General features: G+C 73.9%; 50 protein-coding genes (1 of these 50 cut by a window edge). 25 read left to right on the forward strand and 25 right to left on the reverse strand.

The genetic code is table 11. The annotated features are described in order from the left end of the window. Positions 1–85 precede the first annotated feature (85 nt). Entirely contained in the window at positions 86–688 is a 603-nt protein-coding gene (locus ACFFHU_RS17495) for a TetR/AcrR family transcriptional regulator (RefSeq protein WP_377340229.1), read from the reverse strand. Between the two features lie 101 nt (positions 689–789). Here ACFFHU_RS17495 and mddA point away from each other — a divergent pair, with 101 nt between their 5' ends. Further along, the gene (gene mddA, locus ACFFHU_RS17500) at positions 790–1,662 is read left to right on the forward strand and encodes a methanethiol S-methyltransferase (RefSeq protein WP_377340232.1); all 873 of its coding nucleotides are present in this window, start codon (positions 790–792) and stop codon (positions 1,660–1,662) included. A 15-nt stretch (positions 1,663–1,677) separates the two neighbouring features. Then, positions 1,678–3,909 carry an alpha/beta fold hydrolase gene (locus ACFFHU_RS17505; RefSeq protein ID WP_377340234.1) on the forward strand — a complete coding sequence of 744 codons (2,232 nt, stop codon included), beginning with the start codon at positions 1,678–1,680 and terminating at the stop codon, positions 3,907–3,909. Here the strand turns inward: ACFFHU_RS17505 and ACFFHU_RS17510 are convergent. After that, entirely contained in the window at positions 3,791–4,852 is a 1,062-nt protein-coding gene (locus ACFFHU_RS17510; RefSeq protein ID WP_377340236.1) for a DUF998 domain-containing protein, read from the reverse strand. The genes ACFFHU_RS17505 and ACFFHU_RS17510 overlap by 119 nt on opposite strands. A gap of 163 nt (positions 4,853–5,015) precedes the next feature. Between ACFFHU_RS17510 and ACFFHU_RS17515 the strand changes: the two genes are divergently transcribed. Next, on the forward strand, positions 5,016–5,492 hold the full coding sequence (locus ACFFHU_RS17515; RefSeq protein ID WP_377340238.1) for a hypothetical protein: 477 nt from the start codon (positions 5,016–5,018) through the stop codon (positions 5,490–5,492). A gap of 88 nt (positions 5,493–5,580) precedes the next feature. Further along, on the forward strand, positions 5,581–5,865 hold the full coding sequence (locus ACFFHU_RS17520) for a hypothetical protein (protein ID WP_377340240.1): 285 nt from the start codon (positions 5,581–5,583) through the stop codon (positions 5,863–5,865). A 164-nt stretch (positions 5,866–6,029) separates the two neighbouring features. Here the strand turns inward: ACFFHU_RS17520 and ACFFHU_RS17525 are convergent, their stop codons facing one another. After that, positions 6,030–6,983, reverse strand: a complete 954-nt coding sequence (locus ACFFHU_RS17525) for an FAD-dependent oxidoreductase (protein WP_377340241.1) — start codon at positions 6,981–6,983, stop codon at positions 6,030–6,032. 1,196 nt (positions 6,984–8,179) lie between these two features. Next, positions 8,180–10,786, reverse strand: coding sequence for an MGH1-like glycoside hydrolase domain-containing protein (locus ACFFHU_RS17530; protein WP_377341183.1), 2,607 nt, complete (start codon positions 10,784–10,786; stop codon positions 8,180–8,182). 326 nt (positions 10,787–11,112) lie between these two features. Here ACFFHU_RS17530 and ACFFHU_RS17535 point away from each other — a divergent pair, with 326 nt between their 5' ends. The 4 genes from ACFFHU_RS17535 (at position 11,113) to ACFFHU_RS17550 (ending at position 16,943) form a co-directional block, all read left to right on the forward strand. Then, on the forward strand, positions 11,113–13,080 hold the full coding sequence (locus tag ACFFHU_RS17535; protein ID WP_377340243.1) for an amylo-alpha-1,6-glucosidase: 1,968 nt from the start codon (positions 11,113–11,115) through the stop codon (positions 13,078–13,080). 97 nt (positions 13,081–13,177) lie between these two features. Further along, positions 13,178–14,482 carry a glycosyltransferase family 4 protein gene (locus tag ACFFHU_RS17540; protein WP_377340245.1) on the forward strand — a complete coding sequence of 435 codons (1,305 nt, stop codon included), beginning with the start codon at positions 13,178–13,180 and terminating at the stop codon, positions 14,480–14,482. Positions 14,483–14,573: 91 nt separating this feature from the next. Beyond that, entirely contained in the window at positions 14,574–16,346 is a 1,773-nt protein-coding gene (locus ACFFHU_RS17545; RefSeq protein ID WP_377340247.1) for a serine/threonine-protein kinase, read from the forward strand. A gap of 45 nt (positions 16,347–16,391) precedes the next feature. Further along, a complete protein-coding gene (locus ACFFHU_RS17550) occupies positions 16,392–16,943 on the forward strand; it encodes a DUF1697 domain-containing protein (RefSeq protein WP_377340249.1) in 552 nt (183 codons plus the stop codon). Positions 16,944–16,953: 10 nt separating this feature from the next. Here ACFFHU_RS17550 and ACFFHU_RS17555 read toward each other — a convergent pair whose 3' ends face one another. Then, complete coding sequence (locus ACFFHU_RS17555) at positions 16,954–17,289, reverse strand: YnfA family protein (protein WP_377340252.1); 336 nt, start codon at positions 17,287–17,289, stop codon at positions 16,954–16,956. A 22-nt stretch (positions 17,290–17,311) separates the two neighbouring features. Here ACFFHU_RS17555 and ACFFHU_RS17560 point away from each other — a divergent pair, with 22 nt between their 5' ends. Beyond that, complete coding sequence (locus ACFFHU_RS17560; RefSeq protein ID WP_377340254.1) at positions 17,312–17,599, forward strand: DUF1905 domain-containing protein; 288 nt, start codon at positions 17,312–17,314, stop codon at positions 17,597–17,599. 152 nt (positions 17,600–17,751) lie between these two features. On the opposite strand, the gene ACFFHU_RS17565 is transcribed toward ACFFHU_RS17560, so the two are convergent. After that, positions 17,752–18,633 (reverse strand): oxidoreductase, encoded by an 882-nt coding sequence (locus ACFFHU_RS17565; protein ID WP_377340257.1) that lies wholly within the window; start codon positions 18,631–18,633, stop codon positions 17,752–17,754. 107 nt (positions 18,634–18,740) lie between these two features. Here ACFFHU_RS17565 and ACFFHU_RS17570 point away from each other — a divergent pair, with 107 nt between their 5' ends. Further along, positions 18,741–19,337, forward strand: a complete 597-nt coding sequence (locus ACFFHU_RS17570; RefSeq protein ID WP_377340259.1) for a TetR/AcrR family transcriptional regulator — start codon at positions 18,741–18,743, stop codon at positions 19,335–19,337. Between the two features lie 171 nt (positions 19,338–19,508). Here ACFFHU_RS17570 and ACFFHU_RS17575 read toward each other — a convergent pair whose 3' ends face one another. After that, positions 19,509–20,006, reverse strand: a complete 498-nt coding sequence (locus tag ACFFHU_RS17575; RefSeq protein WP_377340261.1) for a MerR family transcriptional regulator — start codon at positions 20,004–20,006, stop codon at positions 19,509–19,511. Next, on the reverse strand, positions 20,003–20,326 hold the full coding sequence (locus ACFFHU_RS17580) for a hypothetical protein (protein WP_377340263.1): 324 nt from the start codon (positions 20,324–20,326) through the stop codon (positions 20,003–20,005). Before ACFFHU_RS17580 ends, ACFFHU_RS17575 begins: the two co-directional genes overlap by 4 nt. A 145-nt stretch (positions 20,327–20,471) precedes the next feature. Between ACFFHU_RS17580 and ACFFHU_RS17585 the strand changes: the two genes are divergently transcribed. Continuing rightward, a complete protein-coding gene (locus tag ACFFHU_RS17585; RefSeq protein WP_377340265.1) occupies positions 20,472–20,909 on the forward strand; it encodes a DUF1707 SHOCT-like domain-containing protein in 438 nt (145 codons plus the stop codon). A gap of 229 nt (positions 20,910–21,138) precedes the next feature. Further along, positions 21,139–21,948 carry a metal-dependent hydrolase gene (locus tag ACFFHU_RS17590; protein ID WP_377340267.1) on the forward strand — a complete coding sequence of 270 codons (810 nt, stop codon included), beginning with the start codon at positions 21,139–21,141 and terminating at the stop codon, positions 21,946–21,948. Between the two features lie 94 nt (positions 21,949–22,042). On the opposite strand, the gene ACFFHU_RS17595 is transcribed toward ACFFHU_RS17590, so the two are convergent. Next, positions 22,043–22,594, reverse strand: a complete 552-nt coding sequence (locus ACFFHU_RS17595) for a hypothetical protein (RefSeq protein WP_377340268.1) — start codon at positions 22,592–22,594, stop codon at positions 22,043–22,045. 172 nt (positions 22,595–22,766) lie between these two features. Here ACFFHU_RS17595 and ACFFHU_RS17600 point away from each other — a divergent pair, with 172 nt between their 5' ends. Then, positions 22,767–23,702, forward strand: coding sequence for an amidohydrolase family protein (locus tag ACFFHU_RS17600; RefSeq protein WP_377340270.1), 936 nt, complete (start codon positions 22,767–22,769; stop codon positions 23,700–23,702). 45 nt (positions 23,703–23,747) lie between these two features. On the opposite strand, the gene ACFFHU_RS17605 is transcribed toward ACFFHU_RS17600, so the two are convergent. After that, the gene (locus ACFFHU_RS17605) at positions 23,748–24,785 is read right to left on the reverse strand and encodes a phosphotransferase family protein (protein WP_377340272.1); all 1,038 of its coding nucleotides are present in this window, start codon (positions 24,783–24,785) and stop codon (positions 23,748–23,750) included. A 180-nt stretch (positions 24,786–24,965) separates the two neighbouring features. Between ACFFHU_RS17605 and ACFFHU_RS17610 the strand changes: the two genes are divergently transcribed. After that, a complete protein-coding gene (locus ACFFHU_RS17610; RefSeq protein WP_377340274.1) occupies positions 24,966–25,493 on the forward strand; it encodes an RICIN domain-containing protein in 528 nt (175 codons plus the stop codon). Between the two features lie 118 nt (positions 25,494–25,611). Here ACFFHU_RS17610 and ACFFHU_RS17615 read toward each other — a convergent pair whose 3' ends face one another. Beyond that, a complete protein-coding gene (locus ACFFHU_RS17615) occupies positions 25,612–26,205 on the reverse strand; it encodes a nucleotidyltransferase family protein (RefSeq protein WP_377341185.1) in 594 nt (197 codons plus the stop codon). A gap of 289 nt (positions 26,206–26,494) precedes the next feature. Between ACFFHU_RS17615 and ACFFHU_RS17620 the strand changes: the two genes are divergently transcribed. From ACFFHU_RS17620 to ACFFHU_RS17630, 3 genes are all read left to right on the forward strand, one after another. Then, positions 26,495–27,004 (forward strand): MarR family winged helix-turn-helix transcriptional regulator, encoded by a 510-nt coding sequence (locus ACFFHU_RS17620; protein WP_377340276.1) that lies wholly within the window; start codon positions 26,495–26,497, stop codon positions 27,002–27,004. Positions 27,005–27,070: 66 nt separating this feature from the next. After that, positions 27,071–27,538, forward strand: coding sequence for an SgcJ/EcaC family oxidoreductase (locus tag ACFFHU_RS17625; protein ID WP_377340278.1), 468 nt, complete (start codon positions 27,071–27,073; stop codon positions 27,536–27,538). Beyond that, entirely contained in the window at positions 27,535–28,149 is a 615-nt protein-coding gene (locus tag ACFFHU_RS17630) for an NAD(P)-dependent oxidoreductase (RefSeq protein ID WP_377340279.1), read from the forward strand. Before ACFFHU_RS17625 ends, ACFFHU_RS17630 begins: the two co-directional genes overlap by 4 nt. 44 nt (positions 28,150–28,193) lie before the next feature. Here the strand turns inward: ACFFHU_RS17630 and ACFFHU_RS17635 are convergent, their stop codons facing one another. The 5 genes from ACFFHU_RS17635 to ACFFHU_RS17655 all read right to left on the reverse strand — a co-directional run bounded on the left by ACFFHU_RS17635 (position 28,194) and on the right by ACFFHU_RS17655 (position 34,427). Then, complete coding sequence (locus tag ACFFHU_RS17635; RefSeq protein WP_377341187.1) at positions 28,194–29,924, reverse strand: bifunctional 3'-5' exonuclease/DNA polymerase; 1,731 nt, start codon at positions 29,922–29,924, stop codon at positions 28,194–28,196. An 89-nt stretch (positions 29,925–30,013) separates the two neighbouring features. Further along, positions 30,014–30,952 (reverse strand): carbohydrate ABC transporter permease, encoded by a 939-nt coding sequence (locus ACFFHU_RS17640; RefSeq protein ID WP_377340282.1) that lies wholly within the window; start codon positions 30,950–30,952, stop codon positions 30,014–30,016. Then, positions 30,952–31,860 carry a carbohydrate ABC transporter permease gene (locus ACFFHU_RS17645; RefSeq protein WP_377340284.1) on the reverse strand — a complete coding sequence of 303 codons (909 nt, stop codon included), beginning with the start codon at positions 31,858–31,860 and terminating at the stop codon, positions 30,952–30,954. Before ACFFHU_RS17645 ends, ACFFHU_RS17640 begins: the two co-directional genes overlap by 1 nt. A gap of 15 nt (positions 31,861–31,875) precedes the next feature. Beyond that, entirely contained in the window at positions 31,876–33,327 is a 1,452-nt protein-coding gene (gene ngcE / locus ACFFHU_RS17650; protein ID WP_377340286.1) for an N-acetylglucosamine/diacetylchitobiose ABC transporter substrate-binding protein, read from the reverse strand. 143 nt (positions 33,328–33,470) lie between these two features. Continuing rightward, a complete protein-coding gene (locus tag ACFFHU_RS17655) occupies positions 33,471–34,427 on the reverse strand; it encodes a MurR/RpiR family transcriptional regulator (RefSeq protein ID WP_377340288.1) in 957 nt (318 codons plus the stop codon). A gap of 169 nt (positions 34,428–34,596) precedes the next feature. On the opposite strand from ACFFHU_RS17655, the gene ACFFHU_RS17660 reads away from it, so the two are divergent. Continuing rightward, positions 34,597–35,577 carry an N-acetylglucosamine kinase gene (locus ACFFHU_RS17660; protein WP_377340290.1) on the forward strand — a complete coding sequence of 327 codons (981 nt, stop codon included), beginning with the start codon at positions 34,597–34,599 and terminating at the stop codon, positions 35,575–35,577. A gap of 87 nt (positions 35,578–35,664) precedes the next feature. On the opposite strand, the gene ACFFHU_RS17665 is transcribed toward ACFFHU_RS17660, so the two are convergent. Beyond that, entirely contained in the window at positions 35,665–38,124 is a 2,460-nt protein-coding gene (locus tag ACFFHU_RS17665; RefSeq protein ID WP_377340291.1) for a M50 family metallopeptidase, read from the reverse strand. Positions 38,125–38,134: 10 nt separating this feature from the next. Continuing rightward, the gene (locus tag ACFFHU_RS17670; protein ID WP_377340293.1) at positions 38,135–38,821 is read right to left on the reverse strand and encodes a hypothetical protein; all 687 of its coding nucleotides are present in this window, start codon (positions 38,819–38,821) and stop codon (positions 38,135–38,137) included. Between the two features lie 356 nt (positions 38,822–39,177). Between ACFFHU_RS17670 and ACFFHU_RS17675 the strand changes: the two genes are divergently transcribed. Further along, positions 39,178–40,566 (forward strand): acyltransferase family protein, encoded by a 1,389-nt coding sequence (locus ACFFHU_RS17675; protein WP_377340296.1) that lies wholly within the window; start codon positions 39,178–39,180, stop codon positions 40,564–40,566. Positions 40,567–40,594: 28 nt separating this feature from the next. Next, positions 40,595–41,569: a hypothetical protein gene (locus ACFFHU_RS17680; protein ID WP_377340297.1), complete on the forward strand. Its 975-nt coding sequence runs from the start codon at positions 40,595–40,597 to the stop codon at positions 41,567–41,569. A 139-nt stretch (positions 41,570–41,708) separates the two neighbouring features. Here the strand turns inward: ACFFHU_RS17680 and ACFFHU_RS17685 are convergent, their stop codons facing one another. Next, positions 41,709–42,794: a cellulose binding domain-containing protein gene (locus tag ACFFHU_RS17685; RefSeq protein WP_377340299.1), complete on the reverse strand. Its 1,086-nt coding sequence runs from the start codon at positions 42,792–42,794 to the stop codon at positions 41,709–41,711. 336 nt (positions 42,795–43,130) lie between these two features. Between ACFFHU_RS17685 and ACFFHU_RS17690 the strand changes: the two genes are divergently transcribed. Both ACFFHU_RS17690 and ACFFHU_RS17695 read left to right on the forward strand, forming a co-directional pair. Beyond that, the gene (locus ACFFHU_RS17690; protein WP_377340301.1) at positions 43,131–44,240 is read left to right on the forward strand and encodes a polysaccharide deacetylase family protein; all 1,110 of its coding nucleotides are present in this window, start codon (positions 43,131–43,133) and stop codon (positions 44,238–44,240) included. 142 nt (positions 44,241–44,382) lie between these two features. Beyond that, positions 44,383–45,942 carry a cellulose binding domain-containing protein gene (locus ACFFHU_RS17695; protein ID WP_377340302.1) on the forward strand — a complete coding sequence of 520 codons (1,560 nt, stop codon included), beginning with the start codon at positions 44,383–44,385 and terminating at the stop codon, positions 45,940–45,942. Positions 45,943–45,961: 19 nt separating this feature from the next. Here ACFFHU_RS17695 and ACFFHU_RS17700 read toward each other — a convergent pair whose 3' ends face one another. Then, positions 45,962–46,918, reverse strand: a complete 957-nt coding sequence (locus ACFFHU_RS17700; protein WP_377340304.1) for an ArsR/SmtB family transcription factor — start codon at positions 46,916–46,918, stop codon at positions 45,962–45,964. 59 nt (positions 46,919–46,977) lie between these two features. Here ACFFHU_RS17700 and ACFFHU_RS17705 point away from each other — a divergent pair, with 59 nt between their 5' ends. Beyond that, entirely contained in the window at positions 46,978–48,237 is a 1,260-nt protein-coding gene (locus tag ACFFHU_RS17705; protein ID WP_377340307.1) for an MFS transporter, read from the forward strand. Positions 48,238–48,282: 45 nt separating this feature from the next. Here the strand turns inward: ACFFHU_RS17705 and murD are convergent, their stop codons facing one another. Beyond that, positions 48,283–49,629, reverse strand: a complete 1,347-nt coding sequence (murD, locus tag ACFFHU_RS17710) for a UDP-N-acetylmuramoyl-L-alanine--D-glutamate ligase (RefSeq protein WP_377340309.1) — start codon at positions 49,627–49,629, stop codon at positions 48,283–48,285. Between the two features lie 48 nt (positions 49,630–49,677). Between murD and ACFFHU_RS17715 the strand changes: the two genes are divergently transcribed. Continuing rightward, positions 49,678–51,027: a MurL-like N-terminal domain-containing gene (locus tag ACFFHU_RS17715; RefSeq protein ID WP_377340311.1), complete on the forward strand. Its 1,350-nt coding sequence runs from the start codon at positions 49,678–49,680 to the stop codon at positions 51,025–51,027. 187 nt (positions 51,028–51,214) lie between these two features. Here ACFFHU_RS17715 and ACFFHU_RS17720 read toward each other — a convergent pair whose 3' ends face one another. Both ACFFHU_RS17720 and argG read right to left on the reverse strand, forming a co-directional pair. After that, positions 51,215–52,924 carry a PucR family transcriptional regulator gene (locus ACFFHU_RS17720; protein ID WP_446686813.1) on the reverse strand — a complete coding sequence of 570 codons (1,710 nt, stop codon included), beginning with the start codon at positions 52,922–52,924 and terminating at the stop codon, positions 51,215–51,217. Between the two features lie 163 nt (positions 52,925–53,087). Then, positions 53,088–54,539, reverse strand: coding sequence for an argininosuccinate synthase (gene argG, locus ACFFHU_RS17725; protein ID WP_377340314.1), 1,452 nt, complete (start codon positions 54,537–54,539; stop codon positions 53,088–53,090). 94 nt (positions 54,540–54,633) lie between these two features. Between argG and ACFFHU_RS17730 the strand changes: the two genes are divergently transcribed. Continuing rightward, a complete protein-coding gene (locus ACFFHU_RS17730; protein ID WP_377340316.1) occupies positions 54,634–55,434 on the forward strand; it encodes a TrmH family RNA methyltransferase in 801 nt (266 codons plus the stop codon). 16 nt (positions 55,435–55,450) lie between these two features. Here ACFFHU_RS17730 and ACFFHU_RS17735 read toward each other — a convergent pair whose 3' ends face one another. Together ACFFHU_RS17735 and ACFFHU_RS17740 are read right to left on the reverse strand one after the other, a co-directional pair. Then, entirely contained in the window at positions 55,451–56,287 is an 837-nt protein-coding gene (locus ACFFHU_RS17735) for a hypothetical protein (RefSeq protein ID WP_377340317.1), read from the reverse strand. Between the two features lie 134 nt (positions 56,288–56,421). Next, positions 56,422–56,950: the end of an SPFH domain-containing protein gene (locus tag ACFFHU_RS17740; RefSeq protein WP_377340319.1), read on the reverse strand. 590 nt of this gene lie beyond the right edge of the window; the window shows 529 of its 1,119 coding nt (coding positions 591–1,119); its start codon lies beyond the right edge, outside the window; the stop codon is at positions 56,422–56,424.

Here is a 56,950-nt window from a genome sequence, read left to right on the forward strand (position 1 = left end):
GACGGCCCGGTGCCCTCCTCCGCGGCCCCGCCGCGGTCAGGTCGCGCCCGACGGCCCGGTGCCCTCCTCCGCGGCCCCGCCGCGGTCAGGTCGCGCCCGACGGCCCGGTGCCCTCCTCCGCGGCCCGGATGAGGTCGGTCACCCGGCGCAGCGCGGATCGGACCCGGCCGGCCCACCCCTCGTCACCGAGCAGGATCACGCTCTCGCCGCCGAGGAAGGCGAGGCCGATCAGCGTGCCGACCTCGGCGGCCGTGAACGGGCCGAGCGGGCCGAACCGCCGTTCGGCCTCCCCGGCCACCTCGGTGAGGATGTCCAGCCAGCCGCGCAGCATGTTCAGGATCTGCCGGGCCACCTCCTCGTCGGACCAGCCCGCCGTGATCATCTCCTGCAGCACCCGCACGTAGCCCGAGGCCAGGTCGTCGTCGAGGAAGTCGCAGGCCTGCCGGTACCGCTTCCACAGCGGCACCTCGGCGGCGTACATGCGCTCCTGCCGGGAGACCAGGTCGCCGTTCTCCCGGTCGAGCAGCGCGAGCACCATGCCGCGCTTCCCGCCGAAGTGGTAGTGGATCTGGCTGAGCGGCACACCGGCGCGCTCGGCCACCCGGCGGGTGGAGAGGTTGGCGTAGCCGTCGTCCAGCAGGCACGATCGCGCCGACTCCATGATCTTGCTCGACGTGTCTGTCGCCAAGACGCCACTTCCCATCCGTCGCGGCCATTGCTCGGTCGGTCGACCGAATGATACCGTACGGCCAATTCGGTCGGTCGACCGAGCGAGCGGAGGTGCTCTTCATGATCCGGCGAATCCTGACCCTCGGCTACGGACTGCTCGCCTATCTCGCGTTCGTGGCGGCCATCGTCTACACGGTCGGCTTCCTGGCCGGCGCCGCCGTGCCGAAGGGGGTCGACGACGGTCCGGCCGGTCCGGCCTGGTTGGCGGTGCTGGTCGACGCCGCCCTGCTCGGCCTGTTCGCGGTTCAGCACAGCGTGATGGCCAGGCCGTGGTTCAAGCGCCGGTGGGTACGGGTCGTGCCGGCGGCGGCCGAGCGCAGCACGTACGTGCTGGCGGCCAGCCTCACCGTGGGCCTCCTCCTCGGGCTCTGGCGGCCGCTGCCGGAGACCCTGTGGTCCGCGCCGGCGGGCTGGCCGCGGGTCGTGCTGTGGGTGGGTTACCTCGGCGGCTGGCTGCTGTTGCTGGTCAGTACGTTCGTCATCGGGCACTTCGACCTGTTCGGGCTGCGCCAGTCCCTGGCCGGCGCGCGCGGCACCGGCTACCCCGAGCCCGGCTTCCGGCAGCCGCCGCTGTACCGGGTGATCCGGCACCCCATCATGACCGGCTTCCTCATCGCCTTCTGGTGCGCTCCGCGAATGAGCGTCGGGCGGCTGCTGTTCGCCGCGGCCGCCACCGGATACATCCTGGTGGCCGTCCGGTTCGAGGAGCACGACCTGCGCGCGCAGCTGGGCGAGCCGTACCGGCGCTACGCCGAACGGGTGCCGGCGTTCTTCCCGCACCCGACCCGCGGTTCACGCCGCCGCACCGCCGTGCGGCCGGACGAGGCTGGCCGACCGGAACCGGCCGCCGCGGTCCGGCCGGACCGGGCCGGCGCTCCGCCCGTCGCGGCGCGGCCGGACCGGGCCGTCGTCCCGCCCGGCGCGCCGGACTGAGCCGGGAGCGCCACGATGCGGGCCCGCGAGCCGGACGCCGAAGGTTTCGTCGAGCACCACGGCGTGCGGATCCACTACGAGGTGCACGGCACCGGTGAACCCGCCGTGCTGCTCATGCCGACCTGGACCATCGTGGACAAGCGGGTCTGGAAGGCAGAACTGCCCTACCTCGCCCGGCATCACCGGGTCATCACGTACGACGGGCCGGGCAACGGGCGCTCCGACCGGCCGCGCCACGGCGAGGCGTACCGGCAGGAAGCCCAGGTGGAGTACGCGCGCAAGGTGCTGGACGCGGCCGGCGCGCCCCGGGCGGTGCTGGTGGGACTGTCGAAGGCCGCGAACTGGGCCCTGGACCTCGCGGCGAACCACGCGGACCGGGTCCTGGGGCTGGTCCTGCTGGGCCCCTCGGTGGCCCTCGCCGATCCGACCGCCACCCCGTCCCGGCCCGGCTTCCACGGCGACCCGCCCCGACTGCCCGCCTCGGCCGTGCCCGACCTCGGCCGCGATCCGGCTACGCACTGGGCCAAGTACAACCGCCGCTACTGGCACGAGCGGTACGAGGACTTCGTGTGGTTCTTCATGGGCCAGTGCTTCCCGGAGCCGCACTCGAGCAAGCAGATCGAGGACGGCGTCGGCTGGGGACTGGCCGCCGGACCCGAGGTGTTGACCGCCGACGCCGAGGCGCCCTGGCCGGATTCGGCAACGGTCGCGCAGTGGTGCCGCCGGGTCAGCTGCCCGGTGCTGCTGGTGCACGGCGACCGGGATCGGGTGAGCCCGCACCGGCGCAGCGAGCTGATCGCCGAGCTGACCGGCGGGGACCTGGTGACCCTGCGCGGGGGCGGGCACATCGCGCAGGCCCGCGACCCCGTCGCGGTCAACCGGCTCGTCCACGACCACGCCCGCCGGCTCCACCCGGCCCCGGAGTCGGAGCCGGCATCGGCTTCGGAGCCGGCATCGGCATCGGAGCCGGCATCGGCTTCGGAGCCGGCGTCCCGGCCGGCGCGGTCGGCCGGGCGGCACCGGGAGTGGTTCCGGTGGGATCACCGGGCACGCCGGGTCCTCTACCTCTCCTCACCCATCGGGCTCGGCCACGCCCGCCGGGACGTCGCCATCGGCACCGCGCTGCGCCGGCGGCATCCCGAGGTACGCATCGACTGGCTGGCCCAGGACCCGGTGACCCGGGTGCTGGCGGCGGCCGGCGAACGGGTGCACCCGGCGAGCCGATGGCTGGCCAACGAGTCGGCGCACATCGAGAGCGAGGCGGGCGAGCACGACCTGCGCTGCTTCGAGGCGCTGCGGCGGATGGACGAGGTGCTGGTGGCCAACTTCATGGTGTTCCACGACGTGGTCGAGGAGGGCCGGTACGACCTGGTCGTCGCCGACGAGGCCTGGGACGTCGACCACTTCCTGCACGAGAACCCGGAGCTGAAGCGCTTCGCGTACGCCTGGCTCACCGACTTCGTCGGCTACCTGCCGATGCCCGACGGCGGCCGGCGGGAGGCGCTGCTGACGGCCGACTACAACGCCGAGATGCTCGAGCACATCGCCCGCCATCCGCGGGTGCGGGACCGGGCCATCTTCGTCGGCAACCCCGAGGACGTGGTGCCCGGCCGCTTCGGGCCCGGGCTGCCGCCGATCCGCGACTGGACCCGTGAGCACTACCGGTTTGCCGGCTACGTCACCGGCTTCGACCCGCGGCCGCTGGCCGACCGCGCCGCCCTGCGGGCCGAGTTCGGCTACCGCCCGGACGAGCGGGTCTGCGTGGTCACCGTGGGCGGCTCGGCGGTCGGCAGCCACCTGCTACGCCGGGTGGCGGCGGCCTTCCCGCAGGCCGCGCGGCAGGTGCCCGGCCTGCGCATGGTGGCCGTCACCGGGCCCCGGATCGACCCGGGCGGTCTGCCCGACGTGCCGGGTCTGGAGGTCCGCGAGTTCGTACCCGACCTGCACCGGCAGCTGGCCGCCGCCGACCTCGCGGTGGTCCAGGGCGGGCTCACGACCTGCATGGAGCTGACAGCCACGGGCCGGCCCTTCCTGTACGTGCCGCTGCGCGGCCATTTCGAGCAGAACATCCACGTGCCGCACCGGCTGGAACGGTACGGCGCCGGCCGGCGGCTGGACTACGAGCGGCTCACCCCCGACGCGCTCGCCGAGGCGATCCGGGAGGAGATCGGTCGGGTCCCCGCGTACCGACCGGTCGAGACCGACGGCGCGGAGCGGGCCGCCGACCTGCTCGCCGAGCTGCTCTGAGGGGCGCTTCGCCGGGCCAGGGCCGACCCGGCGAACCGGGCCGCAGCGCCGAGTCCGCCACGGCAGGACGGGGCAGAACGGTTCCGAGCAGCACGAGCAGGACGATCTCCGTGACCGCCACCAGGCGTTCCAGCAGCCCGACGTACGGCCGCAGCGGCGAGCCGGCCAGGTAGGCGATCACGAACGGCACGAGCGCGACCAGGCAGCCGGCCGCGGTGGCCGCGACCACCCGGGCCGCGCCGGTGCCGCGATGCCGTAGCGCCGTCGACAGGGCCCCGAGCGGCAGGCCCAGCAGGGCCACCACCGACGCCCACTGGTGGATCTGCCCGGTCACCGTGTCCGGCATCCCGATCGGGTCCCGGGGGAAGGCGGTCAGCACCACGAGGCCGAGGCACCAGCAGCCGAAACAGGCGCCCGCGGCGGCCGTGCCCGCGATCCACCGGTACGCCCCGGCGGGATCCCCGATCCACCGGTAGGCGGTGCCCGCGCCGGACCGCAACAGCGGGCCGAGCAGCGCGATCGACGCGGCCGCCAGGGCCAGCACCCCGGCGTCGAAGATCCAGCGGGCCGAGGACAGGGCGTAGTCGCTGATCGTGTCGGAGACCGGGCTGAGCCGGGCGACCAGCACGTGCAGCAGCGCGAACAGCAGCAACGTGACGCCGGCGGCGGCCAGCCCGAGCGCGCGGACCAGGGTCGGCCACGCCCGCAGGACCGCCCGGCACCGGCCGGGTCGGGCCGGTCGCGGCTCCCCCGGCCGGTGCGGCCGAGCGGTCGTGCCGCCCAGGTCCGCCATCTCGCCCTCCAGCTCGGCCAGAGGTGACTGTTCCCGCTCCCGCACCGTACACACCCCCGGCGCGGCCAGTTCCGCCAGCTCGGCGCCCTCGAGGTGCTCCGGGCGGATGCTCAGGATGGGCGCGGCGGCCCGGCGGCGGGAACTCGGCACTCCCGCTCCCGCCGCCCTCTCGGCTACCGTTGTCGATGTCTTTCCGGCTGGTCGCCGCCGACGTCGAACCCGCCGCCACTCCGGCGCGTAACCCGATCGGTGAAACCCGCCCCTCGGCACGCCCGGTGGGTCAGGATCGTCGAGGAGACGAGGAGGTGCCGTCGTGCCCGACACGCGGACTCCCGAGCTGTCGTTCGAGGTGGCCGGGCTGCCACCGATCCGCACCGACGGGCTGTCGGTGTTCTCGGCCGGACACCGGCAGGCCACCCGGGTGCGGACCCTGCTGGCCGCCGCCTGCGACGCCGCGCAGGCCACCGGCTGGCGCGCGCTGACCGGTCCGGTGGCGCTCGATCTGGTGCTGTACTGCCCGCCCGGGCACCGGATCTCCGACGCGGCCCAGCTGCTCGGCGGGGTCGGCACGGTGTTGCAGGACAAGAAGCGGGCGAGCGCGGTGGGACTGGCCCATCTCGGGGTACTGGTCGACGTGGCGCTCTACGACGACGAACGGCAGATCCGCCGGTTGTGCTACACCGAGGAACCGGCGGCCGACATCTCGTACGTCATCCGGGTCGCCGCCCTGCATCCGGCACGCCCGCTGGCGCCTGCTTCGCACCACACCGTCCCCAGCCCACCGGTTTGATCCACCCACCCCTGGTTCGACCCGGCCTCGCCGGTTTGGCCGGGTCCCGCGGTGGGGTACCGCGGACGCGAAGACGAAGGGAGTGCGCATGTCCGAGCCACACGTGACGCTCGATCCGAGGGGCCTCGACCCGACCCAGCGCAAGCTGCGGGGGGCGCTGGAGGAGCAGCTCACCTCGGCATTGCGCGCGGCCACCGACCGGGTGCGCGCGGCGTACGCCGGCGAGCCGGTGGAGGAGGTCTGCCGGCGGTTGCTCGACGAGACCCGCTCCGGGCTGCACCCCGACATCGCCGCCGGCTTCGATCCCGACATGAACGAGTTCTGCCGGGTGGCCATCGCGATCGTCCGAAACGAGCAGCCGCACCCGAACTGAGGGACCGCGCCGGCCACCACCGCCGGCGCGGCCCCTCGACCGTCCGCCCCACCGCCGGCGCGGCCCCTCGACCGTCCGCCCCACCGCCGGGCGCGGCCCCCCGACCGTCCGCCCCACCGCCGGCGCGGTTTCCCTCGACCGGCTGCCGCCGAGCCGGCACGGGCTCAACCGGCCGACACCAGGTCGGCCACCTCGGCCGCGCAGCCCCAGCTCATCGTCATGCCGGCGCCGCCGTGCCCGTACGCGTGCACCAGCCGGACCCCGCCGGGCAGGCCCGCCGGGTCCCGCTCGACCCGGGCGCCACCGCGCCGGCCCGGTCGCAGCCCGACCAACTCGGCCCGCACGGCCGCGCCGGCCAGGCGCGGCTCCAGCGCCCGGCACCGGTCCAGGATCGCCCGGGCCGCCGCCGGGTCCGGCCCGGTTCCGGTCTCCCCCGGCTCGTACGTCCCGCCCAGCACCACGTCGCGGCTGCGCGGATGCACGTACGTGAGCCCGGCGGGCGCGTCCTCGTCGCGGATCGACACCCGCAGCCCCGGGCTGGCCACCAGCACCACCCGGCCGCGGACCGGATGCACGGCGGGATCCGCCGCCAGCCGCGTCGCGCCCAGCCCGGCCGCGTGCACCACCACCGGCGCGAGGTCGGCCGCCTCGGCCAGCGTGTCGAGCCGACGGCGCAGCAGCACCGTGCCGCGGGCGGCCAGGTCGGCCCACAACCAGTCCAGGTACGGGCCCATCTCCACCGACGGCACCGTGCACCGCCATTCGCCGGCGTACGCCCCGGGCGGCGGCCCGACGACCCGGAAGTCCGGCACGGCGGGCGCCCACCAGGGCGGGTCGGCCGGGGCCCGCAGCAGCATCCGGGTCGGCCGCGGCGCCACCCCGGGCACCCCGGCCGCGGCCTGCCGCTCGAACACCCCGAACGCCTGCCGACTCCACTCCAGCGCCCGCGGGTCGGCCTCTACATGGGACGGGTACCAGACCGCGGCGGCGATCCGGGACACCAGCCGGGCCGGATCGTCGGCCGTCAGGACGGCCACCCGGGCGCCCCGCTCAACCAGCCGAGCCGCGCAGGTCAGCCCGATGATCCCGGCGCCGACCACCACGACGTCGTACCGCATACGGTCACCGTAGCCGCGGTGCTCCACCCCGCCTGGTGCCGCTGGGCCGCCGTCGCTTCGCCGGCCGGGTTGCGGGTCCGGCGTCCAAGCGCCGGCGGGGTGACCGGCGCCATCTCCCTGGCCCGGCTGCATCGCGTCACCGCCGGCGGGGTGACCGGCGCCAGGCTGCATCGCGGCAGCGCCGGCGGCGGCAGCGGCGATCCCGGTCGTGGCGGCGTCGCAGCCAGCTCCCCTGGTGGCGGCGCGGCCGCCTTGGCAAGCTCCTTGGCGTCAGCGGCGTCAGCGGCGTCAGCGGCGTCAGCGGCGTCAGCGGCGTCAGCGGCGTCAGCGGCGTCAGCGGCGTCAGCGGCGTCAGCGGCAGCAGCGGTGGCAGCAGCGGCAGCGGCAGCGGCGGCGGCGGCGGCGTTCCGGTCGGACGGGACGGGCCTGTTGGCGTACCGGGTCCGGCCGGGGCGCTCGGCCTCGTCGGCGCGTCGGGCCGGTGTCGGCGGTGCGGGCGGTGCGTCAGCGGCCGACACCGCCGACGGTCTCGCACCACGGCCGCGGCGAAGCTTCACGACGTGCCGTTGCGCGAGTCCCCAGGAACGGCGCCGCGCCTGTTCTTGGCGGAACCGTTCACCCGCCGGAGAATAGTTGCGTGACCGGGTCCGATCGCGCATGGCCGCCATTTCCGCTTGACCAAATAAACTGAGCTGCCGCCGCACCTTACTATTATCCCCTAAATCGACAGTCGGGCCTTCGCCGTCGGGCTTATTTTCACATAGAGCGCCTTCACGAAGGCGGCCGCCGCAACCCCAATTCCAATGACCGGACCTGACCTGACCTGACCTGACCGGACCGGACCGGACCGGACCGGACCGGACCGGACCGGACCGGACCGGACCGGACCAACTGGTGGGTGGGAACCGCGCACCAGCCATGGAAAGACCACTCTGGACAGCGCCACAAGACCAGCGGACGGGAAGGATCCGGAGTCAGCCCGCCGGGTGCGCGGGCGCTGCCCCACCAAACCACATTCGGTTGGCCATTTTCGACCGCCGATTTCCCAAAACCCGATCCCGGAAAGCGTCATTCGCCGAATCCGGCCGGCCTTGACCCTTGCGGCCGACCGCCGTACGAAGAGCCTTCCATGCCACCTTCGGCCTGCGAGAAATTCGGGCAACGTGGCTGAGATATCTGGCGGAGACGCCGCCTCCTCAGCGGCGCAGCGTGAGGATGAGGTCGGCCACCAGGGCGGTCCAGCCGGTCTGGTGCCACGCGCCCAGGCCGGCGCCGTTGTCGCCGTGGAAATACTCCGGGAAGGCGATCCGGTCCCGCCAGTCCGGCCGGGTCTGGAACAGCTCGTTGGCGCCGTACATCGGCCGCCGCCCGTCCGGGCCGGGCACGAAGAGCGAGATCAGCCGCTCGGACAGGTCGTCGGCGATCCGGCCCAGCGTGAGCTTCCGCCCCGAGCCGGTCGGGTATTCCACCAGCAGGTCGTCGCCGTAGAAGGCGGCGTAGTCGCGCAGCGCCCCGATCAGCAGGTAGTTGGTCGGCAGCCAGATCGGACCGCGCCAGTTGGAGTTGCCGCCGAACAGGCCGCTGGTGGACTCGGCCGGCTCGTACCCGACCGTGCAGAGCTGCCCGCCGAGGTTGACCGTGAACGGCTCGGCCAGGTGCCGGCGGGACAGCGTCCGCAGCCCGTACGGCGAGAGGAACTCGTCCTCGTCGAACATCCGAGCCAGCAGCCGGATGAGCTGGTCGGGGCCCACCATGGACAGCAACCGCTGCTGCCGGCCGTCCGGGCCGAGCCGCCGGCCGCCCACCACCTCGGCGTACTCCGGCCGGTTGGCCAGCGACCAGCGCAGCCGGGCCGCCACGTCGGGCAGCCGGCGCAGCGTCTCCGAGGTCAGCCGGGTGGTGGCGGCCAGCGGCAGCAGCCCCACCACCGAGCGGACCCGCAGCGGCACCTTGCTGCCGTCGGGCAGCCGCAGCACGTCGTGGAAGAAGCCGTCCGCCGGATCCCACAGCCCCTGCTCGTACGCGGCCGCGGCGATCAGCGTGAAGTGCTCGAAGAACTTGGTGGCCAGGTCCGCGTACGCCGGGTCGTGTACGGCCAGCACCAGCGCCATGTCCAGCAGGTTCAGCGCGTACATGGCCATCCAGCCGGTGCCGTCGGACTGCTCCAGCACGCCGGCTACGGGCAGCGCGGCCGACCGGTCGAACGGTCCCACGTTGTCCAGCCCGAGGAAGCCGCCCTCGAACACGTTGTTGCCGCCGGTGTCCTTGCGGTTGACCCACCAGGTGAAGTTGAGCAGCAGCTTGTGCAGCACCCGGGCCAGGAAGTCGAAGTCCCGACCGCCGTCGATGGCGAACACCTGCAGCGCGGCCCACGCGTGCACCGGCGGGTTGACGTCGCCGAACGCCCACTCGTACGCCGGGATCTGGCCGTTGGGATGCTGGTACCACTCGCGCAGCGGCAGCAGCAGCTGCGCCTTGGCGAAGGCCGGGTCCACCCGGGCGATGCTCACGCAGTGGAAGGCCAGATCCCAGGCCGCGAACCACGGATATTCCCAGGGGTCCGGCATGGAGATGACGTCGAAGCAGCTCAGGTGGGTCCAGTCGCTGTTGCGGCCGTGCCGGCGGCCGGCCGGCGGCGGCGCCGCGGCCGGGTCGCCGGTGAGCCAGCGCCGCACATCGAAGTGGTAGAACTGCTTGCCCCACATCAGCCCGGCGACCGCCTGGCGCACCACCGCGGCCTCCGCGGCGGACGCTCCGGCCGGCACGAGCCGGGCGAAGAACCGGTCCGCCTCGGCCCGCCGGTCGGCCAGCACCGCCGCGTGGCCGGGGCCGAGATCCAGCGCCGGCGCCGGGTCCGCGGCCGGCGGCGGCGCCGTGGCGGCCAACCGCAACCGCAGCCGTACGCTCGCCCCGGCCGGCACGTCGAGGACGTAGTGCAGCGCGCCCTTGGTGCCGGTACGCGCCGGGTTGACCGTGGCCGCGCCGTTCACCACGTGGTCGTTGATCCCGTCCTTCGGGTACGCGCTGCGCCCGCCCAGCCCCCACAGCCGGTGGGTGTTGGTCTCGTTGTCGCACAGCAGCGGCGCCGGCGCGCCCTCGCCGGCCAGCACCAGCTGGCCCAGCTCCGGATGCCGGCCGACCAGCCGGCCGGGCTCGCCGACGATCTCCGGCGTCCGGTCCCGGGCGGGCAGTCCCCACGACCAGGTGTTGCGGAACCACAGCGTGGGCAGCACGTGCAGCCGGGCGGCCGCGTCGCCCCGGTTGGCCACGGTGATCAGCAGGCACAGATCGGTGGGCGACGCCTTCGCGTAGTCGACGGTGACCGCCCAGTACCGGTCGTCGTCGAAGATCCCGGTGTCGACCAGCTCATACTCCGACTCGTCCCGTCCGCGCCGGCCGTTCACCGCCACCAGGTCGTCGTACGGGAAGGCCGCCTGCGGGTAGTGGTAGCGCCAGCGCATCCACGAGTGGGTGGGGGTGGAGTCCTCGTACCACCAGTAGTCCTTGGCGTCCTCGCCGTGGTTGCCGCCGTGCCCGTCGAGGCCGAACATCCGCTCCTTGAGGATCGGGTCGACCCCGTTCCACAGGGCCAGCCCGAAGCAGAACGTCTGCCGCTCGTCGCACACCCCGGCCATGCCGTCCTCGTTCCACCGGTAGGCGCGGGACCGGGCATGGTCGTGCGGGAAGTAGTGCCAGGCGGTGCCGTGTTCGCTGTAGTCCTCCCGTACCGTCCCCCAGGCCCGCTCCGCGACGTACGGCCCCCAGGCCCGCCACGCCCGCTCGCCGGCGTCGGCCTCGGCCAGCCGGAGCCGCTCGGCGTCGGCCTCGGCCTGCCGCTCGGCGTCCTCGGCCGGCCGCGGGCGCTCGGCGTCCTCGGCCGGGTTGTGGCTGGCGGGCGGCACGTACACCTCTTCCTGATCTTCACCGGGTCGTCACCCGATCGGGTCGGAGTATCCGGGCATCTTAGAGACTGCCCGGGGTACCGGGCCCCTCGCCCGACGGGTGGCGCCGTGAGCGCGAGGAGTGAGCCGGGTTTGCGAGCCCCGCAGTCGCGAACGAAAGGTGGCGCCGTGAGCGCGAGGAGTGAGCCGGGTTTGCGAGCCCCGCAGCCGCGAACGAAAGGTGCGCCATGATCGAAATCGGGTTCGGCCCGCAGGTCTGCGGCGACGCCGCGGCGGGCGCCGGCCGCGAGTGGCTGGTGACCGACGGTCTCGGCGGGTACGCCATGGGCACCGTGGCCGGCCTGCGCACCCGCCGCTACCACGGGCTGCTCGTGGTGGCCGGAGACAGCCCGGCGAGCCGCCGGGTGGGACTGGTGGCGCTCGACCCGGTGCTCACGCTGCCGTCGGACGCGCGGGTCCGGCTCGGGGCGCACGAGTGGGCCTCCGGCGTCGTCGACCCGGCCGGCTTCGAGCTGCTGGAACGCTTCGATCTGGTGGACGGCCTGCCGCGCTGGCGCTGGCGGATCGGCGAGACCGTGCTGGAACGCGAGCTGGCCATGGCGTACGGGCGGCCGGCCGTGGCGGTCGTGCACCGGCTGGTGGCCGGGCCGCCGGTCCGGCTGGACCTGGCCGCCGTCTGCACCTGGCGGGACGCGCACGGCGAGCGCCGGGCCGGTGGCCCGGACCCGAGCCTCGAGCCGGCCGCCGACGGCGCGGTGGTGGAGCGGGCGTACCGGCTGGCCGGGCCGGACTGGCACGCGGCCGGCCGGTGGTGGCACGGGGTGCGCCACCGCGCGGAGGCCGATCGGGGGCTGCCGGCCGAGGAGGACCTCTGGCACGCGGGGAACTTCGCCGGCACGCTGCGGCGTCCCGGCGACACCGTCGGCGTGCTCGCCTGGGCGGGGGATCTCGACACCCCGCCGCCACCGGCGGTCGAGGTGGTGACCGCGGCCCGCCGCCGGCACCGCGCCGTGGTGGCCGCCGCCCGGCCCGCCGACGACGTCGGGGCGACCCTGGCCCTCGCGGCCGACGCGTTCGTGGTGCGCACGCCGGCCGGGCCGGACGTGGTGGCCGGCTACCCGTGGTTTGGCGCGTGGTCCCGGGACACCATGACCGCGTACGAGGGGCTGTTCCTGACCACCGGCCGCGCCGACGAGGGCCGCGAGCTGCTGCGGGCGTACGCGGGAACGGTGTCCGAGGGGATGCTGGCCAACACCGCCGACACCGGCCGGGTGGAATACAACACCGTCGACGCGAGCCTGTGGTTCCTGCACGCGGTGACCCGGCACGTCGAGGCGACCGGGGACGCCGACCTGGCCGCCGAGCTGCTGCCGGCGCTGCGCGCGATCGTCGACGGCCACCTCGCCGGCACCCGGTTCGGCATCCGGGTCGACGTCGACGGGCTGCTCGCGTCGGGCGCCCCGGGCACCGCGCTGACCTGGATGGACGCCCGGGTGCACGGCCGGCCGGTGACCCGCCGGGCCGGCAAGCCGGTCGAGGTGAACGCGCTGTGGATCAACGGCCTGGCCGGGGTGGCGGGGCTGGCCGACCGGGTGGGCGGGGACGCCGGGGCCGCCCGCGCCGCGCACGGACGCGCCGTCGGGTCGTTCCGGCGCCGCTTTCCGGCGCCCACCGGCTGGTTGTACGACGTGGTCGACGCGCCCGCCCCGGCGTACCCGAGGGGGGCGGCCGGCCAGGACGACGACTCGCTGCGGCCCAATCAGCTGCTCGCCTGGTCGCTGCCGTACGCGCCGCTGCCGGCGGACGGCGCGGCGCCGCACGCGGTCGGCGCGCCGCACGCCGTGGCTGCGCTGCGTGCCGTGGGCGCGGCGCTGCTGACCCCGCTCGGGCTGCGCAGCCTGGCTCCGGACGCCCCCGAGTTCGTCGGCCGGCACCGCGGCGCCCCCGAGCAGCGGGACGGCGCGTACCACCAGGGGACCGTGTGGCCGTGGCTGCTCGGCCCGTACGCGGACGCCTGCCGCCGGAGCAATGTGCCATTCGATGAGGCCTTTTCCGGTATTGATCATCATTTGCGGGAGTTTGGCCTAGGATCAGTATCCGAGACCGCGGACGGGCTCGCCCCGCACGGGGCAACCGGCTGCCCCTTCCAGGCCTGGTCGGTCGCCGAGGTGCTGCGCGCCCGCCAGGGTGGATGACGGCGTCACAGCACCGAAACCCCGGCTTCGCCACCGGTTATCGGAACTCCGCGAGGATTGGTGGCGACGGGCCACGGGACGACGAGGGAGCGGGCCGATGACGCCGAACGAGCCGGCAGGCGACATCCACCCCGCTCGGCCGCAGCGGGTGCTGCTGCTCTCCTGGGAATATCCGCCGGTGCTGGTGGGCGGGTTGGGCCGGCATGTGCACGCGCTGTCGGTGGCGCTGGCCGCCGCCGGGCACGACGTCACGGTCGTCACCCGGCACGCCGACGGCGCCGCCCTGGACGAGCGCGTCGACGGGGTACGCGTGCTCCGCGCGCCCGAGGACCCGGTCACGTTCCCGCTGGCCACGTCCGCCCTGCTGGCCTGGACGATGGCCTTCAACCACACGCTGCTGCGCACCGCCCTGCGCGCCGCCGACGCCGGCCGGTACGACGTGGTGCACGCGCACGACTGGCTGGTGGCGCACACCGCGGTGACGCTGGCCGACCACCTGCGCCTGCCGCTGGTCACCACCATCCACGCCACCGAGGCGGGCCGACACCAGGGCTGGCTGCCGGGCGAGCTGAACCGCACGATCCACTCGGTGGAGCACTGGCTCGCGCACGAGTCGGACTGGGTGATCGTCTGCTCGGGCTACATGCGAGACGAGGTCACCCGGCTGTTCGGCCTGCCGGGCGAGCGGGTCACCGTCGTACCCAACGGGGTGGACGACCGGGCCTGGCGGGCCCGGCCGCACGCGGTGGCGTCGGCCCGCCGCCGGTACGCCGGCCCGGGGCCGCTGGTCGGCTTCGCCGGCCGGCTGGTCTATGAGAAGGGCGTGCAGCACCTCGTGGGCGCGGTGCCCCGGCTGCGCGACCGGCACCCCGGGCTGCGGGTGCTGATCGCCGGCGACGGGCCCTACCGCCCCCAGTTGCAGGAGCAGGCCGACCGGCTGCGCCTCGGGCAGACCGTGCGGTTCGTCGGCTTCCTCGGCGAGGCGCAGTTGCCGGCCGTGCTGGGCGCCACCGACGCCACGGTGGTGCCCAGCCTGTACGAGCCGTTCGGCATGATCGCCCTGGAGGCGGCCGCGGCCGGCGCGCCGCTGGCCGTGTCCGCCACCGGTGGCCTGGCCGAGATCGTCGAGCCGGGCGTCACCGGCGTGACCTTCCCGCACAGCGACCCCGACGCGCTGGCCGGCGCGGTCGACACCCTCATCGCCGACGAGGGCTTCGCCCGCCGGGTGGCCCGGCGGGCTCGCAGCATGGTGGCCGAGCGGTACGGCTGGTCGTCCGTGGCCGCCCGGACCTGCTCGGTCTACGCGCGGACCGCCCGGCTCGGGTCGCCGGGGGGATCCGAGCCGGTGGTCCGGCCCCGGCTGGTGATTCCGGAGGGCAACCTGCTGGCCATGGCCGGCTGAGCGAGCAAACCGGCAGAGTCCCGTCCACGGGATGCGACCGTACGGGCCGCTCGTTATCGTGCACATGGGGTGACGAGTGTCGGGAGCGGTGGTGCGGCAGGTCCTGATCGGCGAGCGCTACCGGCTGCTCCGTCTGGTCGGTCGCGGCGGGATGGGGCGGGTCTGGCTCGCCCGCGACGAGGTGCTGCACCGCGACGTCGCCGTCAAGGAGGTCGTGCCGCCCGAGTGGCTCAGCGCCGAGGAACGGGACACGGTCCGCGACCGGACCATGCGGGAGGCCCGCACCACGGCCCGGCTCAGCCACCCGAACGTGGTCCGGGTGTACGACGTGGTCCTCTCCGGCGACCACCCCTGGATCGTCATGGAGTACGTCCCGTCCCGCTCGTTGCAGCAGCTCATCACCGATGACGGCCCGGTGCCGCCGGAGCGGGCCGCCCGGATCGGGCTGGCCGTGCTGGCCGCCCTGCGCGCCGCGCACCGCGCCGGGGTGCTGCACCGGGACGTCAAGCCGCACAACGTGCTGATCGCCGACGACGACCGCGTGGTGCTGACCGACTTCGGGCTCGCCATCGCCGACGGCGACGGCCGGATGACCCGGCCCGGCATGGTGATGGGCTCGCCGCAGTACGTCTCCCCCGAGCGGGCCGCCGAGGGCGTCTCCACGGTCGAGGCGGACCTGTGGTCACTGGGCGCCACGCTGTACGCCGCCGTCGAGGGCCGGTCCCCGTACGCCCGGAAGACCTCGATGGCAACGCTCACAGCGTTGGCCACCGCCCCGCCCGACCCGGCCCGGCGGGCCGGCGAGCTGCGGCCGGTGCTCGACGGCCTGCTGCGCCGCAACCCCCGGCACCGGCTCGACGCGGACGAGGTGGAGCGGCTGCTGCGGCGGGTGACCACCGAGCCGGACGCCCGGTCCGGAACGCCGGAGGCCGCCCCGGGCTCGACGACGGTCAACGGGGCGGCCGGGCCCAGCGTCGATGCGGCCGGCGCCGACCCGACCACGCCGGCCGACCCCACCGGGTTCCGCTGGCCCGGCCCGACCGACGCGCCGGAGACCACGCCCCGCGCCATCCGGGCGGGACGCGACGGCGGTCCGGACGGATCGACGGACCCGGGTCGGCCACCGGACGGATCCGGCGCGCGCCGCCGGCGCGCCTGGGCCCTGGTGCTGGCCGCCGGGGTCGCGGTGCTGGTGGTGCTCGCGGCGGCCGCGCTGCTGCTGCCCCGCCTCGCGGACCGGAACCGCGGCGGCGGACCCGGCGCGAGCCCGACCGGCCCGGCCGGCAACCCGAACCCGACCGGTCCGGCCGGCAGCCCGAGCGCGAGCGGCGCGGCCCGGCCGGCCGCCTTCCCCTGCGGCGGCGCCGTTCCGGCCGCCGCCGCGCCGGTCACCCCCGGACCCCGGCCCACCGGCGAACCCTTCGCGCTCACCCCCGGCTGGACCTGGTACGTCGATGCGGCCGGCTACCGCATCGCTACCCCGACCGGTTGGCTGCACTACACCGACGGCGCGGTCGCGTGTTTCCGCGAGCCCGACGGCGCCCGGGTGCTCAGCGTCGACCCCGACACCCCGCCCACGGCCCGTCCGGACCAGTACTTCACCGCGCAGGAGCGCCGGCTCACCGGCGCCGGATCGGTGCCGCACTACCAGCGGGTGGTCATCCAGCGGATCGACTACTACGCGGGAGCCGAGTGGGAGTGCCGGTGGACGAACGCCAAGGGCGTGCCGGTGCACTCGTACCGGATGCTGGCCAACTCGGGCGGCCGGGCGTTCACGATCGGCTGGCTCACCCGCGAGTTCGACTGGCCCGGGGACCAGGCCAACCTGCTGATGCTGCGGCAGAGCTTCCGCCCGCCCACCTGACCGCGACGGGCGGCGGTCGGGGGGCCGCTCTGCCAGAATGCCTGCGTGGCCGGCGGGAGTGAGATGACCAGGTACGCGGCGCTGCTGCGCGGGATCAACGTGGGGCGCAACCGGCGGATCGCCATGGCCGACCTGCGGGCGCTGCTCACCGAGGAGGGCTATGGCAACGTCGCCACGCTGCTGCAGAGCGGCAACGTGGTGCTGGACGCCGAGCAGCCGCCCACCAAGCTGGTGTCCGCGCTGGAGGGCGCCATCGAGCGGCGGTTCGGGATGGCCGTGGGCGTGGTGGTGCGTACCAAGGAGGAGCTGGACCGGATCGTGGCCGGCGACCCGCTCGCGGACCAGGTCACCGACGGCTCCCGGTACGCCGTCTGGTTCCTGGCGAAGCCGGTGCCCGCGGCGGTCGCCGAGGCGCTGGCCGCGGTCGACCTGCAGGACGACCGGTACGTCGTGACCGGCCGGGAGATCTACGGTTGGCTCCCGCACGGCCAGCTCGACAGCCCGGTGGCCACGGCCATGGCCAAGCTCAAGGGCCTGCCGACCATCACCAACCGGAACTGGAACACCGTCCGCAAGCTGCTGGCCATGATGGACTGAGGCGGGCCGCTCAGGTGCCGCGCGGCGCGTACATGATCACGGCGACGCCGAGCAGGCAGACGGCCGCGCCGGTCAGGTCCCACCGGTCCGGCCGGAAGCCGTCGAGGACGACCGCCCAGAGCAGCGAACCGGCCACGAACACCCCGCCGTACGCCGCGAGGATCCGGCCGAAGTTCGGGTCGGGCTGGAAGGTGGCCACAAAGCCGTACGCGCCGAGCGCCAGCACGCCGCCGGCGATCCACCAGAGCCCGCGGTGCTCCCGCCAGCCCTGCCAGACCAGCCAGGCGCCGCCGATCTCGGCGAGCGCCGCTAGCACGAAGAGCAGCAGGGACCGCAGAACCGTCACCCGAGGAACCTATCCTGGCGCGATGGAGCTGGAGTTTCGCGGCGAGATCTGGTTCTGGCGGGGTCCGGCGCCGTGGCACTTCGTCACCGTGCCGGAGGACCGGTGCGGTCCGCTGGAGGACGTCGCGCCGCTGGTGAGCTACGGCTGGGGCATGATCCCGGTGACGGCCCGGATCGGCGCGACCGAGTGGGAGACGTCGCTGTTCCCCAAGGACGGGCGGTACGTGGTACCGGTGCGGGCGAACGTGCGGCGGGCCGAGCGGCTGGACGTGGGCGACGCCGTGACGGTCCGGCTGGTGGTCGACGCCTGATCGCCGGGCGGGCGGTCGGGCCACCCGCAACCGCCGGGCGGGCGGTCGGGCCACCCGCAACCGGCGGGCGGTCGGGCCACCCGCAAGCGGCGGGCGGGCGGCCGAGCCACCCGCAACCGGCGGGCGGGCGGCCGACCGTCCCGCAGGTCGGCTCAGGAGGCGGCCGCGGAGCCGATCGCGTCGAGTTCGGCCATGGCGTCGTCCGGCAGCCGCAGATCCGCCGCGCCGAGGTTCTCCCGCAGGTGCGCCCGCGAGGACGTGCCGGGGATCAGGGCGATGGCCGGAGAGCGCCGCAGCAGCCAGGCCAGCGCCACCTGCTGCCGGGAGTGCCCGAGCCGGTCGGCCACCCGGGTCAGGATGTCGGACTGCAGGGGGGTGAAGCCACCGAGCGGGAAGAACGGGACGTACGCGATGCCGTCGCGCTCGCACCGGTCCACCATCGCGTCGTCGCCCCGGGCGGCCAGGTTGTACTCGTTCTGCACGGTGACCACGGGGGCGATGGCCTGCGCCTCGTCCAGCTGCGACACGGACACGCTGCTCAGGCCCAGGTGCCGGATGAGGCCGTCCCGGCGCAGCTCGGCGAGCGCGCCAAACGCCTCGGCGATCGAGTCCGCCGGCCCGCCATGCTCGGCGTGCCGGTAGTTGACCACGTCCAGGGCGGCAACGCCGAGGCTGGCCAGGTTGTCGTGCACCTGCGCGACCAGTTCGGCCGGCGAGACCGCGGGCAGCCAGGAGCCGTCGGGGCCGCGCCGCGCGCCCACCTTGGTGACGATGTGCAGCCCGTCCGGGTAGGGGGCCAGGGCCTCGCGGATGATCTCGTTGACCACCCGCGGGCCGTAGAAGTCGGCCGTGTCGATGTGCGTGACGCCGGACTCCACGGCCGTGCGGAGCACGGCGATCGCCTCGTCGCGGTCGCGCGGCGGCCCGAAGACGCCCGGCCCGGCCAGCTGCATGGCCCCGTAGCCCAGCCGGCTGACGGCGAGGCCGTCGGCGAGGACAAGCGCCCCGCCGGGGGCCGTGACAGGTACGGTCATGTGCTATCCCATCTCCAACGTTGCGGTTGCACTCTCACCATACGTCGGCACGATCCCAACCGCAACGTTGGAGATGGCGCTGTCCGGGATCCGGCTAGGATGTCCGCATGGCGTGGGATGTCGAGGGGACGAAGCGGCGATTGAAGGACGCCGCCATCGTCGAGTTCGCCGAGCGCGGGCCGGACGGGACCACCATGTCACGGATCGCCGAGCGCGCCGGGATCAACAAGGAACGGCTGTACAAGTACTACGGCGACAAGGACGCGCTGTTCGAGACGGTGCTCGCCGAGGAGCTGGACCGGCTGGCCGGGGTCGTTCCGCCGGCCGGCGATACCGTGGCCGACCTGGGCGAATGGGCCGGGCACGCCTTTGACTACCACGCCGCCCACCCGCACCTGGTACGCCTGCTCCAGTGGGAGGGGCTGGCCGGGCGCGGCATCGCGGACCGGCTCAACCGGGAGACGCACTACCGGGAGAAGGTCCGGGCGGTCGAGCGCGCACAGCGGGACGGGCTGATCAGCGATGCGGTCGATCCCGCGCATCTGGTCTTCCTCGTCATCGCGATCGCCACCTGGTGGTTCTCCGTACCGCAGGTCGCCCAGATGCTCAGCGGCGGCGCCCCCGACGACGACGCCGAGCACGCCCGGCGCCGGGCCAGCGTCGTGGCGGCCGCCCGCCGGCTGGGCGCGTCCGGCCAACCCTGAGCCGCCGCCTCCGCGGTCGCGGCTCCGCCCGGGGCCCCGCCAGCCGCGCGCCAGCCGCCGCCGCCTCGCGGTCGCGGCTCCGCCCCGGCCCCCGCGAGCCGCGCGCCACCCTCGGTGGAACCCCAGCGACGTTATCGGGACCGGGTGACGTCGCTGGCGTTCCACCGAGCCTCAGGGTCGGCGCGGCGCGGCGTCGCCGAACGGCAGCGGGCACGACGAAGTGCTGGCGCACGTCGCCAGGTCGGTGCAGCCGGCATCCAGCGCGGCCCGCAGGGCCTCGGCCGATGCCTCCAACTCGACGATCCGCGCGGTGATCTCGGTGAGCTTGGCCCGGGCCCGCGCGCCGAGGTCGGCACCCGGCCGCGACCGCGGGGCGAGGCCGGTCGCCGGTCGGCCGGCGGCCAGCAAACCGGCGATCTCGTTGAGGGTGAACCCGAGCCGTTGCGCGGCCTTGATCCCGCGCAGCACGGCCGGGGTGTCCGGCGGATAGCGGCGATGCCCGCCGAGGCTCCGCTCGGGGGGTGCGATCAGGCCGCGGCGCTCGTAGAACCGCAGCGTCTGCCGGTTCACCCCGGCCGCGGCCGCGACCTCGCCACTGCGCAGGCCCGCAGCCGGGGTGCCGGCCACGGGCGGCGCGCCGGACGCCCGGCCATCGGCGCCGGTCGTCACCGGTGGACCTGTCCGAATCGCTCGGCCATGCCGTCCAGCACGTCGACGTGGCCGGGCGGCACGGTCACCTGCACCCGTACCGCGCCGTCGGTCCGGTCGACGGCGAAGGCGAAGAACGAACAGCAGTCCGACTCCCGGGCCACGAGATCGTTGATCGCTCGTTCCGCCGACGGGTGCAGGATCCAGCACAGCCGAGTCGGTGCCGTCCGCCGCTGCTCGATCAGCGCCGCCCGAAGCACCTCGTCGAACTCGGCGAGCCGGCCCGGGCGCTCCGCGGTCGGCAGGGTGCACGCCTCCGGCGTCCAGTCGCGTTCCGTCATCCCTCGACGGTAAACCGGTACCACGGCACCGGATGCAACCCCCGGCTACGCCGGTGGACGTAGCCGGGACACCGCCCGGGGGCCTACCCCACCCGCGGCCGGGTGGCGCACCGTGGAGGCGCACGACCGGAAGGGAAGGTGGGACATGACCACAGCACCCGGTCCCCGGCTACGCGCCTCCGACGCGGAACGCGAACGCCTCGCCGACCTGCTGCGTACCGCCATGGCCGAGGGACGGCTGACGCTCGCCGAGGGCGAGGAGCGACTGACCGCCGCGTACGCGGCGGTGTACCGGGACGAGCTCGGCGCCCTGGTCGCCGACCTGCCGGGCGGCCACCGCGCCGTACCGGATTCGTCGCCCGCGGGCCGGCCGGCGCGGGTGGCCGGCCGGATGCCGCCGGACCGCCGCCACCCCGGCCGGCCCGCGCCGCCGGACCGGTGGCCGGCGCCGCGGCCGGTGGTGGTCTTCGCGCTGCTGCTGGCCGCCGTCATAGCCGCCTCCGTCCTGGTCGGACGCCCGGTGTTCTGGCCGGTGCCGCTGGCCTTCATCGGGTACGGGCTGCTCCGGCACGCCCGCCGATAGCGCGCGGGACGCCGGCCCGCTGCGCGGTAGCGCCCGCGACGGCGGTGCGCCCGCCGATAGCGCCCCGGACGCTGGCACCGTCGGCGAGGCCGGCACGGCGATCTGTCGGCTCGCCGACATCCGGCCGGCCGACCCGCTTCCACCATGGACGGCGAGCCCGCCCCGCACCGGCCGGTTTGCCCGCGTGGCGTAACTTTGCCTACAAGATCCATGGGGAGGATGCGCGACGATGATGGGACCGTCCCACGCTCTGTCCGGCGCCGCCGTCTGGTTGGCCGGCTCATGGGCGCTCGACCACTTCGCCGGCTATCACCAGTCGCCGCTCGCGGTGGCCGTCGGCACGGCGGTCTGCGCCGGTGGCGCCCTCTTCCCCGACCTCGACCTGTCCGGAAAGGTCACCCGCAACCAGGGCGGCGCCACGGTGGCGAAGACCTTCGGCGTGTTCTCGCTGTTCGTGGCAGAGGTGATCGAGAAGCTCTCGCTGGTGGTCTACACGGCCACCCGGACCCGCCGGGACCCGCACCGCAACAACGGGCACCGGACGCTCGCGCACACCCTGCCGTTCACCCTGCTGGTCGGCTGGGGCACGACCGCGCTGTCCACCGCGTACGGCAAACGGGCGGTCATCGGCATCCTGTTCTTCATGTTCGGCCTCGCGCTGCGCGGCCTCTTCGATGACTGGGCCAAGCGGGTCGGCTGGGTCACCATCACCCTGCTCTCGCTGGCCGCCGCCGTCTTCACCTGGACGATGCTGCCGGGCAACCGCGGCTATCCGCTGCTCGGGCTCGCCGTGGGCGTCGGCTGCTTCGTGCACCTGATCGGCGACATGGTCACCAGCGCCGGCGTACCGATCATGTGGCCGATCCCGGTCCGCGGCCGCATGTGGCGGATGGTCGGCATCCCGAACCACCTGGCGCTGCGGACCGGCGGCACCGGCGAGGTGGTGGTGCTGCGTACCGTGCTCACCATCGTGTCCGTGCTGGCCGCGCTCGGCCTGGTGGCCCCGTCCGTCCTGCACGGCATGGACCTCGACGGCTGACCCCCCTTCCACCCTCTTGATCATGAGGCTGGCTGGCGACGTGATCGATCCAGGCGAGGGCTAACCTCATGATCAACGAGGGGCGGGCCGGTGGTCAGTCGCGGCAGCGGCGCCGGTGGTAGGCCCAGGTGAGCGCGAGCAGGGCCGGTCCCCACAGGTGCAGCGGCAGGTAGCAGGCCACCAGCAGCGCCTCACCCCAGGGGCCGGCGAAGCCGAGGTCGACGTTGGGGCCGAAGAAGTTCATCGTGGCGTACGCCCAGGTCAGCATCAACAGCACCGAGCCGACCCCGGCCGCGGTGACCACGGCGTACGGCGGGATCCGCCGGCCGCCGAGCAGCGGCACCCAGCCCGGCACGACCTCTCCCCACCGCCGCACCAGGCCGAGCGAGAGCAGGGCCAGCGCCTCGGAGAACATGGAGAGCCCGATGATCTGCGCGCTCTCGGCGCCGTGGGTCCGCGCCGGCACGCCGCCCGCGAGCAGGCCCAGCGGTACGCCGGCCACGAGCGCCACGCGCCAGAGCCCGGATGGCAGCGCGAGCAGCGGGATGAGGTGAGCGAGCCGTACCGTCCAGGGGGCCGGCGGGCGGCCGTCGCGGGACCGGCGGGCGTACCGGCCGACGGTGATCGGGGTGGCGCAGGTTGTCATGGTTCCAGCGTGCCGGCGGTGGCCCGGCCTGCCGTCCCGGCACCGGGTGAACCCGCTCCCCCGCCCGAGGGACCGGTGAACCCGCCCCCGCCCCCGGTGGCGTCCGGCCGTTAAGAAGGGGCCCTTCCTATACCGGAAGCGATAAGAAGGGGCCCTTCCTTACCATCGGGCGATGGACGACGCCGAGGTGCCGGGATTCTGGCGAGAGCTGGGCCTGCCCGGGCTGGCCGACGTGCACGTGCACTTCCTGCCGCCGCGGTTGCTGCGCCGGATCTGGGCGTACTTCGACGCGGCCGGTCCGCTGGTCGGCACCGAATGGCCGATCCGGTACCGGTGCGGTGACTCCGAACGGGTGGCGCACCTGGACCGCCTCGGCGTACGGATGTTCAGCGCGCTGGCGTACCCGCACCGGCCCGGAATGGCGTCGGACCTGAACGACTGGACGCTCGACTTCGCCCGGCGGACGCCCGGTTGTCTGCCGTCGGCGACGTTCTACCCGGAGCCCGACGTGCTCGGCTACGTTCGGCGGGCCGTCGAGGCGGGGGCACGGATCTTCAAGGTGCACATCCAGGTGGGTGGGTTTCCGCCCACCGCGCCGGAGCTGGACGCGGTGTGGGGGCTGCTGGCCGAGGCCGCCATGCCGGTCGTGGTGCACGCCGGCCACGCGCCGGTCGGTACGACGTACACCGGTCCCGGCCCGTTCGCCGAGTTGCTGGCCCGGCACCCGCGACTGCCCGCCATCGTGGCCCACCTCGGTGCGCCGGACTACGAGCCGTTTCTGGAGCTGGCCGAGCGGTACGAGCGGGTGGCGCTGGACACCACCATGGCCTTCACCCCGTTCTTCGAGCGGTTCGTGCCGTTCCCGACCGAACGGCTCGGCCGGCTGCGCGAGCTGGGCCTGGCCGGAAAGGTCCTGCTGGGCAGCGACTTCCCGAACATCCCCTACCCGTACGCCGAGCAGCTGGCCGGGTTGGCCCGGCTGGACCTGGGCGACGAGTGGCTGCGCGCCGTCTGCTGGCACAACGCCGTCCGGCTGTTCGGCGAGCCGGCCGAGCCGGCCGCGCCGGCCGCCCCGGCCGAGCCGGCCGAGCCGTCGGCGGGCCGTTAACAAGGGCCCCCTGCTATACAAAAAGCGATAAGAAGGGGCCCTTCCTTACACGGCGGCGGCGGCCCAGTCGGCGATCTGGTGGAGCACCGGGGCTCGGCCGGCGAACATGCCGGCCAGGTCCCGCCGGTCATAGTTGGTGGCCTGCCGGTTGGCGCTGGCCGCGTGCGTCACCATCCACGGACCCAGCCAGCAGTACTTGACCGCCGCGGTGAGCGCGATGGCCCGCCGCACCAGGGCCGGATCGACCGCATCGCCCAGGCCGGCCAGATAGCCGTCGACGACGGCCGACGTCACCGCCGGCAGCCGGTCCACCGGCACCAGCCCGTCGAGGAAGGTGTCGAGGATGAGGTTCGCCGCGTCCTCGCCCACCGGTCCCGGGCCGAGCGCGGTCCAGTCCAGCAGCACCGGACCGGAGGCGGTCAGCACCAGGTTCATCGGCCAGACGTCGTGGTGGCACAGCGTGCGCGGCAGCTCGGCGGCGGCCGCGAGGTAGTCCTCGCGCCGCGCCCACAGGTCACGCAGACGTATTCGCAGCTCGGCGGGCCATTCACCGACCGCCACCGGGTGATCCCACGGCGGCCGGTCGGCGGCCGGCCGGGTCCGCACGTAGTCGCCCAGCCAGTCCCGGGCCAGCCAGTCGACCGCCGGCAGCGAGCCGAGCCAGGTGGCGTGCGCCACCCCCAGCCGGCGGGCCAGGTCGGCCAGGTCCGCCACCTCGGCGCTGGGTCCGGGCCGGCCCACCACGTCCTCCAGCCACAGCGCCACCGAGCCGTCGGCCCGCTCCACCAGCTCGAGCAGCTCGGGGGCCCGGATGCCGCCGCCGGCATAGACCGAGCCGGCCAGCCCTTCGGCGTACGCCAGCATCTCCCGGCGCCAGTAGTTCCAGTGCCCCGGATCGTCCTCGGCGGTCCAGTGCGCCGGTGGATCGGGATGGTGTCCGGGCGGGGTGGCGATCTTCAGGACGGCGCTGCGGCCGTCCCGCCGTACCCGCCAGATGCCGCCGGTGGCGGCGTTGCTGGCATTGTGGTCCAGCGGCTCGGCGACCCATCCGGGCTCGACAAGGTCCGCCGGCGGCCGGGTCATCGGCCGGCTCGGATTCGGCGTCGCACCTTCGAGATGGTACGGCGTGCGCGGCACCGGTGCCCGCGGACCGCTTCCGCCGGTGCGCACTGATCATCAACAATTTGTCGTACGGGGCAGCGAAGGCTTGCGGTCGTTACCTAAGCTTGCGGGATCAGCGATTTCGATGAACACGGGGGCACCATGTCACGTCGAATCAGGTCCGTCATCGCCATGGCGGCCGCGGTGGCGGTCTCCACCGGACTCGGTTGTTCGCCCGCTCGGGCCGCGACCGGCACCGAGCAGACCACCACCCTCGCCGGCACTACCTGGATCATCAACGGATACTCGGGCAAGTGCCTGGGGATCTCCGGAGGCAACATGAAGAACGGCACCGCGGCCCTTCAGTGGGACTGCGGCGCCGCCGACCACAACTGGCTCTCGATCCCCGATGACGGCTACTACCACGAGCTCAGGCAGGCCAACAGCCCGAGCAAGTGCCTCGGTGTGCCGTCCGGGTCGAAGGTGAAGAGCGTGGGAATGGTGATCTGGGACTGCATCGGCGTCACCGATCAGCGGTGGAAGAAGGCCGCGGTGGGGTACGGCTACTACCGCTACACCAATCTGAACAGCGGCATGTCCATGGGGGTCTCGAACAGCAGCACCAAGAACGGAGCGCCGATCATTCAGTGGCCCTCCATCGACGTCGACGACCAGTACTGGGCCGGCTGACGGCGATTCGCAACGGCACGCGTGGTACCCGGGGCGGGTGGGTCGAGGATCCACCCGCCCCGCCCCGCCCAGCCCCGCCCAGCCGCGTCGGACGCGCGAGCCCGCGATCGACGGCGGCTCAGACGCCCACGCGTTGCGCGGGCACGGTGAGGCCCCACAGCGCCATCAGCTCCGGGGTGTCCACCCGGCAACCGTCGGCGACCGTGTCGCAGGCGATGTCCACGATCTCGTCCTTGTGCGCCAGCAGGTAGGGCCGGGCGCCGACGTCGGCCTTGGCCAGGGTGGCGATGCCGGGCCAGTGCCGGCGACCGAACAGCATCGGGTAGCCGCGCAGGCCGCCGTACGTGGCGCAGACCAGGGCCTCCGGGTACGGCAGCGCGGCCACCCGGCGCACGGCGGCCACGGTGAGCCCCGGCATGTCGACCGGCACCACCGCCACGGCCTCGATCTCCGGGTCGTCGAGGGCGTTGAGGCCCATCCGCAGCGACGAACCGATGCCGGTGCCCCAGGACCGGTTGACCACCACCCGCGCCCCGGACAGGTCGGCGGACTGCCGGACCTGCTCCGCCGCCGCGCCCAGCACGACCACGCAGGGCGCGCAACCGGCCCCGGCCATGATGTCCAGCACCTGGTTGACCAGCGGCCTGCCGCCGGACTGCAGCAGCGCCTCCGGGCCGCCGATCCGCCGACCGCCACCCGCCGCGATGATCATTCCCGCGATCCGACTCAGCTGAGTCACCCCCGCCTGACGAAAATCCTCCACTCGCACCCAGCCGGCACCGGCCCGGCTGCCGTCGAGCGCACACCGGACCCAACGATTCGGCTATCCGCGGGTATCGGGGCAAAAGACGGAAATCGGGACCGGCCCGCCGATGGCGGCGGCCGGCCAGCCCGGGTACGGCGGGGGCGGTCCCCGGTTTCCGCCGTCGTCCACCGCTGGCGAGCCGGGCCGCATACTGGTCGGGACACCACCGGCGGAGGCCACGGTGATGCTGCACGGAATGGGGTTCGATCAGTTGGTCCGGCAAGCACCTCGGCGCGACGACACCGACGACGACACCCGCGATGTCGGTGAGCTGCTCGGGCGGGAGCTCAGCACCGCGGTGGTGATGTTCCACGAGGCGGTGGCCGCCCGCCGCGGGCTGACCGCGGCCGAGAACAAGGCCCTGGACCTGTTGACCCGCCTCGGCCCGGTCAGCTCGGGCGAACTCGCCCGACAACTGGGCCTGACGCCCGGTGCGGTCACCGGCCTGGTGGACCGGCTGGCGCGCGCCGGCTACGCCCAGCGGGTCCCGGACGCCACGGATCGGCGCAGGACGTTCGTGGCCGCGAACCTGGACCGGCTCAAGGCCGAACTGGAACCGGCCTTCGAGCCCATGCGGCAGGCCGTCGCGCACCTGACGGACGGCTACTCCCCCGCACAGCTGGGCGCCATCCGCACCTTCCTCGCCGACGTGACCCGGATCCTGCACGAGCAGACCGCCCGACTGACCGAGGAGCAGTCCGACTGACAGCCCTTGCCCCGATTAGTTTAGTTGTCTAAAGTTTTTAGATAACTAAACTAATCGGGAGGATCGATGATCAGTGTCGACGCGGCCCAGGCCGCCGTTCGCGCAACGCTTTCCCGGATCGCCGAAGCCTGGACCGCGGGTGATCCCGACCGGTACGCGGCGCTGTTCACCGAGGACGCCGACTACACCGCCTTCGACGGCACCCGGATGGCGGGTCGGCGGGCCATCGCCGACGGCCACCGGGCGCTGTTCGCCGGCATCATGCGCGGATCCCGGATGACGATGCGCCCGCCGGACATCCGGTTCGTCGCCGACGACGTGGCCGTCGCATGCACGGTCGGCGGGATCATCATGTCCTGGCAGCGCGGCCGCACCGCCCCGTCAGCCAAACGGCTCTCCGCGGTCACCTTCGTGCTCGTGCGCCACGAAGGCGACTGGTCGGTCACCGCCTTCCAGAACACCCGCTACCGTCCATGGTCCCGCACCATCATGGGACGGCTCATGTCCCGCACCGCAGCTGGAGGAACGCGGTGAACCTCACCGTCCTCGGCTCGACCGGGCGTACCGGCCGGCTCGTCGTCGCGGAAGGTCTGCGGCGCGGCCACCGGATCACCGCGTTCACCCGCCGGCCGGACGCCCTGCCGGCGGCACCGGCACCCACCCGGGTGGTCACCGGCGACGGGCGCGACCGGGCCGCCGTTGGGGCAGCCGTCATCGGTGCGGACGCGGTCATCGCCGTCATCGGCGGCACCGGACGGAGAGGCCCGCACCACACCGCGGCCGTGGCCGGCGTGCTGGCAGCCTGCATGTCCGAGAACGGGGTACGCCGGCTCGCCATCACGAGCGCGTACCCCATCGTGGCCGTACGGCCTCGCCTCGCCATGGCGCTACTCCGGTGGCTCCTGGCCGACGCGTACGCCGACGTCGCGCGCATGGAACGGATCGTCTCCGCCGCCGACCTGGACTGGACGATCGTGCGCCTGAACCGCCTCACCGACGGGCCACCCCGGGGCCGGCCGCGGATCAGTCGCGACCTGTTGGACCGCCCCAGCCCAATCACCCGCGCCGACGCGGCCGGGGTGCTGCTCAACACCGTCGAGGACGGCGCCCTCGGACGCACCGCCATCAACATCGCCGGTTCATGAGCGGCAGTCCGGCCGGGCGCCGGCTCCGGAGCCGACCGGTGACGTCACTTGGCGTCGGCGTAGCAGTCCACGATGGATGTGTCGAGCGGGAAGCGCACCTCGGTGGCGCCGAACAGCAGCTCGGTGGCCCGCCGGCCGGCCTCGGTGACCAGCTCGGCCACCCGCTCGGCCAGCTCGGCGGGGCAGTGCACGAGCACCTCGTCGTGCTGGAAGAACACCAGCTCGGCCGGGGTGCCGGCGAGCAGCCCGCGCAGCACGGCCAGCATCGTCGACGCCCACTCGGCGGCGGTGGCCTGGATGACGAAGTTGCGGGTGAACCGGCCCCGGGCCCGCGCCGCGGCGGTGGACCGGGACTCCCCCGTGCCCGCCTCCGAGCCGCCGTCCGCCAGCGCGGTCTCCCGCAGCGACACCCCGGCCGGCGGGCAGGTGCGGCCCAGCCAGGACCGGACCAGCCCGTTGCCCTCACCGGTACGCGCCGCCGACTCCACGTACTCGAACGCCGTCGGATAGTTGCGGCGCAGCACCGCGAGGGCCGGCACGGCGGCCCCCCCGGTCTGCCCGTACATGGCCCCGAGCAGCGCCACCTTGGCCCGGGCCCGGTCGCCGGCGAACGCGTCCCGGGCCAGCGCGGCGTACAGGTCGCCGGCGCCGCCCGCGGCCGCGAGCCGGGCGTCGCCGGACACGGCGGCCAGCACCCGCGGCTCGAGCTGGCCCGCGTCGGCCACCACGAACCGCCAGCCCGGATCGGCCACCGCGGCCCGCCGGATCACCTTGGGGATCTGCAACGCTCCGCCGCCCCGGGTGGCCCAGCGGCCGGAGACCACGCCGCCGGGGACATACTCGGGCCGGAAGCGTCCCTCATGGACCCACGCGTCCCGCCAGGCCCAGCCGTGCGCCGTCCAGATCCGGTAGAGCTCCTTGTATTCCAGCAGCAGCGGCACGGCCGGGTGGTCGACGCCGCGCAACACCCAGGCCCGGGTGTTGGGCAACTGGACACCGGCCCGGGCGAAGGCCCGGAGCACCTCGGCGGGCGAGTCGGCGTGCAGGTGGCGTACCCCGAAGGCGGCGGCGATCCGGGCGGCCAGGTCGGCCAGCCGGCGCGGCGGACCGCCCACCGGCGACGGCTCGCCCAGCAGGTCGAGCAGGATCGTCTCGTGCACGTCCGCCCGCCACGGCAGCCCCACCGCGTTCATCTCGACCGCGACCAGCGCGCCCGCCGACTCGCCGGCCACCAGCAGCCGGAACCGGCCGGGGTGCTCGGCGCCGGCGATCCGCGCCTGCTGGTCGGCGTACACCCGGGCCAGCGCTTCCGGACCGGGACCGGGACCGGCGGGCGCGGCGTCGAACAGCGCGGCCTGGCCGTGCCCGGGCGGCGCGGCCGGCTGCGGGGGCGGATCGGGCGGCACGGGCGTGCCGGCCAGCCGGGCCAGGGCCGCGGCCAGCGACCGCGGCTCGCCCCAGCGCCCGGCCTGGCCCAGCAGCAGCGACTCGGTCAGCTCGAGATCGTGGCACCGGTCGAGCCGGACCCCGGCCCGCAGCAGCGCCGGATAGCTCGTCATGGCGCTGTCCAGCACCCATCGCGGGCGCTCCGCGCGCTCCCGCTCGGCCACCGCGGCCACCAGGTCGGTGACCCGCTCCTCGGGCCCGGCCGGACTCCCGTCCGGGTGCAGCGGCAGCAGCCGCCCCCCGCCTCCCGCACCCCCCACCACCGCCACCAGCACGCCGCCAATCCTGCCCCCACCCCCCGACACCCGCCGGCCCGGCCGCCGACTCAGTCGATCAAGGAGTTGTGGTGCTCGGCAAAAGCGACGCAATGCCGCCCTTCGCCCACCACACCTCCCTGATCGGCGAGGAGCCGGCAGGGTTACTTCACGGCGCCGGAGGTGAGGCCGGACTGGATCTGGCGTTGGAAGATGGCGTAGACCACGATCATCGGGAGGATGGCGATGGTCAGTGCGGCGAACAGGCCGGACCAGTCGGCCTCGTAGCCGGCGTTGACCGAGATGTCCGCGATGCCCTGGGTGAGCACCCACTTGTCCTTGGCGTTGGAGAGCAGCACCAGCGGCAACTGGTACTGCGCCCACTGGCCGATCACGTTGAAGATCGCCACGCTCACCAGACCCGGCTTGGCCATCGGCATCATCACCTGGAAGAACAGCCGGGTGTGCGAGGCACCGTCGATCATGCCGGCCTCGGCCACCGAGGAGGGCAGGGTCTTGAAGAAGGCCGCCAGAAAGAAGATCGTGAACGGCAGCGAGTACGCGATGTAGACCAGGATCAGCCCGGTGTACGAGTCCAGCAGGCCGAGGTTCTTGACCACGAAGAACAGCGGCACCAGGGCCAGGAACACCGGGAAGGCCAGCCCCGAGACGAACAGGTAGTAGATGATCCGGTTGCCCCAGAACCGGTAGCGGGCCAGCACGTACGCGGCCATCGAGCCGAGCAGCATGGTGCCGAACGTGCTGAGCGAGACCACCAGCACGCTGTTCAGGAAGTACCGCCCGACGTGCGCCTTGGTCCAGGCCCGGGACCAGTTCTCCCAGCGCAGGTGGTCCGGCATGGTCCACGGGCTGCTGAAGATCTCGGCGGTGTTCTTGAACGAGGCCAGGAACGTCCACAGGATCGGCGCGATCACGATGATCGCCCAGACGATCAGGGCGACCTGCCCGAGCCCGGTGAGCACCGAGACCTCCGACCGGCGCCGCCGGAACCGCCGGCCGGTCGGCGCGGCGCCGGCGGGCGGGACGGCTGCCCCCGCCGCCGGCGCGGGCGGGGGGACCTGGGTGGTGGTGTGCGGGTTCATCAGTACTCCACGCTCTCCCGCTTGGACAGCCGCAGCGTCAGCGCCGCGAAGGTGAGGGTCAGGAAGAACAGCGCCACGCCCATCGCCGAGGCGTAGCCGTACTTCGAGTAGACGAAGGCGTTGCGGTAGATCTCCAGGGCCAGCACGGTGGTGGCGCCGTCCGGGCCCCCGTTGTCGACCGACAGCACCGAGACGATGGCGAACGCGTCGAACGCCGCGATGCCGAGATAGACCCAGGCCACCTGGAGGGTGTCCCACAGCAGCGGGAGGGTCACCCGGAAGAACAGCGTGACCCGGGTGGCCCCGTCCATCTCGGCGGCCTCGTAGATGTCGCTGGGGATCGCCGACATGCCGGCCGAGAACAGCACCACGTAGAAGCCGACCGCCTGCCAGACCAGCACGGCGATGATCGACCACAGCGCCAGCGACGGCTTGACCAGGAACAGCACCGGGTCGAAGCCCAGCTTCATCAGGACCCCATCGATCAGCCCGGACGAGTTGGGCCGGTAGACGGTCTGGAACAGCACCGCCACGATGGCCACGGCGAGGACCTGGGGGAAGAAGAACACCACCCGGTAGAAGTTCGACCCCCAGACCCCCCGCCGCTGACCCCCCGTGCTCCGCCCGCCCACGTTCAGCAGAAAGGCGAAGAAGAGCGCGATGGCGATGGTGATCAGCGGCAGAGCGACCAGCAGGACCGCGTGGTGCTCGATGGCCTTCCAGAACCGGTCGTCCTGCACCAGCCGCCGGTAGTTGCCGAACCCCGTCCACTCCGGCGCGGAAAACCCGCGCCAGTTGGTCATCGAGATCTGGAACGCCTGCGCGTACGGGGCGATCACGAACACCACGTACAGCGTCACCGGGGCGGCCAGGAAGCCGACCACGAACGGATACTTGCCGTGCCGCATGATCCCTCGTCCCTGTCAGCGCTTGAACTTGGCGACCGAGTCGTCCTTGGCGAGGGCGTCGGCGCGCTTCTGCATCCGGTCGCAGAACTGCTCGGCCTTGGCCCGACCGAACATCAGCTCATTGGTGGCGGTCCGGCACTCGGTGTCCAGCTCCTTGTACCAGTTGTCGAACATCAGATTCACCACGTTCGAGCCGGCCGCCTTGAGCGCGGCCTGCGAGCTGGCCACGCCGGGCGGGAAGGCGTACCCCTCGGAACCGGCCGTGACCACGGTGGCCGCCTTCACGGTCGAGGTGAAGCCCTTGGCGCCGGCCGCGGACAGCATCTGGCGCATGTACTCCATGCCGCCGCGCGGGTTCTTGCTCTTGGCCGAGACGAAGTAGCCCTCGCCGGCGGCCGCCCGGACCGTCCCGAACGGCATCGCGTCGGAGGCCGAGAGGTCGGGCAGGGTGGCGAGCTGGTACTGGAAGTCCGCCGGGGTGTTCTGCTTCTGCTCGTTCTCCAGCCAGTCGCCGCTGGGGTAGAACCCCACCTTGTACTGGTCCTGCTGGAGCTGGACGTCGGTGTGCTTGAGGCCCTCGAAGCTCTTGTCGAGGTACTTCGCGCCCACCTCGGCCCAGGCGGTGGCGGCCTTGAGCACCGGGTCGGCCGTCCAGGCCCCGGGCGCCAGGTTGTCGATGTTCTTGAGTACGTCCGGACCACCGAGCTTGGCCGCGTGGGTGAGGATCACGTTCCACTGGTAGTACGCGGCGTTCGCGCCGGCGTAGCCGTACCCGGTGATGCCCTTGCTCTTGATCTTGTCGAGCAGGCCCATGAACTCGTCCCAGGTCTTCGCCGGCTGCCAGCCGTTCTGCTTGAACAGCTTGCCGGAGTACCACAGACCGTAGACCGTGGAGACGTAGTAGAGCACGTACGGCTTCGCTCCGTTGCCGGTGTCGTACATGCCCTGCTCGACCGTTCCCGGCACGACGGTGTCGCGGACCTTCTTGCCCGGGATGTCCGCCGACGGCGCGTCCCACAGCTCGGTCAGGTCCTGCAGCTGGCCGTCCTTGACAAGCGCGCCGAAGTCCATCAGCTTCTCGCCGGAGTTGTTCACGAACTCCGGCGGGTTGCCGGCCGCGAACCGCGGCTGCAGCACCGTGGACACCGCCTGGGTGGACTGGTGCTTGATCTCCGCCTTCGGGAACTCCTTCTTGTACAGCGGCTCGTGCACGTCGGTGGCGTACTTGTCGCCGTACCCGCCGTTGAAGATGATCACCTCGATCGGGGCGTCCTCCTTGACGCCCAACGGGTTCTTGTCGCTCTTGGCCCCCTCGGCCTTGTCGCTGTCTCCGCTGCTGTCGCTGCCGCTGGTCGCGCAGGCGCTCAACAGCCCGGCTGCCGGCGTGACCAGCAGGCCGGCCGCGGCCGTGCGGCCGAGCAGCGTCCGGCGGGTGAGATCCGACGGACGGTCGGGAGTAACGGACATGATTTCTCCTCGATGAGATCCGGGTCGGGTGCGACCGGCGTACCGCGACTCGATGGCAGGGTGCTGCTCGCCCGGGAGGTGGACAGGAGACACCTCCGGACACCTGGTGAAACGGCGGACCGGCGGCCGCGCCCCCGGCGCGGTCATGCCGAACCGTCCCGGGCCGCCTTGTGGCCGTCCACGGCCCGGGCGGTCCGCTGGAACGCCGCGTGCGCCCGCGAGTGGGTGCGCTGTGCGACCGCGATGTAGAGCAGGTCGAGCACGACCAGCTGCGGATGACGCGCCGAGAGCGCGTCCGGCCGGAAGGTGGTCGCCTGGGTGGCGGTGAGCAGGACGATGTCGGCCAACTCCGCCAGCGCCGCGCGGGGAAAGCTGGTCAGCGCCACCGTGGTGGCGCCGTGGCTGCCGGCCTCGGCCAGCAGCTCGATGGTCTCCCGGGTCTGCCCACTGTGGGACACCCCGAGCGCCACGTCGCCCGGCCCCAGCAGGGCGGCCGCGGCGAGCCCGTCGTGCACGTCGCGCCAGGCCCACGCGGCCACCCCGATGCGGTGCAGGCTGGATCGCATCTCCTCGCCGACCAGGGCGCTGCCGCTGGCGCCGAAGATGTTCACCCGGGGCGCCCGGGCGATCGCGTCGGCCGCCCGCCCCACCGCCGCGAGGTCCAGCAGCGCCGCGGTGTCGTGCATGGCCCGGGTGTCGGCCGCCATGATCTGCCCGAGCACCCGGTCCAGCGGGTCGCCCGGCTGGATCTCCCGGCCGATGTCCACGGTCCAGCCGGCCGACCGGGCCCGGCCGGTCTCGGCGGCGATGCCCAACCGCAGCTCGGCGTACCCCTCGAAGCCCAGCGCCCGGCAGAACCGGGTGATCGTGGCCGGCGAGGTCCCGCTGCGCTCGGCCAGCTCGACGATGGTGGCCCGGGCCGCCCGGTCCGGGTCGGCCAGCACCTCGTCCGCGACCCGCTGCAGCGCGCCGGTGAACTCGGGCAGCCGGGAGCGGACGTGCGCCAGCACCCCGTCGGCCACCGTACGGGCGGGGGGGCCGGGTCGGTCGAGGGCCGAACCGTCGACCGCCACGCCCGCGGCGGTGTCCCGTTCGACCATCGGCCATCCCCAATCGGAAAAGACTGTTAACTGTTAGTGGTAAAAGTTCTTACTGAAGGCCCCTTCCTGTCAAGAGCGTGGGCGAAGTTTTCAAACTGTTACCGGGCTCGGCCGGTCGCCGGCCGGGTGGACCTTGCCTGCCGGCGCTCGCGCCCGCAGCATGAACGCCATGCCGCAGAAGCTGGTGCTGGGACTCGACATCGGCGGCAGCACCACCCGGGCCGCGCTGATCAGCACCGCCGGCGTTCGGCTCGGCACCGGCCTGGCCGGCGGCGGCAACCCGACCAGCTCCGGCGCCGACGCGGCCGCCGCCGAGCTGGGCGTCGCGCTGCGCCAGGCGCTCGCCGCGGCCGACCCCGCGGCGGTACGCGCCGGCTTCATCGGCCTCGCCGGGGCGGGCCGGCTGCTGGCCGACCCGGTCGGTCGGGCCGCCTTCGACCGGGCCTGGCGGGACGCGGGGCTGCGCTGCGGGTACGAGATCCACGGCGACGCCCTGGTGGCGTACGCGGCCGGCACCGCCGCCCCGGACGGCACCGTGCTGATCGCCGGGACGGGCGCCATCGCGGCCCGGGTCCGCGATCTGCGGCTGGCCCGGGTGGCCGGCGGGCACGGGTGGTTGCTCGGCGACGACGGTTCCGGGTTCTGGCTCGGTCGGGCGGCCGTCCGGCACACCCTCGCCGCCCTGGACGCCGAGACCGAGCCGTCCGCGCTCGGCCGGGCCGTGCTCACCGAACTGCTCGGCACCGCCCGGGTCGAATCACCGCCCCGGCGCACCACCGACCGGCTGGTGCAGGCCGTCACCCGCGCCGCGCCGGTGGCGCTGGCCCGGCTGGCGCCCCTGGTCCTCGACCGTACGGCCGACGAATCCGGCGCCGCCCGGATCGTGGCCGAGGCCGCCGACCACCTCGTGGCCACGCTGGTCCCGCTCCGCCCGGGCGAAGACCCCGCCCCGATCGTGCTGGCCGGCGGCCTGCTCGGCGCCGACAACGCGCTCAGCCGGGCCGTCCGCGACCGGCTCGGCCAGCGCTGGCCGGCGGCGCCCCTGCTGCCCGCCCGCGACGGCGCGCTGGCCGCAGCCTGGCTCGCCGCCCGGACCGTGGACCCCGATCCCGACCGCGCCGCCGCGCTGCACGCCCGCCTGCTCGGCTAGCCGCCTGCCGGGGACGCCCGCGATCGGGCCGTCGAGGGCGGTCCCCATCCCGGCCGGCGGCGGCAGCGCCGCCGGCCGGGATTGCGGTCAGCCTGCGCTGACCTCTTCCGACGGTGAGCCGCCGCTTGCCGCCGCGGCGGGCTCGGCGGGCTCGGCGGTCGCGGCCGGCGACAGCGACGGATCGCCGGCCGCGTCCGGGCTGGGCAGGGTCGTCGGGACGTCGGGCACCGCGGGCGAGGTGCCCGGGGCGGACGGCGACGCGGTCACGCCGACGCTGGGCGGCCCGGTGACCGGCGGCAACTGTTCGCTGGGCCCGGTGCTGCCGGCGCCGCTCGGGGCCGGATCATCCGGCGTGACGCTCGGCGTCGGCGGGGGCGATGGCACGGGCGACGGCAGGGCCAGGTCGTCCTTGAGGATGGCGACGATCTGCGCCTGGTACGCCAGCAGCTGCTGTCGGATCTCGTCGAGCGGGACGTCGCGGATGTTTGCGGCGTACTGCTGGATCTGTGCCCAGAGCGCGTCGAGCTTGGCGGCCGTGGCGGCGTCGGGCCGCTCCTTGAGCGTGAGCAAGAGCTGGCTGGCCAGCGCGTAGGTCAGGCAGTCGACGCACTCGTAGTTGACCGCGGCCGAGAGGTTCTGCGGTACGACGATGTCGGCCTGCCCGACGATCAGCACCACCTGGAATGCGACGGCGACGGTCGTACAGCCGGTGCAACTGGCCACCGCGTACGCCTCGTTGACGTTCCAGGACTCCCCGTCGGTGACCCAGACCATGGCGAATGCCACGTCGTACGCGGTCGATCCGTCGGTGGTGTTGACCGCCAACGCCTGGTTGTCCCCCTCGCCCGGCGGCGCGGGCTTGTTGAACGGGAACACCCACGCCGGTTCGCCGGCGGCCGGCCCGGCGGCGCCCGGGGCGGCGGCGTTCCGGTGGGGCACCATGACCAGCGACAGCTGCGGCTTCTCCCTGGTGGGCGGTGCGCCGGGAGCGGCCCAGACCGAAACGGCGCGGCCGACCTGGCCGGGGCGCAGCCCCGCGCCGGCCGGCCGTGGCGGGCTCTGGTGTGCAATGGCCAGCGCGTCGGTGACCGCGCCGTGATCGGTGGGTCGGACCGGCGCGTACCGGTCGCCATGTGGCCACCAGGCCCAGAGCAGTCCGGCGAGCACGGCCACGGCCGCCACGCCCGCCGTCGCCCGTCGTACCGGGCGGCCGGCGGTGTGCCGCCAGACGGACCGGCCGACCCGGCGGACCAGGCTGACCAGCATGTAGCCGCCGGCCAGCAGCGGCAGCGCGGTGGCGAGGATCGACAGCGCCCGCGCGGTCACGCCGACGGCGTCACCGTGCTGCCACGCGGCGGACAGCGCGCCGGCGTGCCGGACGATGTTGGTCACGGCGGTGCCGGCCACCCGCGGAAACGCGACAACCAGCAGGACCAGGCTCGACAGCAGCAGCGGAACGACCACCAGCACCCAGCCGGTCACCACGGCTCGCGCCCACGGCTTCAGGGCACGGGCCTGCGGCTGGTCGCGCCGGTGCGGCAGCAGGGCCAGCAGGGTCGGCCCGATCCTGGCGTACAGATCGGGTACGCCGATCAGATCCGCCAGGATGTGATAGCCGTCGAAGCGCACGAACGGCGCCAGCTGCCGCAGCATCTGCAGGATCTGCGCCGGGACCAGCAGCAGCACGGCGTCCCAGCCGGTGGCCGCCCACACCCCGAAGGTGGCGACGGCGAAGATCGCGTTGAAGTACAGGCCGCCCAGGTCGACGCGCAGCCGTCCGGGTCGGCCGAGCCGGTAACTGTCGTTGACGTCCGTGTAGAACGCCGGCCACAGCAGATAGACGCCGGCGCCCATGGCGCCGGGCGTGGCACCGCCGTACCGGCAGGCCGCCGCGTGACCGAACTCGTGGAAGCCGGCCGACACGATCGTCACGGCGAACAGGAGCAGCAGCAGGGCCGGCCGGTTGAACGCCTCGTACGTGGCCGAGCCCAGACCCTTGTCGAACAGCACCCAGCCGGCCACCCCGAGGAACGCGGCGGTCAGCGCCAGCACCGCGACCGGGTGGAACAGCGGCGCGAACGGCGCGGTGATCCGGCGGGTCAGCCTCGGGTTGGACACCACGAAGCGCAGCCGCAGTGCCAGCAACGGGTTGGACCGGCGTACCACCGGTTCCCCGCCGTCGGCGCCGCGCAGCAGGCCCAGCGGACGCAGCCGCCCCTCGACCAGCGTCCGGACGTTCTCGGCGGTGATCAGCCGGCCGGACGCCTCGGTGGCGCTGGCCGCGATCGACGCGAGGTCGCGCCGACCGTCGATGGCGGCCAGCACGTGGTACAGCAGCGGGGTGAGCTGGACAGTTTGCCCGTCGCCCCGGCGCACCAGGGCGGGCGGGGTGCGGTATCCGGAGCCGCGCATCGTGCCGATGAGCTCCACACCGCGCGCCAGCGCCGGGATCGTGGTGGTGGTGGGGTGCGGACCGGCCGGGGGGTCGGACACCGTGGCGGCGCCCGACCCCTGCCGACCGGTCACGACCGAGGTCGTGACGGTCATGATCAAGCCGTCACTGGTCGATCTGGGAGTGCTGGTCGGCCAGGGCGTCGGCGGTCACGCCGTCCATGTGCTGGGAGATGATCGCGGTCTGTTCCGCGATCGCGGTCGAGTGGGAGTCGATCGACGCGATGTTCGCGGAGGCGCCGGCGTCGATCGGGGCGGCCACGTTGGCGTTGGCCGCGACGGCGCCGGCCACCGGTGCGGCGAAGTCGGTGTCCAGGTGCACCTCGACGTTGACGTTGAGCAGATTGCCGTTGAGCATCTGGGCCGGGTCGCCGGTCGTACCGTCGGTGACCGTCGTCGGATCGGTGGCCGGGGTCGTGGTGGTGTCGGTGGCCGCGCCGCCGGCGCCGGTCGGCGCGGACGTGCCGTCCGCGGACTGGTCGATGCCGCTGTCCTGCGGGGCGTGCGCGATGGCCGAGCCGCTGAGGGTCTGGTCGATGCTGGTGCCCTGATGCGCCAGCGCGCCCGCGTCCGAGCCGCTGGACAGCACGTTCGCGCTGACGGCGGCGTCGATCGGGGCCGCGACCTGCGCGTTGGCCGCGACCGCCAGGTCGATCGGGGAGGCGAGGTCGAGCGCCAGGTCCAGGTTCACGTTGAGGTCCAGCAGCGACATCACCTCCTTGGTCGGCAACGCGCTGCCGCACTCGGCGGCGAGTTCCTCGGCCGTCAGCGGCCGCAGCTCCAGATCGCTCATTCATCGTCTCCGTTCTCGGTGGGGCTCGGTGTTGCCATGCCTCACTCCCCGAGTCGGATTCGGACTAAACCTCTATAACGCCTCACATCGGGTAGTTGTTGTTATGCAAAGAGTTACTTGCGCTGGCCGGCGGTGCGGCCGTCCTGCATCTGGCGCTGGAAGGTCTCGCACGGGGCATCACCCGGAAGATGAGTCCGAAGTGGCCGCAGTCGTCCGGCATCCCGGACCGGGGGAAGGCCTACGCGGCGGCCGCGCCGAGCAGCACGGTGACGCCCCACAGCGGCGGCGGCAGGAGGTCAGGATTCGGCCGAACCGTTATCACCCGGCCTGACCCCCTGGCTGGATAGCCTGAGCCCATGCGCCGGCTGCAGGCCATGGTCCGGAACACGCCGGCCGAGCGGGAGCGGTACGTCGACCTGCTGCGCGCCCTGGCGATCGTCGCGGTGATCAGCGGCCACTGGTTGATGACGGTCATCGACCTGAGCCCGACAGGGCGGCTGGGTGGCCACAACGCCCTCCAGGAACTCACCGGGGCCCGCGTCGTGACCTGGTTCTTCCAGGTGCTGCCGATCTTCTTCCTGGTCGGCGGCTATGCCAACGCGGCCTCGCTGACCGCCCGGGTGGGCCGGGGCGGCGGCGCGGTCGACTGGCTCATCGAACGCAGCGGCCGGCTGCTGCGCCCCACCTCGGCGTTCCTGGCCGCCACGGTCGTCATCGCGCTGGTCGCCCGGGCCGCGGGCGGCGACCCGCACGAGATCCGCCAGGTGATCTGGTTCATCACCGTCCCGCTCTGGTTCCTCGGCCCGTACCTGCTGGTCGTGCTGCTCACCCCGCCGATGTTCGCGCTGCACCGGCGCGCCGGCCCGGCCGTGCCGCTCGTGCTGGTCGGCCTGGTCGCGCTGGGCGACGCCGGGCGGCTGACCGGGCCGGCGTGGCTCGGGTACGGCAACTTCCTGTTCGGCTGGCTGCTGCCGCACCAGGTCGGCTTCGCCTGGCGTACCGGCGGGTTGCGGATCCGGGCCGGCGCCGCCGCGGCCCTCGCGGTCGGGGGTCTCGCGGCGCTGATCCTGCTGACGGTGCCGGGGCCGTACCCGATCAGCATGATCAATCTGCCCGGCCAGCGGATCCAGAACATGTCGCCGCCCAGCGTGGCCCTGCTCAGTCTGGCCACCGCGCAGCTCGGCCTGATCCTGCTGCTGCGCGGGCCGGCGGAGCGGATGCTGCGCCGGACCGGCCCGTGGACCGTGGTGGTGGCGCTCAACTCGGTGGTGCTGACGATCTTCCTCTGGCACCTGACCGCGCTGATCCTGGCCGGCGGCGCGCTCGACGCGCTCGGCGTGCTGCCGACCCAGCCGGCCGGCAGCACCGGCTGGTGGCTGTGGCGGCTGCCCTGGCTGGCCGTGCTGACGTTCTTCCTGGTCCCGCTGGTGCTGGTGTTCGGCCCGGTGGAGGCCCGCGCCGGCCGCCGCCGCGCCGGCGGAACGAGCGGGGACGCCACGCCGGGCGGTGACGCGCGCGCTCGTCCCGGCCGGGCCGGGGTCCGCGGGTGGGTCGCCGTCGGGTGCTACCTCGCGGTCATCGCCGGGCTGGTCGCCAACAGCCGGGCCCCGCGTAGCGGTCCGGAACCGCTCGGCATCCCGACCGGGGCGCTGGCGGCGTACCTGGTCGGCGCCGGAGGGCTGCGCCTGCTCCGCGCGGGCGTCCCGAGCGTTAAGAAGGGGCCCCTGCTATACAAAAAGCGATAACAGGGGGCCCTTCCTTCAGGAGCAGCCGATGCCGATGCCGCGGGTAGCGCTGCCGTCCGGACGCACCGGTCCCGAGGTCGCCACCGGCATCGTCGACTGGATCCGGTCCGAGCCGCTCGACCGGCTCGTCCGGGCGTTCGCCGGCGATCCGCCTGCCGGTGACCCGGCGGAGCTGCTCGACTGGCTGGAGGGGTTCTCCGCCCGGGTGTGGGACTTCCGGGCCGGCCGGGAACGGCCGGAGGCGCGCGAGCCCGACCTGGACCCGGCGCTGGCCCGGCTCGTGGTCACCGCGGCCGACGACCTGGGCATGGTGGCGCCGCATCCCGCGCCCCGGCCGGCGTACGCCCACCTGGTCGTCCTGGGCGGCCTCGCGCCGGCCTGCCTGCGCCGCACCGGGTACGCGGCCCGACTGATCGAACGCGGACAGGTGACCGTCGACGAGGTGGCCGTGCTCGGCAGCTTCCGGCCGCTGTCCCCGGCCGAGCGGGCCGCGCTGGCCGCTGTCGGGCTGCCGGAATGCGACACCGAGTTCGACGCCCTCGACGCCGGCCTGCGGTTGGGCTTCGGCGACCCGGACCGACTCACCGACGCGGGCGGCCTACGCGACGATCCGCACACCAGCTGGGCCGAGCGGACGTACCGGCACCGCGCCGGGGTGCGGATCCGGGTGCTGGCCGCGCCGTCCGGCGAGCCGGCGGTCCGCCGCGCGCACACGGCCGACACGCAGCGCTTCTGGGCTGGCCGGGTCCGGCTCACCGACGCCGACCCGGTGCTGCTGGTAACCGCGCCGATCTACGTGCCGTTCCAGCACTGCGACGCGCTGCGCACCCTCGGCCTGCCGTACTCCTGCCCGGTGGACACCGTGGGCATCGACCCGGCCGCCGACCTCGCGCCGCTGCCCGAGCCGGTCCTCACGCCCGGGCGGTATCTCCAGGAGATCCGCTCGGCCATCCGGTCCATGCGCGCCCTGCACGCCGCCCTGCCGGGCGGCGCCGCCCGGTAGCGGGGCGCCACCGGCAGCCGGCACCGCCCGACAGCCGGCACCGCCCGGCAGCGCCCGACAGCCGGCACCGCCCGACAGCCGGCACCGTCCGGCAGCGCCCGACAGCCGGCGCCGCCCGACAGCCGGGCGGCGACCGGGGTCAGGCCGTGACGGTGACGTGCAGCTTCCACGGGATGCTCGGGGTGGGGCAGGGCGTCGGCTGGTGCATGCAGTCGGCGTCGGTGACCGTGGACAGGTCGGCCGTTCCCGCTGCGCTCGCCCGGTAGCGGGCCACCAGCGGCTGGCCGCTGGGATAGCCCCCGCTGACGCTGGTCTGCGCCAGCACGCCGTCCGGGGCCACCTTCGTCGGCTGGTACTCCTTGGGCAGGCTCACCACCAGCGTGTCCCCGACCCGCAACGCCACCGTCTTCTGGTTGTCCGCCGCCGTCACCGTGACGGTCTGCCCGGTGCCCGGCGGCGGGGCGACGATGCTGACGTGCACGGTCCAGAGCCGGATCGGCACGGTGCACGGCGGCACGGTGTGCAGGCACGGATAGTCGGTGTGCGAGGTGAGGTCGGCCGTGCCGACCGCCGCGGCCCGGAACACCGCGGTCAGCGGCTGGCCCGTCGGATAGCCGCCGCTGGCCGAGACGGCCTGCAGCGCCGAGTTGCTCACCGTGGGCCGCACGTACTCCGCCGGGAGCGAGACGCCGAGGGTCTGCCCCACGGTCAGCGTGACGGTGCGCTGGCTGTCGTCCTGGGTCACCGTGACGTCGGCGCCGGTGGGCGGCGTGGGCGAGCCGGTCGGTGGGGTCGCGTCGTTGGCGCAGGTGGGCACGGGTGTCGGCCCGGTGCCGGCCAGCTGCACCCCGAACCGGGTCGCCGCGCCCGGGGCCAGGTTCCCGTTGTACGAGGTGTTGGTCGCGGTCAGGGCGCTGCCCGTCGTGCTGACCGTGGCGTTCCACGAGGAGACGACCCGCTGCCCGGTGTCGAGCATCCAGCCCACCGTCCAGGTGGTGGCGGCCGACGCCGACGTGTTGACGACGGTGACGCTGACGACCTGTCCCCCGCCCGTCCCGCTGCCCCACTGGGAATCGATGTGCGCGGTGGCCGTGCACCCACCCGGCACGGTGAACGCCGGACCGTTGCCGGCCACCGCCGGGGTCATCGCGACGGCGGCGAGCAGGCCGGCGCCGGCCACCATGCCACCCACGGCCAGCACGGCCCGCCTGGATACGGTTGTCACAACACCCTCCCGGCCAATCCCGGAGACGCCTTGAGCCCCGGGCTTCGACTGCCACTAAGATTGACTCAAATGAATGAGTGGCCGCATACTTTCCCACGGGCCGGGCAGCAGTTCCATCGACGCGGTGTGCGGCATCGCCGACACGGGGTCGGCGATCAGCCATGTCCGCCGGCGCCGCCCACGTGCCGATCGCCGGGCCGCCGGAGGGCGGCACGGTTGGACCGGCCGGCGCGGTCGAACGGTTCCACCGTCGCGCGGAAATCACGACTCCCCCGGTCGCGCCAGCACCCATCGCGTCGCGCGGCCCCGGCAAGCCCGTTCCCGAGGAGAACAACGATGCGAAGCTTTCGACGCGGCCGGGCGGCCATCGCCGCCGCGGCCCTGCTGGTCACCGGTGCCACCGTGCTGACCGTCGCCACGGCGCCCTCGATGGCCGCCGGCTGCACCGGTTACGTGGGCCTCACCTTCGACGACGGCCCCACGGCCGGCAACACCACGACACTGCTCAACACCCTCAAGGCCAACGGGGTACGGGCCACCCTGTTCAATATCGGCCAGAACGCCCAGAACAATCCGTCGCTGGTGCAGGCCGAGAAGGCCGCCGGGATGTGGATCGGCAACCACAGCTGGACCCACCCGCACCTGACCCAGCTGAGCCAGTCGCAGATCAACTCCGAGGTCTCGCAGACCCAGCAGGTGCTCCAGCAGCTCACCGGGCAGGCGCCGAAGCTGTTCCGGCCCCCGTACGGGGAGACGAACTCCACGCTCAAGTCGGTGGAGGCCAGCTACGGCCTCACAGAGATCATCTGGGATGTCGACTCGCAGGACTGGAACAACGCCTCGGTCGACCAGATCGTGCAGGCCGCCAGCCGGCTCCAGGCCGGCCAGATCATCCTCATGCACGACTGGCCGGCCAACACGATCGCGGCCATCCCGCGGATCGTCTCCGGGCTCAGCAGCCGGGGGCTGTGCGCCGGCATGATCTCACCGACCACCGGCCGGGCGGTGGCGCCGGACGGCGGAACGCCGACCAACCCGCCCACCAGCGGTCCGCCCACCAACCCGCCGACGAGCGCCCCGCCGACGAACCCGCCCACCTCGGCGCCGCCGACCAACCCGCCCACGTCGGCGCCGCCGACCAACCCGTCCGGGGGCTGCACCGCCACGTACCACGTGATCAACAGCTGGACGGGCGGCTTCCAGGCCCAGGTGGACGTCACCAGTTCGACCACCATCACCGGCTGGACCGTACGGCTGACCCTCGCCGCCGGGCAGACCATCAGCAGCCTGTGGGGCGGCGTGAACACCGGGACCAGCGGTCAGGTCAGCGTCCGGAACGCGTCCTACAACGGCACCGTCGGTCCCGGCGGCTCGACCAATTTCGGCTTCGTGGCCAACGGCAACAGCTCCCCCGCGCCCAGCGGCCTCACCTGCACCCCCGCCTGACCCGCCAACCCTCCGTCCCTTCGGACCCACCTTGTCGATCTGGGGCAAATGGTCGTGATTGGAGATCAGCTCACGACCATTTGCCCTGGATCACCGGCAAGAACCGGTAGGAACCGGCAAGAACCCATGGAGGACCGCGCAGATGCGACCGATCCGTCAGAAGACCCGGCTGGTCCTGTCGGTGGTGGCCACGACCGGCCTCGCCGTGACGGCCGCCCTCACCGCCACGGAACCCGCCCGGGCGGCCACCGGTTGCCGCGTCGGCTACACGGTGACCAACCAGTGGACGGGCGGATTCGGCGCCAGCGTGCAGCTCAGCAACCTCGGTGATCCGCTCACCAGCTGGCGGCTGACCTGGTCGTTCGGGGCGGGGCAGACCGTGACGCAGTGGTGGAACGGCACGGTGAGCCAGTCCGGTGCCCGGGTCACGGTGGACAACGCCAGCTACAACGGCAATCTCGGCACCGGCGCCAGCACCACGTTCGGCTTCAACGGCTCGTGGAACAACTCGGCCAACCCCGTACCCACCGACTTCGCGCTCAACGGCGTGGCCTGCACCGGCAGCACGAGCCCCAGCCCCGGCGGACCGACGCCGACCACCACCCCGACGAGCCCGGCGCCACCGACCACCACCCCGCCACCCAGCACAGCGCCGCCGACCAGCGCTCCGCCGACCTCCGTGCTCGGCCAGGTGAGCACCGCGGGCCGGGTCCGGGCCGTCGGCAACGGCGTGCAGTACACCTGGCCGGGCGTCTACTTCGAGGGCCGGTTCCGCGGCACCGGCGTCGGGATCGTGCTCAACGACGCCAACAACGACTACGTGGTCCAGGTCGACGGCGCCACCGTGGCCACCCTGGTGACGCCCGGCCAGACCACGTACTGGGTGCGGAACCTCGCCGACGGCGCCCACACGGTGCGGCTGGCGAAGCGTACCGAGAGCCCCTGGGCCGCGGGCGAGTTCGACGGCCTGGTGGCCGCGCCCGGCGGCGCGATCCTGGCCAAGCCCGCCGCCCGGAGCCGGCAGCTCGAGTTCATCGGCGACTCGTGGACGGCCGGGTACGGCAACATGTCCACGACGCGGGACTGCAGCGGCAACGCCGGGGTGACCCGCAACTCCAACGCCGACTCGAGCTTCGGGGCGCTCACCGCGAAGGGCCTGAACGCGGACTACCAGATCAACGCCTGGTCCGGCCTCGGCGTGGTGCGCAACTACAACGGCGGGAGCACCGACACCTCGTTCCGGGCCTACTACGACACCGATCTGCAGGCTGTCTGGAACAGCACGACCTGGCAGAACCCGGGAACGTGGAAGCCGCAGGTGGTGGTCATCGGGCTGGGCATCAACGACTTCTCCACCGCCCTGCACCCGGGCGAGAAGTGGAGCACCGTCGACCAGCTGGCCGCCGACTACCGGACCGCGTACCTGGGCTTCCTCGACAGGCTGCGCGCCCGGTACGGCCCCGACACGTACCTCGTGCTCACCTACCCGGACATGAGCGGCACCCCGTTCGCCGACTCGGTCGAGCAGGTCGTGCGGACCCGCAACAACTCCGGCGACGCCCGGGTCCGCTCGCTGCACTACGACAACACGGCGCTGGGCCTGGACCTGCTCGGCTGCGACTGGCACCCGTCCCTGCACGACGACCAGGCACTGGCCGGCGCCATCACCCGGTTCCTCGGCACCCTGCCGCTGAGCTGGTAGTCGGGCCCGGGCGCGTCCGTCAGTCGCCGGTCCGCACCAGGGAGGCGCCGAGCGGCGTACGCCAGTACAGCACCTCCCGGCCGGAGCGGCGCTTGGTCACGGCGCCCGCGTCCAGCAGCACCCGCAGGTGGTCGCTCACCGTGCCGAGGGACAGGCCGGTCAGCGCCACCAGGTGCGACGTGCTGAGCGGGTGCTCCAGCCGGGCCAGGATCTCGGCCCGGTTGGCGCCGATCAGCCGGACCAGCCCGCCCGGGACGGCCGGCGGCGACTCGGCGAGGATCCCGCGGGCCGGGTAGACCACGCCGAACCGGGTGGGCTGGTCCCACACCACCCAGCCGGATCGGGCGTGCGTGGTCGGGATGAAGAACAGCTGCTCGGCCCGGTCGAGCGCCCGCGCCGGCGCCGGGTAGTCGTTGACCCGCAGCCGCCCCTCGCCCAGCCAGCGCATCTCCCCGGTCAGGTCGGCGAAGACGCCGGCCCAGCCGTCGGCGCTCAGCCGGGCGGTCCGGGCCACGATGTCGGCCCGCAGCCGGCGGTCCCGCTCCGGCCACTCCGGTGCGACGGCGCGGTTCCACACCCAGCTCAGCAGCTCCACGACCCGGTCGGTGAGCCCGGGCCGCAGCAGCGGCTCCGGCAGCGGTCCGGGCCGGGTGACCCGCAGGTCGGCCCGCATCCGCTCGTCGGGCAGCGCGGCCACCGCGGCCAGTTCGGCGCCGAACGTCGGCGCCGCGTCCGCCGGGGCGATGGAGAGAAAATCCGCCGTCCACCGCGGCGCGAAGGCCGCGTCCGGCAGCGCGCGCAGCGCCGGATCCGCCAGCAGCTCCCGGTACGCGTCGACGTGTGGCCGCCGCCAGGCCCGCTCCCACGGGGTGCGCGGCTGGTGCAGCACCCGCAGCGCGGCCACGGTCTCGACCATCGGCGAGACGGTGAACCGGCTCGTGGCCAGCAGGTCCGACGGCAGCACCCAGATGCTCAACGTTTCGCCTCCAAGCGGAAGTCTACGGATCCGGCGCGCCGGCCCGCACGATCAACGCCATGAAGACGTACCGAGAGCTGTTCGCCATCCGCGAGTTCCGCACGCTGTTCCTGGCGAGCTGCGCCGGGATCGCCGGGCAGACCTCGTCCGCGCTGGCGCTGGGCGCGTTGACGTACGCGGCCACCGGCTCGGCCCTGCTCACCGCGCTCAGCATGTTCGGGGCGCCGCTGGCCAACGTGGTGGGCAGCCTGACGCTGCTCTCGGCCGCCGACGGCGTCCCGCCGCGCCGGGCACTGAGCCTGGGCGCGACCCTGTCGGCGATCGGGCTGGCGTTGCAGGCCGTGCCCGGGCTGCCGCTGTGGGCGCGCTTCGCGGTCATCCTCAGCATCGGGTACGTCGGCTCGGTCACCTCGGGCGCCCGTTGGGCACTGATCAGCGAGATGCTGCCGGCCGGCGCGTACGTGCTGGGTCGCTCGACCATGAACGCGAGCGTCGGGATCATGCAGATCGCCGGCTTCGGGCTGGGCGGGATCATGCTGGCGTGGCTGTCGCCGTACCAGGTCTTCGCGGCGGCCACGGTGCTCGCGGCCGGATCCGCGGCGCTGGTGCGATTCGGCCTGACCGAGCGGCCGGCCCGGAGCGCGCACCGGGTGACGGTGGGGCGGACCCTGCGGGTCAACCGCGCGCTGCTGGCCGACCGCGGCCGCCGGGCCCTCTATCTCAACCTCTGGGTGCCGAACGGGCTCATCGTCGGCTGCGAGGCGCTGTTCGTCCCGTACGCCGGGAACCGGGCCGGCTTCCTGTTCGCGGCCGGCGCGCTCGGGATGCTGGCCGGGGACGTCGGGGTCGGCCGGTTCACCAGTCCGGCGCGGCGGGAACGCTGGATCCGGCCGCTGCGGCTGCTGCTCGCGCTGCCGTACCTGGCGTTCGCGCTGCACCCGGCGCTGCCGCTGGCGGTGCTGATCCCGCTGGTGGCGTCGGCCGGCTACGGCGCCGCGCTGCCGCTGCAGGAGCGGCTGATCCGCCGCTGCCCCGACGAGGTTCGCGGCCAGCTGCTCGGGCTGGCCAACAACGGGATGATGGCCGGCCAGGCCGTCTGCGCGGCGCTCGCGGGCCTGCTCGCCGACCGGCTGCCGGTGGCGTCGGCCATCGCGGTGCTGGCCGCCCTGTCGCTCACCGCCGCCCTGGTGCTGACCCGCGGCCTGCGGCACACCGACCCGGCGCCGCAACTGCCCGTACCGACCCCGGCCCCCGAGTCCTCAGCGGCGCCCGGCCAGGGGCCGGCGCCCACGGCGGCGCCGGCGACGCCCGGGCGTTAGGAAGGGGCCCTTCCTATACAAAAAGCGATAACAAGGGGCCCTTCCTTACTCCTGCGTCGCGCGGATGGCCTCGATGTACGCCTCCGAGCGGTGTTCGAAGTTGCGGTACCGGCCGTAGCTGGGCGCGGCGGGCGAGAGCAGCACCACCCCGTCGGTCGGGGTGAGCTTGCGGGCCAGCCGGACGGCCCCGGCCAGGTCCTCGGCCACCTCGGTGCGCACCCCCGGCAGACCGCGCAGGGCCGCCACGATCCGCGAGCCGCTGTCCGGAATGCCGATCACGGTGGCCGGGTTCCCGGCCAGGAAGTCGCGCAGCGGCGCGTAGTCCAGCCCCCGGTCGGTGCCGCCGACGATCACCGTGAGCGTCCGGCCGGCGTACGCGTCGATGGCGTGCATGGTCGAGTAGGGGCTGGTGGCCAGCGTGTCGTCCACGAACGTCAGCCCGGACGGGTCGGCGATCTCGGCCAGTCGGTGCGGCAGCCCGCGGAACGTGCCGGCCGCCTCCGCCAGCTCCTCCCGGCGGGCGGTCAGATCCACCCCGAGCGCGGCCAGCACGGCCAGCGCCACGCACAGGTTGCCCGCGTTGTGCCGGCCGACCAGCGGGAACACCGAACGGGGAAAGAGCGGCTGGGTCCGGGCGTACACGTACGGCTCGTCCACCGGTCCGGGCGCCACGTGCACCGACTCCGGCAGGCCGGCCCGGATGGCGGGCCGGTCGCCCACCTCGGCGGCCAGCCGGGCGTCCAGGCCGTTCAGCACGATCGTCTCCGGCTCGTGGGCGAGCAGGTTCAGCTTGTCGCGGTAGTACTCGCGCTCGCCGCCGTGCGCGTCCAGGTGCTCGGGAAAGAGCGAGGTGACCACGGCCACCCGCGGCGAGTCGGTCAGGTCGCTGCACTGGTAGCTGGACAGCTCCAGCACGTACAGCTCGGCGTCCGGCAGGTCGAGCAGCGGCACGCCGATGTTGCCGCCGTACGCGTTGGGTCGGCCGACCGCGGTGAGCAGGTGGCTGATCAGGCTGGACGTGGTGCTCTTGCCCTTGCTGCCGGTCACCCCGACGGTCCGCTCGGCGTGCTCGGCCATCCACAGCGCGGTGCCCTGGGTGATCGGCACGCCCCGGCGGCGCAGCTCGATCACCCACGGATGGGTCTGCGGCACCCCCGGCGACCGGATCACCACGTCGGCCGCGGCCAGCCGGTCGAACCCCTCGGGGCCGGTCACCAGCGGCGCGGCCGCGGCCAGCTCGCCCTCCCACGGGGTGGACAGGAAGTTCCCGCTGTCCTCCACGACGACCAGGCTGGCCGGCCCGTGCCCCGCCACGGCGGTCACCGCGGCCCGGCCCTCCCGTCCGGTGCCCCAGACGGCCACGGCTCGTCCGCGCAGGTCAGACAGGCGCACTGGTGATCTCCTCACTCGGCGGGGGCAGGGCTCGGCCTAGTATGGCGTGTGCCCACAGAACAGCTACGGCAGATGGACGCCTTCTCGTTCCCGGCGTGCTCCCTCGATCCCGCCACCGGCGCGGTGACCTTGGAATACGCGCTCAGCGGACCCGGGGGTGAGGTGCGGTTCACCGAACGGATCACGCTGCCGACGCCGGCCGAGCCGCCGGCGCCGGCGGCCGTGGCCGCCGCCGAGCGGGTGGTCGAGCTGCTGCACCTGGTCGCCGGGGTGAGCTACTACAAGGCCGCCGCGCCGCACCGGCTGGTGCTGCCGCGCCCGCTGGGCCCGGCCTCGCTGGCGTACGTCACGGCCATCTACACCAAGGGCCTCGGCGAGTACGCGTACCGCAACGACCTGCCGTACGTGCTGGAGCTGGTCCCCGAGACGCCGGCGGGCTCGCCGCCGGCCGTGGCCCCGCTGGACCAGCAGGACGGCCGGCCGCTGTCGACGGTCGGCGGCGGCAAGGACTCGATCGTGAGCCTGGAGGCGCTGCGCCGGGCCGGGCTGGACCCGGTGCCGTTCTCGGTGAACCCGAACCCGGTGATCGTCTCGGTGAACGAGGCGTCCGGACTGCCCGCGCTGGCCGCGCGGCGCGCGATCGACCCCGCGCTGTTCGAGCTCAACCGGGCCGGGGCGCGCAACGGCCACATCCCGGTCACGGCCATCAACTCGCTGATCGCGGTGGCCACGGCGGTGCTGCACGGGCTCGGCCCGGTGGTGATGTCGAACGAGCGGTCCGCCTCGGATCCGAACCTGATCTGGCACGGGCACGAGATCAACCACCAGTGGTCCAAGGGGGTGGAGGCCGAGGGCCTGCTGCGGGCCGCCCTCACCGAGCACGCCGGCCTCATCGAGCCGTACTTCTCCCTGCTGCGGTCGCTGTCCGAGCTGCACATCGCCAAGCTGTTCGCCCAGTTCGACCGGTACGACGACGTGGTGACCAGCTGCAACGCGGCGTTCAAGCTGCACGATCCGAGCGCGCGCTGGTGCGGTCACTGCCCGAAGTGCCGGTTCGTGTTCCTGGCCCTGGCGCCATTCATGCCGCGCGAGCGGCTGGTGCGGATCTTCGGCAAGGACATGCTGGACGATCCCGACCAGGTGCCGGGCTATCTGGAGCTGCTCGGCATCGACGCGCACAAGCCGTTCGAGTGCGTGGGCGAGGTCGAGGAGTCGACCGTGGCGCTGAGCCTGCTCGCCCAGCAGGAGCAGTGGCGGAACGCGCCGGTGGTCCGGGCGCTGGTGGCCGCCGTACCGGCCGAGGGCTGGGCCGCGGCGGGCACCTCCGACGTGTTCAGCCCCGGCGGCACCACATACGTCCCACCGGCATACGCCAAAACCCTGACCGCCCTCACCTAACCCACCCCACCCCGAACCGAACCCCGCCGGGTCCCCCTCCCCCGTCCGGTTGACCGGGCGGCCGGGGGCCGGGCGGCCGGGGGCCGGGCGGCCGGGGGCCGGGCGGCCGGGGGCCGGGCGGCCGGGGGCCGGGCGGCCGGGGGCCGGGCGGCCGGGGGCCGGGCGGCCGGGGGGAGCAGAGGGGGGGTCAGGCGTCGTCGTGGATGGCGTCGAGGGCGAGCAGGGCGACGTGCAGGGACAGGCAGACCGGCACCGAGTCGAGGTCCGCGTCCAGGATCCGGCCGATCCGGGTGAGCCGCTCGTAGAAGGCGGGCCGGGACAGGTGCGCCGCGGCGGCCGCCGCCGACTTGTTCCGGCCGTGTTCCAGGTACGCCCGCAGGGTGTCCACCAAGTGCTCGCGCGGGTGTTCGGCGTCGTGGGCGAGCAGCGCGCCCAGCTCCCGTTCGACGAAGGTCTGCACCCTTGGCTCGTCCCGCAACAGGTGCAGCAGCCCCGGGAGGCCGACCTGGGACAGCCGGAAGACCGGCAGGTCCCGCCGGCCCCGACGGGCCGCGTCGGCCACCTGGCGCGCCTCCACCAGCGACCGGCGGGCCTCGCGCAGCGTCGGCACGGTGGAGCCGGCGGCCACCACCACGCGCCGCGGCTCCGGCCGGCCCGGCTGGTCGGGGCGCCTCGCCGGTCCGCCGGGCACGGCGCCGGGACCGTCGCCCGGCCAGCCCGCCCCGGCCAGGCGTACCCGGTCCAACGCGGCGGCGAACGCGGCCAGCGCCTGGTCGTCGGCCTGGTCCGGACGCAGCGCCAGCAGCGCGCCGACCGCCTGCTCGTCCACCACGCTGGCCAGTCCGGTCAGCCGGGCGTCCCGGATGGCCCGGCCGACCGCCTCGGCCAGGTCGTGCAGCCGGGCCTGCGCCGCCTCGGCGCCCGGCTCGCCGGCCGGGTCGGGGCGGTGCCGCACCATCACCCCGATCAGCTGCCGCCGGTCCAGCACCACGCCGAGGGCGCGGGCCCGCAGCGCCACCTCGTCCACCGGGCGGGCATGGTCGAGCAGCGCGGTGAGCAGGTTGCGGTGGATCTGCCGTTCCAGCCCCTCGGCGTCCCGCCGGATCAGCCGGCCCAGCGCCAGGGTGGAGGCGGCCCGTTCGAGCAGGATGGTCAGCCGGCTGGGCGGCGCGTCCGCGCCCGGCCAGCGCAGCAGCAGCCGCCCCCAGTCCTGCCCCCGGGCGCCGACGATGGTGGCCAGCCAGCCGGCGTCCGGGTCGTACCCGGTCCGCCCGGCCGGCCGGATCCGCCGGGAGTGCCGCTCCCAGCCATCCAGCAGCGAACCCGGGTCCTCCCCCGCCGGGTCGAAGGCCAGCACCTGGCGGGCCGGGTTCTCCAGCACCACCGGGCAGCCGGCCAGATCGGCCGCCTGCCGGACCACCTCGGCCGGTTCGGCCCCCTCGACCGACAGCTCCGTGAACCGCTGGTGGATCTCCTCGGTCGCCCGCAGCTCGGTGAGCTGCGCGTCCACGATCAACGCGTGCACGGCCTCGGTGATCGGGACGAATGGCGTGGCCCGGCGCAGCTCCACCAGGGGCAGGCCGCGCCGCCCGGCCGCGGCCACCATGGCCCGGGGCACGCTGTCGGCAAACCGCCGGCCGAGCTCGACGACCAGGCCGGAGGCGCCCACGTCGGCCAGGTCGTCGACGAAGGCGCGCAGCCCCGCCTCGTCGGCCGGCAGCCCGATGCCGGTGGTCAGCACCAGCTCGCCGCCGTCCAGCAGGGCCGCGATGTCGGGCACCTCGGCCACGTGCACCCAGCGCACCCGCCGGCCCAGGGCGGACTCGCCGGCCAGCACCCGGGGCGCGCCCCGACGCAGGGGTCCAAGGTCCAGCACCTCACGGACGGTGGGAAACACGGCCGCCACGCTACCCTGGGTGACCGCCGGCCCGGCCCCGCCCGACGGCCGTAGCGGTGATCGCCGGCTGCCGGACGGGACACGGCCGGCTTGCGGAAGCCGACTCCGTCCGTTAGGAAGGGCCCCTTCCTATACAAAAAGCGATAACAAGGGGCCCCTCCTTTCAGTCGACGCCGAACTCCATGGCGGCGCGGTCCAGCGCGGCGTCGTCGGCGGAGGGAACGCCCCGGGACGCGATGGCCTCCGCGCCGCCCTGCGGCATCGGGCCGATCAGCCCGGTCGAGGCCGCCTGCTCGGCGCCGACCACCCGCTGCGGGGTTCCGCCGCCGACCATGCCGAGCGAGGCGTACTGCTCCAGCTTCGCCCGCGAGTCGGCGATGTCCAGGTTGCGCATGGTGAGCTGGCCGATCCGGTCCGCCGGCCCGAACGCCGAGTCCTCGGTACGCTCCATCGACAGCTTGTCCGGGTGGTAGCTGAACGCCGGCCCGGTGGTGTCCAGGATCGAGTAGTCCTCGCCCCGGCGCAGCCGCAACGTCACCTCGCCGCTGACCGCCGTGCCGACCCAGCGCTGCAGCGACTCGCGCAGCATCAGCGCCTGCGGGTCCAGCCACCGCCCCTCGTACATCAGCCGGCCGAGCCGGCGGCCCTCGGCGTGATAGTTGGCCAGCGTGTCCTCGTTGTGGATGGCGTTGACCAGCCGTTCGTACGCGGCGTGCAGCAGCGCCATGCCGGGCGCCTCGTAGATGCCCCGGCTCTTGGCCTCGATGATCCGGTTCTCGATCTGGTCCGACATCCCCAGTCCGTGCCGGCCGCCGATGGCGTTTGCCTCCAGCACCAGGTCGATGGCGCTGGCGAACTCCTTGCCGTTGATCGTCACCGGGCGGCCCTGGTCGAAGCCGATCGTGACGTCCTCGGTCGGGATCTCCACCGACAGGTCCCAGAACCGCACCCCCATGATCGGGTCGACCGTCTCGATGCCCGTGTCGAGGTGCTCCAGGGTCTTGGCCTCGTGCGTGGCACCCCAGATGTTGGCGTCGGTGGAGTACGCCTTCTCGGTGCTGTCCCGGTACGGCAGGCCGCGGTCGAGCAGCCACTCCGACATCTCCGTGCGGCCGCCGAGCTCGGTCACGAAGTGGGTGTCGAGCCACGGCTTGTAGATGCGCAGCTGCGGGTTGGCCAGCAGGCCGTACCGGTAGAAGCGCTCGATGTCGTTGCCCTTGAAGGTCGAGCCGTCGCCCCAGATCTGGACGTCGTCGGAGATCATCGCGCGGACCAGCAGGGTACCGGTCACGGCCCGGCCCAGCGGGGTGGTGTTGAAGTAGGCCCGGCCGCCCGAGCGGATGTGGAAGGCCCCGCAGGTCAACGCCGCCAGCCCCTCCTCGACCAGGGCGGCACGGCAGTCGACCAGCCGGGCCACCTCGGCGCCGTAGCTGAGCGCGCGACCGGGCACCGAGGCGATGTCGGGCTCGTCGTACTGGCCGATGTCGGCCGTGTAGGCGCAGGGAACCGCGCCCTTGTCGCGCATCCAGGCGACCGCGACCGAGGTGTCGAGGCCGCCGGAGAAGGCGATGCCGACACGTTCACCGATGGGCAGGGAGGTGAGAACCTTGGACACAGGGAAGATTATTCGACACAATGCATGATCATGCAAGTCGGCCGGGCGGATGGGCCACCGAACCGTGCGCCGACCGATGCGGGAGACTCGGCGGATGGCCGTAGAGCTGATCACCGACCCGGCGGACGACCGGATCGCCGACTACCGGGCCCTCACCGACGTCGAGCTGCGGACCCGGTGGGAGCCGCCGCACGGGCTGTTCATCGCGGAGGGCGAACTGGTGCTGCGGCGCGCCCTGCGGGCGGGCTACCGGCCGCGCTCCTTCCTGGTCGACGAGAAGCGGGTGGACCAGCTCGGCGACCTGCTCGCGCAGGGCCCGGCGTACGCGGCCGGCCAGGACGTGCTGGCGGCCGTCACCGGCTTCCACGTGCACCGGGGCATCCTCGCCAGCTTCCACCGCAAGCCGCTGCCGGCCGCCGCGGAGGTGTTGTTCGGGGCGCGCCGGGTGGTGGTGCTGGAGGGGTTGAACAACCACACGAACCTCGGCGCGATCTTCCGGGGCGCGGCCGCGCTGGGCATCGACGCCGTGCTGCTCTCCCCCACCTGCGCCGATCCGCTGTACCGGCGCAGCGTACGGGTGAGCATGGGCGAGGTGTTCGCCGTGCCGTACGCGAAGCTGGACCCCTGGCCGGCGGGGCTGGAGCTGGTCCGCGAGGCCGGCTTCACGGTCCTGGCCATGACCCCGTCGCCCGACGCGGTGCCGATCCAGCGACTCGGTGCGGACCAGCGGGCCAAGGCCGCGCTGCTTCTTGGCGCCGAGGGTCCCGGGCTGACGGCGGCCGCGCAGGAGGTCAGCGACGTACGGGTGGTCATCCCCATGCGGCGCGGCGTCGACTCCCTCAATGTGGCCGCGGCCGCGGCCGTGTCGTTCTGGGAACTGGGTCGGGACGACTGAGCGGGTGCGCGGCCCATTAGGCGGGAGCGCCGGCGGGGGGTTCCGGGGCCAGCGCCGCGTCGGGCTTGGGCAGCAGCCGACCGGTCTTGGCCGCGATGCCGATCCCGGCCGCCAACACGAGGACCGCGCCGATCGTCTGCAGCGCCCCGATCAGCAGCCCGCCGAGACCGATCATCGGCGCCCCGATGACCAGCAGGGCGCCGTCGAACGCGCCGAAGACCCCGGATCGGGCCACCGCCAGCCCGGCCGTGGCCCAGCCGACCGAGAGCACGCCGCCGCCGAGCAGGGCCAGCACCCGGACGAAGCCCGGGCCACCGACCTGGGCGAGCGGCAACAGGAGGCCGCCGAGCATGGCCAGCAGCAGCCCGGCGGCGGCCGTGCCGCGGCTGCGTGAGGTGGCCAGCAGGCAGGTCAGCGCGGCCAGCGCCACCAGCCCGAGCCAGGTGGCCAGCGCCACCCCGAGCAGCCGCAGACCGGCGCCGGCCGAGAAGGTGCCCGAGCCGCGCAGCCCGTCGGCGCCGGCCGTAGCGATCGCGAGCAGCGCGGCGTACCCGGGCAGCAGCCAGACGGCGCTGCGGGCGAACCGCCGCAGCGACCACACCCAGTTGGCGTTGCTGGCCGGCCGCACCGGCTCCGACTCGTCGAAGAACGGCAGCAGGTTGAGGCCGACCCGGCCGACCACCCGGACCGGCCGGACCAACGACGCCTGCAGCGGGGACATCCGGCGCAGGTCGTCCCGGTCAGCGTCGTCCGGGGGCGCCGGGAACAGGCCCGGCGGCGGATCGAACCGCTCCGCGAGGATCGCCCGGGGGTCCAGCTCGGCATTGGTACGCCGTTCCGGCTGCTCGTCCATGCCACCTCCCACACGCGGCGGCCGGGGCGCGAACGCGCGGCGCCCCGGCGCCCGACCAGGACCGTCAGGTGCGATCGTGGCAGGCGCCGGGGCGACAAATGGGAAGAATCCTCAAATTTTGCCCGCCAGGCGGCTCAGAGGCGCTGGGTACGCTCCCCGTCCGGCGCGGCGTCCGGGAGCAGGTCCGTCGGCGGCACCGGCTGGCCGGCGGTGAGCTGCTGGGTCGGCTGCTCCCCTCCCGCACTGACCTGCGCCTCCGCGGCGCGTACCTCGTGGTTGACCTCGGCCGCCGCGGCCGCCGCGGCCTCGGCCGCCTCCCGGGCCTCCCGCTCGACGGCGCCGGAGTCGATGTTCGCGGCCGGCGCGTCGTCGGCGGTCCGGCTCAACCCGCCGAGCGCGCCGCCCAGCCCCTCCAGGGCCTTGGTCAGCTCGGCCGGGACGATCCACATCTTGTTGGCCGAGCCGGCCGCGATCTGCGGCAGCGCCTGAAGGTATTGGTAGGCCAGCACCTTCTGGCTCGGGTTGGCGGTGTGGATGGCGTCGAACACCGTCCGGATCGCCTTGGCCTGACCCTCGGCCTGCAGGATGCGGGCCTGCCGGTCACCGTCGGCGCGCAGCACCGCGGCCTGCTTCTCGCCCTCGGCCGTGAGGATCTGCGACTGC

Origin of the sequence: Plantactinospora siamensis (assembly GCF_042434095.1) — a bacterium.
Taxonomy (GTDB): domain Bacteria; phylum Actinomycetota; class Actinomycetes; order Mycobacteriales; family Micromonosporaceae; genus KBS50.

Coding starts and splice junctions, on each gene's coding strand:
- ACFFHU_RS17540 (WP_377340245.1), top strand. CDS start 13,178: ATGACGCCGAACGAGCCGGCAGGCGACATCCACCCCGCTCGGCCGCAG.
- ACFFHU_RS17665 (WP_377340291.1), bottom strand. CDS start 38,124: ATGACCGTCACGACCTCGGTCGTGACCGGTCGGCAGGGGTCGGGCGCC.
- ACFFHU_RS17565 (WP_377340257.1), bottom strand. CDS start 18,633: ATGACCGTACCTGTCACGGCCCCCGGCGGGGCGCTTGTCCTCGCCGAC.
- ACFFHU_RS17570 (WP_377340259.1), top strand. CDS start 18,741: ATGGCGTGGGATGTCGAGGGGACGAAGCGGCGATTGAAGGACGCCGCC.
- ACFFHU_RS17655 (WP_377340288.1), bottom strand. CDS start 34,427: ATGGTCGAACGGGACACCGCCGCGGGCGTGGCGGTCGACGGTTCGGCC.
- ACFFHU_RS17595 (WP_377340268.1), bottom strand. CDS start 22,594: ATGACAACCTGCGCCACCCCGATCACCGTCGGCCGGTACGCCCGCCGG.
- ACFFHU_RS17640 (WP_377340282.1), bottom strand. CDS start 30,952: ATGAACCCGCACACCACCACCCAGGTCCCCCCGCCCGCGCCGGCGGCG.
- ACFFHU_RS17675 (WP_377340296.1), top strand. CDS start 39,178: ATGCGCCGGCTGCAGGCCATGGTCCGGAACACGCCGGCCGAGCGGGAG.
- ACFFHU_RS17535 (WP_377340243.1), top strand. CDS start 11,113: ATGATCGAAATCGGGTTCGGCCCGCAGGTCTGCGGCGACGCCGCGGCG.
- ACFFHU_RS17660 (WP_377340290.1), top strand. CDS start 34,597: ATGCCGCAGAAGCTGGTGCTGGGACTCGACATCGGCGGCAGCACCACC.
- ACFFHU_RS17695 (WP_377340302.1), top strand. CDS start 44,383: ATGCGACCGATCCGTCAGAAGACCCGGCTGGTCCTGTCGGTGGTGGCC.
- ACFFHU_RS17735 (WP_377340317.1), bottom strand. CDS start 56,287: ATGGACGAGCAGCCGGAACGGCGTACCAATGCCGAGCTGGACCCCCGG.
- ACFFHU_RS17690 (WP_377340301.1), top strand. CDS start 43,131: ATGCGAAGCTTTCGACGCGGCCGGGCGGCCATCGCCGCCGCGGCCCTG.
- ACFFHU_RS17615 (WP_377341185.1), bottom strand. CDS start 26,205: ATGATCATCGCGGCGGGTGGCGGTCGGCGGATCGGCGGCCCGGAGGCG.
- ngcE (WP_377340286.1), bottom strand. CDS start 33,327: ATGTCCGTTACTCCCGACCGTCCGTCGGATCTCACCCGCCGGACGCTG.
- ACFFHU_RS17585 (WP_377340265.1), top strand. CDS start 20,472: ATGACCACAGCACCCGGTCCCCGGCTACGCGCCTCCGACGCGGAACGC.
- mddA (WP_377340232.1), top strand. CDS start 790: ATGATCCGGCGAATCCTGACCCTCGGCTACGGACTGCTCGCCTATCTC.
- ACFFHU_RS17670 (WP_377340293.1), bottom strand. CDS start 38,821: ATGAGCGATCTGGAGCTGCGGCCGCTGACGGCCGAGGAACTCGCCGCC.
- ACFFHU_RS17590 (WP_377340267.1), top strand. CDS start 21,139: ATGATGGGACCGTCCCACGCTCTGTCCGGCGCCGCCGTCTGGTTGGCC.
- ACFFHU_RS17620 (WP_377340276.1), top strand. CDS start 26,495: ATGGGGTTCGATCAGTTGGTCCGGCAAGCACCTCGGCGCGACGACACC.
- ACFFHU_RS17705 (WP_377340307.1), top strand. CDS start 46,978: ATGAAGACGTACCGAGAGCTGTTCGCCATCCGCGAGTTCCGCACGCTG.
- ACFFHU_RS17625 (WP_377340278.1), top strand. CDS start 27,071: ATGATCAGTGTCGACGCGGCCCAGGCCGCCGTTCGCGCAACGCTTTCC.
- ACFFHU_RS17520 (WP_377340240.1), top strand. CDS start 5,581: ATGTCCGAGCCACACGTGACGCTCGATCCGAGGGGCCTCGACCCGACC.
- ACFFHU_RS17645 (WP_377340284.1), bottom strand. CDS start 31,860: ATGCGGCACGGCAAGTATCCGTTCGTGGTCGGCTTCCTGGCCGCCCCG.
- ACFFHU_RS17730 (WP_377340316.1), top strand. CDS start 54,634: ATGGCCGTAGAGCTGATCACCGACCCGGCGGACGACCGGATCGCCGAC.
- ACFFHU_RS17580 (WP_377340263.1), bottom strand. CDS start 20,326: ATGACGGAACGCGACTGGACGCCGGAGGCGTGCACCCTGCCGACCGCG.
- ACFFHU_RS17610 (WP_377340274.1), top strand. CDS start 24,966: ATGTCACGTCGAATCAGGTCCGTCATCGCCATGGCGGCCGCGGTGGCG.
- ACFFHU_RS17560 (WP_377340254.1), top strand. CDS start 17,312: ATGGAGCTGGAGTTTCGCGGCGAGATCTGGTTCTGGCGGGGTCCGGCG.
- ACFFHU_RS17505 (WP_377340234.1), top strand. CDS start 1,678: ATGCGGGCCCGCGAGCCGGACGCCGAAGGTTTCGTCGAGCACCACGGC.
- ACFFHU_RS17680 (WP_377340297.1), top strand. CDS start 40,595: ATGCCGATGCCGCGGGTAGCGCTGCCGTCCGGACGCACCGGTCCCGAG.
- ACFFHU_RS17525 (WP_377340241.1), bottom strand. CDS start 6,983: ATGCGGTACGACGTCGTGGTGGTCGGCGCCGGGATCATCGGGCTGACC.
- ACFFHU_RS17600 (WP_377340270.1), top strand. CDS start 22,767: ATGGACGACGCCGAGGTGCCGGGATTCTGGCGAGAGCTGGGCCTGCCC.
- ACFFHU_RS17605 (WP_377340272.1), bottom strand. CDS start 24,785: ATGACCCGGCCGCCGGCGGACCTTGTCGAGCCCGGATGGGTCGCCGAG.